Origin of the sequence: Kribbella sp. NPDC048928 (genome assembly GCF_043197975.1) — a bacterium.
Taxonomy (GTDB): Bacteria; Actinomycetota; Actinomycetes; order Propionibacteriales; family Kribbellaceae; genus Kribbella.
On record NZ_JBICUC010000001.1, the window covers coordinates 656,672 to 713,150 of the forward strand.

The window sequence follows — 56,479 nt, forward strand, 5'->3', positions numbered from 1 at the left end:
GGAGTAGTCGTCGTTCCAGTCCGTGTCGTTGGCGATCCAGCACTTCGGGTTGCCGAACCGATCCACCGAGTGCGTGTTCTCGTAGCGGTAGTAGGTCTGGCTGATCTGGTCCTTCCACTGCCCGGTCAGCCGCGACGCGTCGACGAGGGTCTGCCGGATGAAGGCCGCTTCCCAGAAGTGGATCGTCGCGGCGTTCTCCAGATCGGTGCGGAAGTCACCGTCCCCCAGCCCGTACGCCGCGAGGAAAGCATTCATGGTCCGGACCAGATCCGGCTCGGCAAACGTCGGGGCCGGCAGCCCACCCGCGGTAGTCATGCCTACGTTCTATCGCAGACGATTGACCCTATGAATTTGGGTAGCATAGCGTTCATATGCGCGAGTGCCGAGCCCACTGGTTCAATCGCACCGACCTAAAGATCCCATCTATACGCAGCCGCCAGGTGCGAGGAGAGTGACGTGAGGCGACGGACCAACCTCAACCGCGAGTGGAGATTCGCGCTTGATGAGCACGTCTCGGCCGGAGGGGCGGACTTCGACGACGGAGGGTGGCAGGAGGTCGGCCTGCCGCACTCGTTCAGCATCCCGTACTTCCAGGAGCCCGGGTTCTACAGCGGGCCCGGCTGGTACCGGCGGCGGCTGGTTCTCGACCGGCAGCAGTTGGCCGGGGTCGTACGGCTCGACTTCGAGGGCGCTTTCCAGGTCGCGGACGTCTACCTCAACGGCGTGCTCCTGGGCCGCCACGAGGGCGGTTACACCGGCTTCGCGTTCGAGGTCCAGGGCGTCGCCCACGAGGGTGCGAACCTCGTCGCGGTCCGGGTGGACAACACCTGGAACCCGCAGATCGCTCCGTTGGGGGGCGAGCACGTGTTCTCCGGAGGCCTGTATCGCGACGTCTGGCTGGATACGACCGGACCGCTGCACGTCGACTGGTACGGAACCAAGGTCACCACCTCCGGGATCGACGAAGGCAGCCCTAGGGTCACCGTCGAGACCGAGGGCCGAAACAGCACGGACCAGGTCCTCCGTGGCCGGCTGTCGACAACCGTTCTGGCTCCGGACGGCTCGGTGCTGGCCGAGCTGCTGACCGACGACGAGGACTACCCAGCCGGCGTCACGACCCGCACGCAGACGACAGAGGTCCTGGAGAACGTCCGTCTGTGGAGCCCCGACCAGCCGGTGCTGTATCGAGTGGTGAGCGTGCTGCTCGGTCCCGACGGCGTCAGCGACCGGTACGAGACGACGTTCGGATTCCGCAGCACCTCCTGGACAGCGGATCGTGGTTTCTTCCTGAACGGAAACCACCACTACCTCCGCGGCGTCAACGTGCACCAGGATCAGGCCGGCTGGGGCGATGCCGTGACCAACCGCTCCATCCGCCGCGACCTGGAACTCGTCAAGCAGGCGGGCTTCGACTTCGTCCGTGGGTCGCACTACCCGCACGCTCCCGCCTTCACGGCGTACGCCGACGAGCTCGGCCTCCTGGTCTGGTCCGAAGGACCGCTCTGGGGCACCGCGCCCTTCGGGCACTCGCCGTGGGGACGCGGCGCATATCCCGTCGAGCCTGAGCACCGGGAGCGTTTCGAGGCCAACCTGAAGACGCAGCTGACCGAGATGATCCGAATCAACCGGAACAGCCCGTCGGTCGTCGTGTGGAGCATGGGCAACGAAGCGTTCTTCAGCGACCCGGCGGTGCTGGATCGCGTCCGCGAACTCCTCACCGAACTTGTTGACCTGACCCACGAGCTGGACCCGACCCGGCCGGCGGCCGTCGGCGGCGTCCAGCGTGGCGAACTGGATCACCTCGGGGACATTGCCGGCTACAACGGCGACGGGGCCTGGATGTTCCCGGACCCCGGCGTGCCGAACCTCGTGTCTGAGTACGGATCGGCGATGGAGCATCGCCCCGGCGCCTACACACCACAGTGGGGCGATCTGGCCCATGACGAGGAGCCGAGCGAGGGCTCGCCGTACCCGTGGCGTCATCCTTGGCGCAGTGGTGAGGTCCGGTGGTGCGGGTTCGACCACGGCAGCATCGCCGGCCCGCGGTTCGGCTCGATGGGGATGATCGACTACGCGCGGCTTCCGAAGCGGGCGTGGCACTGGTACCGGAAGGACTCCCTCGGCATCGAGCCGCCGCGCTGGCCGGAGCCGGGTGATCCGGTACGGCTGCTGCTGTCCGCCGACCGTACGGTGCTCGAGCGGGCGGACGGCACCGATGACCTGCACGTCGTCGCCACTCTTGCCGATGCCGACGGGCACCAGGTGTCGTCGAGCGCTCCGATCACGCTGCTCGTCGAGGACGGGCCCGGTGAGTTCGCCACGGGTCGCCGGATCAGGTTCACCGCTGCGGGACCGGCCACCGTCCTGGACGGACAGGCCGCGGCGTTCTTCCGCTCGTACCATTCCGGCACGACCCGGATCCGGGGAACTTCACCCGGGCTCGAGGATGCCTGGCTCGAGGTCGTGACGATCGATGGACCGGCCCTCCGCGGGCCGAATCCGGCTCCGCTCGACCGGACTGCTCCCCCAGCGGACCCGCCGCTGGTCGCGGATCCGCTGGACCTCTTCGGCAGGCACACTCCGACCCGGGCCAGCTCGGGGCGCTCCGGCTGTCCGTCGATGTACGTCAACGACGGCTCCACGTTCACGTACTGGGAGGCGGAACCCGGCGACAATGATCCGTGGGTCCTCGTGGACCTCGAACGGCTGGTCGCCGTCGAGCGGGTCGACGTCACGTTCCACGAGCCCGACCAGGCCCCGCAGTTCGTCGTCGAAGCGAGCGACGACCGCGCGCACTGGGTCCCGGTCGCCGGCGCGGCCAGGATGCACATGGGTACGCATCGGATCGCGATCGATGGCATCACTGCACTTCAGCTACGTGTACGGATCCGGCCCACGCAGGACTTCAGGGCGGCGATTGCCGACCTGTCGGTCTTGGGAGTCGCCGACACGACGCGATGACGACGCCGGACCGGCCGGGGGCTCCGGCCGGTCCGGCGGACGGACCTACTTGCTGGGCAGTTTGTCGTAGGCGGTCTGCTGGATCTCCAGGTACCGCTTGAGGCCGAGGCCCTCGAGACCCTTCACGTAGCCGTCCCAGTCGGTGTCGATGTTCTTCGAGCCGGTGATGAACTGGAGTGAGTTCTGCTGCACGTAGCTGTCGATATTGGTCTGCAGCGTCGCGACCTCGTTGGCCAGCGTCGGGTCGATCCACACCTTCCAGTACGGATAGATCTTCGACTTGTCCTCGTGGCCGGCGTACAGCTTGGTTGCCTCGAACAACCGACGCTCGTAGCCCGCCTGCGAGTAGAGGTCGGTGCTGATCGCCTCGGAGTTCCGGTAGGTCGCGTTGTTGTTGTACTGCGCGAGCGCCTGCCAGCCCGAGTTCGGCGGATTCGCCCCGGGCTTCTGCTGGATCTGCTTGAACACCGGCTTCAGCGACTTGTCGAGCGCGACGTCACCGGGCTCCGGCTTCTGCCACGTCTTGCCCTCCTTGCCCCAGAACGCGTTGATCTGGCCCTGGTCGGTGAACATGTAGTCGAGCAGTTTGATCGCCTGGATCTGCTCCTCCGGCGTCGCCTTGCTGGTCAGCACGAAGGTCGCGCCGGGCGCACTCGGGAAGTTGTAACCGGTGAAGTTCGCCCCGTCGGGTCCGGTCAGCGGCGGTACGGCGTCGTACTGCATGTCCCGTTTGTCCGGCGAAGGGGTGTCGACGAAGAGCCCCGGGTGCAGCGCGGTCGCGGCACCGAGGACCACCGACCCGGCGTGGTTGCCCTGCTGCTGCAGGGCGTCCCCGTTCTGGGTGAAGGCGCCCTTGTCGATCAGGCCTTCCTTGTACAGCGAGTTCAGGTACTTCAGTCCTGCCTTCCAGCCGTCCTTGTTCGCCTGGATGTCGACCTTGCCGTCGTTGAGGACCAGGGTCGACTGGTTGTTGCCGCTGGTGCCCTGCGGGTCGTAGATGAAGGCGTTCATGAAGTACGGGATCAGCACATCTCGCACATCGGCGCTGAGCGGGATCTCATCGGCTTTGCCGTTGCCGTTGGGATCCTGGGTCTTGAACGCCTCCAGCACCTTACGCATGTCCTCGGTGGTCTTCGGCTGCTCGAGGCCGAGCTTCTTCAGCCACGCCGAGTTCATCCACAACTTGTCCTGGTACGTGCAGTGGAAGCAGTCCACCCATTGCGGCATACCGTAGATCTTGCCGTCCGGCGCTGTGGCCATCGCCTTCCACTCCGGGGTGGAGTCGAGCGCCTTCTTGATGTTCGGCGCGTACTGGTCGATCAACTGGTTCAGCGGCACGACGACGCCCTGGTTGGACAGCTTGAGCAGGTCGGGCGGTGTGAACTGGTCGACCCACGGGATCAGCAGATACAAGTCCGGATAGTCACCGCTGGCCAGCGAGATCTGCCGCTTCTCCTTGGCCGGACCACCGTCGAACGTCGTGGTCTGCCACTTGATGGTCATGTTGAACTTCTCCTTCACCACCTTGGTGAAGTCGTTCGTGGCAAGGTTCCAATCGGCCGCCTGCGGTGCGAACACATCGAGGGTGACCGCCGGATTCCCGGTGACCGTTGGCAATGGCTTGGCCTGCTCGTCGTTCGAGCCGCTACCCGAACAGGCCGCAAGGGCGAGTGCCAGGAGACTGATGCCGGCGATCGCGGCACGCCTCCGCTTCTTGTGCTGAACAAACATAGTTCCCTCACAGGGTAGAGGTGGTGCGGAGGATCAGCCCTTGACGGCGCCGATCATGATTCCCTTGGTGAAGTAGCGGGCGACGAACGGATAGATCAGCAGCACCGGCACGCTGGCCACCACGATCAGCGAGTACTTGAGCAGGTCGGCCAGTTGCTGGCGTTGCAGGACGACGGAGGCGTCGACGGCGCCACCGCCGGTCGTGTTCAGGATCAGGATGTTGCGCAGGACCAGCTGCAACGGGAAGAGATCCGGGTTCTTCAGATAGATCAGGGCGTCGAAGTACGAGTTCCACTGCATGATCGCGTACATCAGCGCGACCACCGCGATCATGGGTTTGGCCAACGGGATCACCACCGACCACAGGAAGCGCAGGTCCCCGCAGCCGTCGAGCTGCGCCGCCTCGACCAGCTCGTCCGGGATCGCCGTACGGAAATAGGTCCGGGCGATGATCACCTGCCAGACCCCGATCGCCTGCGGAATGATCAGTGCCCACCTGGTGTCCAGCAGACCGGCCGACTGCACCACCAGGTACGTCGGAATCAGCCCGCCGGTGAACAGCATCGTGAACAGGATCAGCGTCATCACGACGTTCCGGCCGACGAGGGTACGCCGCGACATCGGATAGGCGATCGCGATCGTCATCGTGACGCTGACGATCGTCCCGACCACGGTGTAGAACAACGAGTTCAGGTACCCCTGGACGACCTGCGGATTGCTGAACACGGCGTCGTACCCGCGTAGCGAGAAGTCCACGGGCCAGAACAGCACTCGCCCGGACGACACCGCTTCCGGGCTGCTGAACGAACTCGCGACGATGTACAGCAACGGCAGCAGCACCACCGCGAGGAAGACCGTCAGCAGCAGGTACACGCAGATCAGGAACATCCGGTCGCTGCGCGGCTCGCGGATCCGGCGGGCCCACGCCGCGCGTCGCTCGGACCGCTTGTTCGGCACCGTTCGCACTTCGGTCCGGACACTCATGACCACAATCCGTTCCCGGTGATCCGCTTGGCCACCGCGTTGACCATCAGCAGCAACACCAGGTTGATCGCCGAGTTGAACAATCCGACCGCTGTTGCGCCGCTGAAGTCCGCGTTCAGCAGACCCGTCTTGTAGACGTACGTCGCGATGATCTCGGACTCGCTCAGGTTCAACGGGTTCTGCAGCAGGAACGCCTTCTCGAACCCGATCGCCATGATGTTGCCGACGGCAAGAACGAGGATGATCACCGCGGTCGGCATGATGCCCGGCAGGTCGACGTGCCGGATCCGCTGCAACCGGGTGGCGCCGTCGATCCGCGCCGACTCGTGCAGCGCCGGATCGATCCCGGACAGTGCGGCCAGGTAGATCACCGCGGAGTACCCGGTGGTCTGCCACACATCGGACCAGACGTAGATGTGCCGGAAGTAGTCCGGGTTCCCGAGGAAGTCGATCGCCGGTACGCCGAAGAACCCCAGGCCTTCGTTGACGATGCCCAGCCGGGGCGACAGCACCAGGATCGTCATCGACACGACCACGACGGTTGAGATGAAGTACGGCGCGTACGTCACCAGCTGGACGGTCCGCTTGAACAAGCCGGCACGGATCTCGTTCAGTGCCAGGGCGAGCACGATCGCGAGCGGGAAGCTCGCCGCGACGGTGTAGACCGAGAGCACGAAGGTGTTCTTCACCAGGGTCCAGAACACCGGGTTGTGGAAGAACAGCTCGAAGTTCTGCCAGCCGATCCACGGGCTGCCCCAGATGCCCTTGGTCACGTTGTAGCTCTTGAACGCGAGCACGGCGTTCGACATCGGGATGTACTTGAAGATCACGAACCAGATCAGTGGCACGACCATCAACAGGTACAGCGTCCAGTGCCGTCGCAGGCTGCGCCGGAACCCCTGGAGGCCGGGACGTTCCCGTCGTCGTCGCTTCGGCCGGACCGGAAGCTCGCCGGCCGGCGGCCGGACCGTTGTCAGAGTTGCCATCAGACCTCCTCGTCGTGGTCGGTGACGGAGTGCACCCGGAGACCGATTCCGGCGGTCAGCCGGACGGGAAGGCGTTCGCGGCCGTGCCGAACGATCCGCTCCTGATCCCGGTCCGCGGTGAGTACGGCCTCGACGCCGGCCGGCGTCCAGGCGATGTCGACGGTCACGGCACCACGGGTCCGGAGACCGGTCACCCGTCCGCTGGGCCAGCCGGCAGGCAGCGCCGGCAGCAGGTCGATGTCGCCGGTGTGGCTTTGCAGCAACATCTCCGCGATGCCCGCGGTCGCCCCGAAGTTCCCGTCGATCTGGAACGGCGGGTGCGCACAGAACAGGTTCGGATAGACGCCCGCGCCGCTCCCGGGTCGCCCGGTGGCGGAGTCGTCGGCCGGCCGGAGGAACGCGCGAACCAGCCGGTGTGCCGCGGCGGCGTCGCGAAGCCGCGCACGCAGGCAGATCTTCCACGCCAGCGACCATCCCGTCGCCTCGTCACCGCGCAGATCCATCGAGCGGGCCGCCGCAGCGGCGAGCTCAGGCGTGCCGTCGGGGGTGATCGCGTTACCGGGGTACAAGCCGACCAGGTGGGACATGTGACGGTGGTGCGGATCTTCCTCGGGCAGGTCGGCGGCCCACTCCTGCAGCTGCCCGCGAGCGCCGATCGGCGGGTCGGGCAGCCGCTTACGTGCGGTGGACAGCTCGGCGACGAGCGGATCGACGACGTCGAGCAGCTCCGCGGCCCGTTCGACCCGCAGGAACAGGTCGGCGATCAGCGCCAGGTCCATCGTCGACGACACCGTGACGGAGGCAGGCTGCCCGTCGTCGGCGATGTAGTCGTTCTCCGGCGAGGTCGACGGTGACGTACCGAGGCTGCCGTCGGGCAGCTCCACCAGCCAGTCGAGGCAGAACTCCGCCGCGCCGCGTAGCACCCGCCAGGACTCACGGAGTGATTCCAGGTCGCCGGTGAACTCGTAGTGGTCCCACAGGTGGCGAGCGAGCCAGGCACCGGCCAGCGGCCAGTTCGACCAGCGCGGATCGCCTTCGACCGGGTACGTCCAGCACCAGGCGTCAGCGTTGTGGTGCGCGGTCCAGCCGCCACACCCGTAGCGATCCTGCGCGGTGCGGCGCCCCGCCTCCGAAAGATTATCGATAAACCTGAGCAGGGGCTCGTGGCATTCCGAGAGGTTGGTCGTCTCGGCCGGCCAGTAGTTCATCTCGGTGTTGATGTTCACCGTGTAGTTCGAGCTCCACGGCGGCCGCAGGATCTCGTTCCAGATGCCTTGCAGGTTGGTCGGCAGACCGCCCGGCCGCGAACTCGCGATCATCAGGTAGCGGCCGTAGTTGTAGACGAGCGCCGCCAGCGCGGGATCGTCGGCATCGACCGCCTGGGACACCCGTACGTCGGTCGGCAGCAAGGACGCGTCGGCAGCACCGGCCAGCTCGAGCGCCGAACGGCGGAACAGCCGTCGGTGATCGCGCTGATGATCGCCCAGAAGATCCGCGAACTCCCGGCCGAGCGCCGCGCGCACGGTCCGATCCGCCGCAGCCCAGCACTCCTCGCCCGAACGGGACGGCACGGTCGACGGACCGTCGTAGCCGGTCGCGGTGGAGAGTACGAGCACGATCTCGGTGGCGTTCTCGATCACAAGCTGTCCGCCGGCGATCTGCAGGTCACCGTCGTTCTTGGCACGCAGCGCGATCGCACCGGCCATACCGCGATCGTCACCGTCGGAGTACCGGACTGGTTCCGGCACCCGGCGATGCGGTGGCGCCACGTCCGCGAGTGCCTGCACGAACAGGCCGAGCCCGCCCTCGACCTCGTGCGGTGTCGCGCGCAACTGCGAGGTCAACCGGGCCACCAGGCCGAGCACGGGTTCGGAGGCGGTCAACCGCTGGACCAGTACGCCGTCCGGCGCGCTGACGAAGACCTCCTGCCGGACCGGCACGCCGCCGTACTCGTACTGCGTCGTCGCGATCGCCGCGTCGAGATCGAGTTCCCGCCGGTACTCGGTGACATCCGCTGCCATCGGCGTTCGACCAGCGATGCGCGTCTCGAGCATGAGATCACCCAACGGCAGGTACGCCTGGCAGTAACCGGAGTGAAAACCACCCGCGAGCACGTGGGCCCGGCGGAGATCACCCGTCGCCAGCGCGTCGCGCACGGCCTGTACAGCCTCGGCTCCGGTCGCGCCGAGCGGCTCCGACAGCAGCCGGGCGGTCTCCGGCCCACCGGACCACAGCGTCTCGTCGTTCAAGCCGATGCGATCGCTGCCGACGCCTCCGAAACACATCGCGCCGATCCGTCCGTTGCCGATCGGCAACGCCTGCAGCCAGGTGTCGGCCGGCCGGTCGTAGTACAGCCGCCGGGCGATGGCGGGATCTGCGCTCTCCAGGTCGCCCATATCGGAGCCTTCCGAGAAAAGTTCGCCTATTAATCCCATGAATTTCCGGGATCGTAGCGCTGCTCGCGCTCCTGGTCCATACTTGATCCTCGTCAGACTGGATAATGATGCTATCAATTTGCATTCGTGAGGGGTCTCCATGCCACGCATCAGTTCGGTGGAGGTCGTCGACGTCCGCTTCCCGACCTCGCTCACCCGGGACGGTTCGGACGCGATGAACAAGGACGGTGACTACTCCGCGGCGTACGTCGTCCTGCACACCGACGACCCCGCCCTCACCGGGTACGGCTTCACCTTCACGATCGGACGCGGCAACGACCTGTGCGCCGCGGCCGCTGAACAGCGCGCCCAGCCGCTGATCGACCGCGACGTCGACGTGGTCTGCTCGGACCTCGGCGCGATCTACCGCGAACTGCAGTCGGACTCGCAGTTCCGGTGGCTCGGCCCGGACAAGGGCGTCATCCACCTCGCTCTCGCCGCGGTGATGAACGCGGTGTGGGACTTGGCCGCGCGCCGGGCCGGCGTACCGCTGTGGCGGTTGCTGTCCGAGATGTCACCCGAGGACCTGGTGGCCGCCGCCGACCTGCGGTACCTGTCCGACGTACTGACGCCCGAGCAGGCCGTCAACCTGCTGGCCGCGAAAGAGCCGGGCCGCAAGGAACGCATCCGGCAACTCGAGGCTTCCGGATACCCGTGCTACACCACCTCGGCCGGCTGGCTCGGGTACTCCGACGCCAAGCTCCGCAGGCTCTGCGAGGAAGCCGTTGCCAACGGCTACAAACACGTCAAGCTGAAGGTCGGCGCCGATCTGGCCGACGACATCCGGCGCTGCGGGATCGCCCGCGAGGTGCTCGGTCCGGACGGTCACCTGATGATCGACGCGAACCAGGTCTGGGACGTACCGGAGGCGATCGAGTGGGTGCAGGCGCTGGCGGAGTTCGAGCCGTTGTGGATCGAGGAGCCGACCAGCCCCGACGACATCCTCGGGCACGCGGCGATCCGGAAGGCGGTCGCGCCGATCGGCGTCGCCACCGGGGAGCACGGCATGAACCGGGTGCTGTTCAAGCAGCTGTTCCAGGCCGGCGCGATCGACTACTGCCAGCTCGACGCCGCGCGGCTCGGCAGCGTCAACGAGGTCCTCGCGGTCTACCTGCTCGCTGCCTGGTTCGACGTACCGGTGTGCCCGCACGCGGGCGGCGTCGGACTGTGCGAGCTCGTCCAGCACCTCGCCGTCTTCGACTACGTGGCCGTGTCCGGCGACCTCGAGGGCCGCGTCACCGAGTACGTCGACCATCTGCACGAGCACTTCGTCGACCCGTGCGTGGTCCGCAACGGAGCGTACGTGCTCCCGACTGCGCCCGGATACAGTGCCGAGATGCACAGGCAGTCACTCGACACCTATCGGTTCCCGGACGGCAGCTACTGGTCGTCCCGAGCAGGTCAGGCACCACGACCATGACCGCGGCCAACCTGAGCGAGAAGCCGCGCGTCCCTGGCATCTCACAGAGCGAGGTGGTGGTGCAGGGCATCCGGCAGATGATCATGGACGGCCGCCTGCGACCCGGCGACCGGCTCCCGGTCGAGAAGGACCTCGCCGCCGCGCTCGGCGTCTCCCGCAACCCGCTGCGGGAAGGGGTCCGCGCACTGTCGATCATGGGCGTCCTGGAGACCCGGCAGGGCGACGGGACCTACGTCACCACGCTGGATCCGTCGATGCTGCTGGTCCCGATGGGATTCGTGGTGGACCTGCAGGACGGACGTGGTACGCACCACCTGCATGCCGTCCGGCGAATGCTTGAGACGGAGGCCGCGGGCTCGGCAGCGCGGCTCATCGGCCCCGACGAACTGGAGGCCGCTGCCGAACTCCTGCGCCACAACGAGTCCGAGCTGACGCTCGCGGAGCCCAACCACGAGGCAGTGATCGAGAACGACATCGCCTTCCATCGCATCATCGCGCAGGCCTCCGGCAACCCCGTACTGGCGGCCTTGATCGACGCGCTGGGCGGACGCACGATGCGCGACCGGCTCCGCCGTTCCATCACGCAGCCGGGCGCGGACGAGACCGCGCACCGGGAGCATCTCTCGATCCTGTCCGCCCTCACCACCCATGACCCGGACCGGGCACGCGCCCGGATGGCCACCCATCTGTTCACCGTCGAGGACTCCCTCCTCGGACTCAACACCACCGACTCGAACCCGGAGTGAGAGCCACCGGATGAACCCACTGCGCTGGACCACGCCTGAGCTGACCTTGACCTTCATCCTCGACGACGGGCCGGTCCGGGTGATCGCTATGCCGGACGACTCGGCCGCCGACACCCGTACGCCGACCACGAGCCAGCCGTTGGTCGAGGTCTCGGCCGTCGGGTACGGCAACGCGCTCAGCAGCAACCGGCATGTCGACACGGTGCTGGGTCAACGGCTCCGGTACACCTCCCACGACGACACCGGGACCGCGCTGCGGATCGTCCAGGACGATCCCGAGTCCGGTCTGCGCGTCACGAGTGTGTTCGAGGCGGGCGCCGGTGTTCGCGCCTGGTCCGAGGTAGCAGTCGCCGGACCGGGGACGCTCGAGCTCACCTTCGTGTCCTCACTGGTCGTCGGTCTCGGGTCGATCGACGTCGACCTGCACTCGGCGGTGACCAGCTGGATGGCCGAGAGTCGATGGTCCGTCCAACGATTGCGTTCGACGGCACTGGCCGACATCGTCCGCGACGCACATCGTCATGTCGCCAGGAGCCGGCATGCGGTGACGAGCGTGGACTCGTGGTCGTCCGGCGAGCGGCTGCCCGTCGGCGTACTGGTCGATCGAAGTAACCCGTACGCCCTCGGATGGCAGATCGAGCACAACGGGCCGTGGCACTACGAGCTCGGCGAGAGCCGGAGCGGTGGCTATCTGCTGCTCAGTGGGCCGACGGACCAAGAGCATCAGTGGAGCGTCGAGGTCACCGCGGACAGCCCGTTCAGCACCGTACCGGTGTCGCTCGTCGTCGGGTCGGACCGGGACAGCGCCTTCGCCGCCCTCACCCGGCAGCGCCGCGCCGTACGCCGTCGTCGGCCGGTCGACGACCGGATGCCGGTCATCTTCAACGACTACATGAACACGCTGCTGGGTGATCCGACCACCGAGAAACTCCTGCCGTTGATCGATGCCGCCGCCGGGGTCGGCGCCGACTACTTCTGCATCGACGCCGGCTGGTACGCCGAGGGCGACTGGTGGAACACCGTCGGCGCGTGGGAGCCGTCGACGACCCGGTTCCCGCAGGGACTCGGCGAGGTGATCGAGCGAATCCACTCGCACGGGATGGTGCCGGGTCTCTGGCTCGAACCCGAGGTGATCGGCACCCGGTCGCCGATCGCGAGCCGGCTTCCCGACGACGCTTTCCTGACCCGCCGCGGCACGCGAGTCACCCAGTCCGGCCGGTACCTGCTGGATCTGCGCAGCCCGGCCGCGCGCCGGCACCTGGACGACACGGTCGACCGGCTGATCGACGAGTTCGGGGTCGGCTTCTTCAAGTTCGACAACAACACGACGACCGGTCCCGGCACCGACAAGGGCGGCACCTCTCTCGGCCACGGCCTGCTGGAGCACAACCGCGCACTGCTCGACTGGCTCGACGGCGTACAGGCCCGCCATCCCGAGCTGCTGATCGAGAACTGTGCCTCCGGGGCGATGCGGATGGACTACGCGATGCTGTCCCGGCTGCATCTGCAGTCGACCTCGGACCAGGAACATCCGTTGCTCTACGCACCGATCACCGCCGCGGCACCGGCCGCCGTACTCCCCGAACAGGCCGGTCACTGGGCGTACCCGATCAGCGGCAGCACCCGGGACGAGTTCATCCTCGCGCTCGTCAACGGTATCCCCGGCAGGCTCTACCTGTCGGGCCATCTCAACCGGATGACCGCCACCGAACTGGACCTCGTCCGCTCCGCACTGTCCGCACACCGCGACATCCTCGCCGACCTCGAAACCCTCGTCCCCGCCTGGCCCCTGGGCCTCCCAGGCTGGGACGACGAATGGATCGCCCTCGCGCTCAACGGCCCCACCGTCTCCTACCTCGCCCTCTGGCACCGCGCCCCCGGCCCGTCCACCATCACACTCCCCTGGTCCGGACCGAGCGTCGCTCCCCACTTCCCCACCGACCACACCAACTGGACCTACACCCAAACCAGCAACACCCTCACCATCACCACCAACACCCCCGAACCCTCAGCCCGAATACTCCGTGCAACTCCGCGCCGAGGCTGACTCATCCGAACCTCGCGCGCAGGGGGTTGAACGGGGTGAGGTCGGGGGTGGTTGCGCCGGTCGCCACCTGCTCGGCCAGGAGTTTGGCGGTGATTGGGCCTAGTGTGATGCCCCACATGCCGTGGCCGCCTGCTACGTGTACGCCCGGTACGTTGGTGGCACCAATCACTGGCAGGCCGTCGGGCGTCAGTGGCCGGGAGCCGACCCATGGGTCGCGTACGTCGTCCCAGTCGGCGCCGTCGATCAGCGGGCGGATCGAGTCCAGGATCGTCTCCAGACGCTGACGGTCGAACGGCGCGTCGCGGTCGGCGATCTCCATGGTGCCCGCGACGCGGACCCGGTCGCCGTACGGTGTGAGCGCGACCCGGACACCGGGCAGATAGACCGGCCCCGCGAGTGCATCGGCCAGCCGGATGCTGCATGAATAACCTCGCCCGGCCTGGACCGGCACCCGGACGCCGAGGCGACGCGCCAACTCCGGCAGCCACGCACCGGTGGCCAGCACGACGGCATCGGTCCGGTACGCCGGCTGGGCCCAGGTGTCGACCTGCAGCCCATTGGGTCCGAACCCGATCGACCGGACAGCGGCGCCCTCGACGATCTCACCGCCGCGTTCGCGGACCGAGCCGGCCAGCGCGTCCAGGAACGGGCCCGAGGCAACGAACCGCTGGCCCTCCAGGTGCAGGACCCGGGTAACCCGGCCGGAGAACGGCGACTCATGCCCGACGGAGGTCCGGTACGCCACGTCCTGCCCACAACTGCGAGCGGCGGCGAACTCGTGCTCGAGATCCCCGGCGTCCTGACCGGCCGTCAAGCCGATCCGGATCTCCCGCTCGTTGACCTCTGCCGGTACGCCGCCCTTCGCGAGCTCGTCGAAAGCGCCGAGGCTGTCCACGGCCAGCCGACCCAGAGCAGCCATCCCTCGCTGCCAACGCGACGCGGTCGAGTTCCGGACGAAGCCCGCCAGGAACGCCAGTGTCGTAACGGACAACCGCCGGTTCAGGGTGACCGGCGATCCGCGGGTGAGCAGGCTCCGGGCACCTTCGCGCAGCAGCCCCGGCTCCGGCAGCGGCGCCACCATGGCAGGCGTGAGGTAGCCGGCGTTGCCCCACGACGCACCGGCCCCCACCGCCGACCGGTCGAGAACGGTGACATTGACGCCGTGCTCCTGCAGGAACCATGCACACGAGAGCCCGACCACTCCCGCGCCCACGACCACGACGCGTCCAGGTGAAGACGGTCCGGTCATACCGACCACACTTCCTCGGCCACCCGCAGGAAGTTGCCGCCGGCGATCCCCGCAACGGCCTCGGGTGCATATCCGCGATCCACCAACGCGGCTGCGATGGCGGGCAGGCGCTCCGGCTCGACGAACTCCACCCGGTCCCACTGGGCATAGCTCGGCGGGAACAGGTCGGGGTTGCCGGCGACCTCGGCGTCGACACCGCCGAAGCAATAGTCCAGCCCGAGCCCCACGTGCTCCCAACCGACCAGTTCAACGGCATGGTCGATGTGCCGCACCAGCGCCTCAGTACTCGCATCGTTGGCGCCCAGAAAGATTCCCACGCCGTTGATCCCGACGACGCCGCCGGTCGCCGCGCATGCCAGCATCTGATCGTCGGAGACGTTGCGCTCATGATCGTGGACTGCACGTGCCGCCGTGTGCGAGATCACCACCGGAGCGGCCGACGCGGCGAAGACGTCCATCGACGTCCGGTACGAACAGTGCGCGGTGTCGACCACCATCCCCACTCGGTTCATCTCGGCCACGACTTCCCTGCCGTACTTCGTCAAGCCTCCGTCCACCTCGTCGTGACAACCCGAACCGGCGGCGTTGCGCTGGTTGTACGTCAGCAACATGGTGCGCACGCCCAGCTCGTAGTAGGTCTGCACCAGGTCGAGGCGCCCACCCAGCGGGCGCGTGTCCTCCAGGTCGAACGCGACCGCGAGCCGCCCGGTGGACTTCGCGGTCCGTACGTCCGCGACCGTACGAGCCAGGAGGTAGCGATCCGGTCTGGCGAGCAACTGATGGCGGAATCCCGACAGCACCCGGATCGTGTCCGCAACGTCGTGCGGCGCGTAGCCGACGTTCACCGACACGAACGACGCCCCCGCCTCGGCGTACCGCCACAGTTCGTCGACGTCGGTGTCCGGGTCGAGCGGCAGGCAGCAGTGCTGTTCCCACACCAACGCAGGTTCCCGCATCAGTGCGATCCGTTCAGGCACGAAGGACAACCAGGCAACCGCGGGCCGTGGTGCAGGAATCTCTCGTAGGCCGCCTCTTCCTCGAGCGACGAGGGAAGGTCCGCGGTCAGCAGCGGCTGTTGCGGCAGCGCGTCGAGATCGACCACGGCGCCGTCCTTGATGACGGCGTGGATGCTGCGGTAGTTCTCGGCGCTCTGCAACGGGTCCGCGTCGAGCACCAACAGGTCGGCGATCTTGCCCACCTCGAGGGTGCCGAGGTCGTTGTCGACCTGGTACGCCTTCGCGATGTTCCGGGTCGCCGCGTGCAGCAACGCCATCGGTGACATGCCCTTCTCCTCCATCGCCCGAAGCCAGACGAAATGACCCGTCGCCAGCCGGCCCAGGCCTTCGTCCTCGGGCAGTCCGTTCCAGGAACCCTTGATCATCGGGTCGTTCAGGACTTCCGGAGCGAAGATGCCGCCGTCGTCGGCGAGCAGGATCGTGGCCCCGGAGGTGATCAGATTGCGGGCGTTGGCGTCCGAGGCCTTCCAGATCGTCCACTCGAAGTCCGAGATGGACTCCTTCAGGATCTTCAGGCCGCTGCCGGTCAACGGAAACACGACGGCGCCGCAGTTCCCCTGCGCGAGGAGTTCGAGGGTTTCCGGTGGGATCTCGGTAGGTCCGGTCGTGTTGCAGTGCTGCACCAGGTCACAACCTGCTTCGATCGCCATCCGCAGGCCCTCGACCGAGGATGTGTGGGCCTGCGCGGTCACCCCGGCCCGATGCGCTTCCTCGACGATGGCACGCTGCGTACGCTCCGAGAACTGGATGAAGGCGCCGGCCGATGCCCCACCGTGCTCGTTCGACGCGTACTTGACGAAGTCGATTCCACGGTCGATGTACCGGCGGACCTCTTCGCCGACCGCATCCGGCGTCAGCCACATCAAGTGCCGGCCGGTGTTCTCGACCCACATCGCGTTCACCCGGTCGACGAAGTGCGCGCTGCCGACTCCGGGGATCCGCTTGTCGAAATCGTCGGAGAACGGTCCCTCGAATCCGATGATGTTGCCGGCGCACCGGATGCGGCTGCCTGGGACCAGCCCGCTGTCGATCCGGTCCCGGACCGCCATCAGCGCCCGCCGTGGTCCCCAGGTGTCGAAGACCGTGGTCAGGCCGCTCTTCAGGGCAACCTGCGCGGCCTCGGTGATCAGGTCTTCGTAGCGCCCTTCGTACCGAACGAGCGTCTCGAACAGCGCGTTGACCAACAGATGCACGTTGGCGTTCATCAATCCCGGGATGATGAACCTCCCTGTGCAGTCGAGGGTTTCGGTGTCTGCCGGGATCGACAGCTCAGCCCGCCGGCCGATCGCCGCGATGCGGCCGTTCTGGGCCAGGATCGCTCGATCGTCGACCCCCTTGCCGGACACGCCGTCGATGACGGTCGCACCGGTCAGCAGCAGTGCCATTGCGTTCCTTCCTGATCGAAGAGTCATGCGCCGGCCAGTCGGCGAGGGAGAGCCAGGCTGGTTGCGATCGCGGCGAGGCCGACCACCGTCGAGATCACGAAGATCGCACCGAACGACGACCAGGTCGGCAAGGGCGTACCCGGAATGAGGTCGCCGGCCAGGACACTGCCCGAGACCTGCGCGCCCAGCGTCCCGCCGACCTGTCGCAGTACCAGGAGAAAGCCGCTCGCACTCGCCAACCGCTCCGTGGGCACCGACGACGACACGATGTTCATCGCCTGGGTGAGCCCGATGCCCATGCCGAGCCCGGCGAGTCCAGAAGCGAGCGCAAGCACCGCACCGTCGTGACGGGCAAGGAACAGGATCGCCGAGGAGGCCACGACCGGCAGGCACGACAGGATCATCAACGGCTTGCTGCCGAGTCTGCGTTCCAGCCTGCCGGTCAGCGCGGCCGCGGCGGCAGCGACCACCCCTAGAGGGAGCAGCAGAAACCCTGCTGTGGTGGGTGTCTCGCCCAGTCCGTATCCGGCGGCGGGGGGCGCCGCCACGATGGTCGGGAGTGCGAGGTAGACCGCGTACGTTGCCCAGCCGACGGCGAAGGCGACGGCACAGGTGACGATCACCGGCCTCCCGCCGACCCGAAGATCGACCAGTGGGTGCACCGTCGTCAGTTCGACCGTGGTGAACGCGGCCAGCAACGCAATCCCGAGCGCGGCCAGTCCGAGGAACCGGGCCGACGACCATCCCCAGGTCGGAGCCTCGGTGAGAGCGATGAGCACTGCGAACAACCCCGTACTGAGCAGAATCGCACCCATCCAGTCGACCTTGCCGTCGCCACCGGCCGGTGTGGAGGGAAGTACCGCGACGGCCGCCAGGCCGAGAGCCACGAGCGCGGCGAGCGGAAGCCAGTACAGCCAGTTGTACGGCAGGACGGACAACAGCGGTCCGGACAGCAGCAGGCCGGCGACCGAGCCCAGCGCGGACATGCCGATGATCAGCCCGTTGCCGGTACGGGCCTTGGCAGACGGTTGCGTGTCACCCAGCATGCCGATCGCCAGCGGCGCGAACCCGAGCCCGGCGCCCTGGAGGATCTGACCGGTCGCGAGTACCAGGATCGAGGTCGCAACGGCGCTGAGGAGCACTCCGGCCACGACCACCCCGAGGACGACCAGGAAGACCGTCTTCTTGTCGTAGATGTCGGCCAATCGTCCGATCAGCGGCGTGCAGACAGCACCGGACAACAGCAGCCCGGTGAACACCCAGGTGATCGAAGCGGTCGAAGCTCCCACGCCCTGCTGGATCAGCGGCAGCGCCGGAACGAGCATCGATTCGAGCAGACTGAGAACGAGTACGACGCCGCCGAGTACGGCTGTGACAACAGTTCCGGTACTGCGTTGCGTTGCGACGGCGAGCGGGGATGTCGACATTGTCAGCCTCCTGATCAGCTGATCCTGGGTACGAAGCGGAGCCCGGTGTGGATGCCACGTGGACGTCCAGGCACCGAAGGGAGGTCGGCGAGCAGCCCGAGCCGTCCGTAGAAGCCAGTCGTGGTTCGCGGGTCGGCACCTTCGGGCCTGAAGAGGCCGGGTGCGACCGGTACGTACGTGACGCTGGATGCGCGCGGCATCCCGTAGGCGTCCAAGACGCTCTCCAGTTCCTCGTCGTAGAACGGGACAGCTGTCCGTACGAGCAGATTGCCGTCGAGGACGCTGATGCTCTTGTCGACGTGGAAGGCGGCGTACTCCCCCGCGATTGCGGGGTCGGTGTCCGCCGGAACTCCAGCGAACGGCACGTCAACCTGATGACCGGTGAGGTACTCGATGACGGTGGTGTGAAGGGTGTCGTTGAGCAAGACGTTGGGGCCGCTGACGAACGTGACGACGACGGCGTCGTGTTCGGGGACGATGCAGAAGCTCGACGCGCCGCCCGGTGAACCGCCGCCGTGCCAGGCCGCCGTCGTCCCGGCGAGGGGATCCAGCCACCAGCCGAGGCCGATGGGCGGCGCCGACGGCAGGCCCAGGTCGAAGGTCGGGGTCAGCATCGCTGCCGCGAGTTCGTCCGACAGCACCCGGCGGCCAGTGGGCGCCAGGCCTCCGGCCAGGTGCATGCGGCCGAAGGTCAGCATGTCCGCGACCGTCACGATCGGGGTCGCGCCGGCCCCGGCGGCCGACTCCGGCAGGCTGAACAGCGACGTGGCCCGCAGCGATCCCGCCTCGTCGCAGGCACGCGCGCCGATGGCGGTCGGCCGCAAGAACGCCTGGGTCTGGACCGCGGTGGCGTCGCGCATGCCGCACGGGTCGAAGAGCTCGGTCTGGATCGCCCGCTCGTACGGCAGCCCGGTCCGCTCCTCGATGATCCGCGCGGCGAGAACGAATCCGGGGTTGGAGTAGTGCAGCCCGGTACCGGGCTCGAACAGGCAACCGAAGTCAGGCAGTTCGGCGACGTACGACCGGGTGGCGTCTCGCCCGCGGACGGCAGCCGGCATCAGGTCGTCGGCGTCGATGCCGTTGGTGTGGTTGAGCAGCATCCGCACCGTGATGACTTCGGCCGCATCGGTATCTGCGAGAGCGAACTCCGGAAGGTACTGGCGCACCGGAGCGTCGAGGTCGACGGCTCCGGCATCCACCAGTCGCAGCAGCGCGGTCGTCGTCAGCAGCTTGGTGACCGAGCCCAGCAACCAGCCGGTGTCCGTCGTGAACTCCTGGCCGGTGTTGAGGTTGGCGGTGCCGTGGGCCAGCGAGAACTGATCGCCGCCCACCGCGACGCCGATCACCGCCCCGGCGACACCGGTCGCGGTGGACTGCGCGGCGAGAATGTCTGCGAGCTGCGCACGCAAGGGGACCAGATCGGCCATCGGGAGTTCCTTTGATCGGTGTCGGCCGACGACGTCCCGCTGTGTCGGCGTTCATCGAACAGTGCCAGTTCATCGTGCTCTGCGCACGCGCAAGACGTCGATGTTGGTGCTCTTGAAACTCGACAGTTGTCGAGCTGTGGGTCAGGCCCGGCCGAGCAGTCGCGCCACCTTGATGCCGAGGTGCAGGACGAGTCGCTGCTCACCGTCGGAGAGATCGAATCCGGTCAGCTGTTCGATCCGGCGGATCCGGTTGTAGACGCTGGCCCGGTGCAGACCGAGCTGCTCCGCCACCACGCGTGAGTCGCCCGCGCGGTCGAGGAACAGCTCGGCCGTGACGAGCAGTTCCGGATCGGGAGACAGCAGGGCATCGATCGCCGGCAGGACCTTCAGCGCGTCCAGCTGTTCAAGGGGCTGGGACGCGAGCAGTCCGTAGATGCCGAGGGCGTCGTACTCCGCGACGGGCCGGAAGGTCGGGACGACGTCGGCCACCCTGATCGCCACAAGCGCTTGCTCACAAGAGATCCCAGCGTCCGCAAAACGTTGCGTAGCGCCACCGACCCCTGCCACGACGGCACGCCAGCGACCGCCCGCGCCGAGCCGATCCTGCACTGCGGTACGCAGGTCGTGGGCAACCCGCGGGAACCGCGCGAGGGTGGACTGCGGGAGGATCAGGACGGCGTGGCGTGGTCGCACCAGAGACAAGCACTCGCGCGGCGGAAGGGTGCTGACCGTCGAGTGGAGCGCGGCACTGAGCGCCAGCCGGTCCCCCTCGTGAACCTCCTCGCCGGCCAGGGGCAGCGGCTGTACGACGACGGCCACCACACCGCCGCGGGACGCGAAGAACCCGCCTTCGATCAGCCCGTCGGCCGCCAACTGCTGCCCCTCCGCGTCAGGCGACAGGAGATCCCGGACCAGCTCACCCACGCGAGCATCCCGGAGCTCGTCGATGACCCGCTCCCGGAACAACACCTCCCCCGCATCGCCGGCAGCGACCGTGGCAACCGCAAGCTCCTCGTCGGACAGCGTCTGATCGGTGTCGATCAGCCAGAGGTAGCCGAACCGCAAGCCCTGGTGCCGCACCGGGATCGCCACCCGCGAGAGCAGCCCCAGGTCCGCGTCCGGTGGCAGGCGGACCGGGCCGGAAGCCTGGCCGAGCCGGAACCGGCGCAACCACGCGAGCCCCTCGGGCGGCGCTTCCCGGGTCAGGATCACCCGCGCACGCATGGCGTCGATCGCACCGACCTGCGCACTGTACGCAAGCAGGCGAAAGCTCGTGTCGTCCACGGCCACCGCCCGCCCCAACCGCCCCGCCAACGAGTCCACAACCCGCTGCAACTCATCACTCAAGCGTCCGTCCCCCTGCCCGGGCCATGAACGCGACAAACGTCGCACTCCGATGCTGGCACACACGACACAAAGCACGCACTCAGGCGCCAACCGCGCAGTCCGCAGCCACGGCTCGATTCGAATGTCTGTTTCTGTTTGTTACTAGAGAATTGATTGCCACTAATTCAGGCTATTGCGAAACGATACTAGAAATGCCATCGTGTCCCGGCAAGCGCTTGCCAATGGTGGTGTGCGAGGAAGGGACAAGTGGCTGTGAAGAATCTCTTGGCCAGAGTGGCCTGTGTGTTGATGGTGCTGATCACGGTCGTGCCGCTGGCTGTTGGCCGGCAGACCGCCCACGCTGTCGGTGGTGGTGTACTGCAGCACTTCATCACCAGGAGCGGGGACAGACTGATGAACGGACCGGACGAGTTCCGGTTCGTCTCCACCAACATGCCCGACATCCTGCAGACGATCACGAACAAGCAGTTCGAGTCGGATTCTGCGATGCGGCTACCGAACGAGTACGAGCTCCGCGACGCGGTCGCGACCGTCAAGCAGATGCACGGTCAGGTGCTGCGAACGTTCGTCGTCACGGTGACCGACGGCTCCGACCAAAGCACCGCGCCGTACTCGATGGTGAATGCGCCGGCCGGCAGCGACCACGTCAGCTTCAACGAGACCGCAATGCGGGTACTCGACAAGCTGCTGCAGATCTGCAACCAGGAGGGCGTCCGGCTGTACATCCCGCTGGTCAACTACAAGGCCACGCTGCGCGGTGGAACGTCGACGTACGGCGAGAACTTCTTTACCGTCGGCAGTCGGGCCAACCTGCGGTTCAAGGACATGGTCGGCCAACTGCTGAACCGCAGGAATGTCTACACCGGCGTCACCTACAAGGCGGACAAGGCGATCATGGGCTGGGAGTCCGGCAACGAGATCGTCATCGACCACCAGCCCGAACGTGCGGCCTGGCTGCACGATCTGGCCAGATTCGTCAAGACGACCGCACCGCAGCAACTGTTCATCGACGGACGGAACAAGCCCGACGACGTGGTCAAATTCGTTGCCGGCAGCATCGCCGACGACTACGGCGAGTACCTCGACGACCCGAACATCGACGTGCTCTCGTACCACACCTACGTCGGTCTGACCGGCCCGGCGACCGACAGCCGGTTGCCCGCCGGCATCCGGACCTCGACGACGGGCGACATCGGAAGTACCCCGACCCTCAGGATCATCCGCGAGCTGACCCGAGGCAAGACCGCCTTGGTGCTTGGTGAGGTTGCGATGTACACCGCACCTGCCACGCTCACCTCCTTACTCGACGAGCTGATCGCGGACGGTGCCAGCGGCGCCAACTGGTGGGGTACCCGCTTCCACAGTCGCGACGGCGGCTTCTACAAACATTCCGACGCCGACTCGCAGTACGAGGATCTCAACTGGCCAGGATTCCCGGGATCTGCCGGGTATCTGCCGGAGATCCAGACCGAGCTGACACTCCAGCAGATCCTCGCGGCCAAAGCCTGGACGATCGCGGGGAACGCCGGCACACCACCCGCGTTGCCGGTCCCCTCGGTGCCGCGGCTGCTGCCGATCGCCGACGTCGGCCACATCTCCTGGCAGGGGTCGACAGGCGCGCAGAGCTACACCGTCCAGCGCAGCGAGTCCAGGCGCGGCCCGTGGACAGCGGCCGGAGTGGTGTACGACAACCTGCCCACGTACAGCAGCCTCTTCCATGACACCGGAGCACGTCCGGGCCGGTCCTACTACTACCGGGTCATCGCCCAGAACAGCAGCGGGACCTCAGCACCGTCGAACGTCTCGGCCAGAGTCGTCGTCAATCGGCAGTGGATCGTCGACGACCTTTTCGATTTCTCCAAGACGTACGACCACGAGCCGAACGCGGTGATCGCGAAGTCGTACGGGAACTCCTCGCAGCAGGAGGATCTCGGCGTGCTGAAGAGCCGGAACGGCACCTCCACCAACGTGCAGTACGCGATGAGTGGGACACTGACCAGTGCGGCGGTCTACGCGTACAACGCCCCCGCCGAGGTGGCGCTGTACGGCTCCAAGGACGGCGCTGCGTACTACGAACTGCCGACCCGGCAAACCACGTACGCCGACGGCACCAGGACCAGGTACGACTACTCGGGACCGTCCGGGTTCCGGTTCTTCAAGCTCGAAGCAAGCGGGAGTGCCGTCATCAGCCGCTTGCAACTGGAGTACAAGCCCGGTGGACCGCCCGCTCCCGCACCGCGCACGGTTCCGGCCTACCGCGAGCCGAACCCGGCGTTCGAGGCCGAGCTCTTCCGGTACGACGAGGCGCAGCCGTCCACGTCCGACGTCGTCACGAACCAACCCGGAGTCGTCAAGGTCAACCAGACCGGAGGTTCGAGCAGTACCGCGAGCAACAAGCGCTACAGCATCGTCGACTTCCTGCAGGCAGGTGACTACGCGATCTTCTACGCGACCGTCGAGGCCGGCACCTACGACGTCGGGCTGGGCTACGACGCCCGGTCGGCCCGCGGAATGTTCCGTACCGCGCTCCTCGGGCCGTCCGACCCTGCGGCATCGGACGGGCAGCCGCTCGACGAAGTGATCGACGCCTACGATCCGGGCGCGGGTGTGATTCGGTCTGCCGAGCTGGGACGAGTCACGTTCCCGGTGACCGGTCGCTACGGGTTCAAGTTCGTCAGCACCGGTAAGAACCCCGCGTCGTCGAACCCGAAGATCGGTCTCGACGTGATCACTCTGACGAGCGACAACGTCGCGCCGACGGCCGCCGACGCGACGTACTCGACCGACAGGTTCACGCCGGTCACCGGGGTGCTGCCGGCCAGTGACGGGAACGCTGACCCGCTCCAGCTCATCGTCGTCAACCAGCCGGCTGCGGGACGACTGGAGATCAGGTCCGACCGGACGTTCACCTACATCCCGGCCAGAGGTCGGGCCGGTCGGTTCACCGTCAGGTGGAAAGTGAACGACGGGTGGGTCAATTCCGGTACGGCCACGCTGACTCTCGACGTACGCCGCTGAGTGAACCCCTACCCGCGTCCTATCTGTGGGATGCGGGTAGGGGGCGGACTGAGTCTCGGATGACTATGTGGGTGCCTAGTAGTTGGCGTTCGCGGCCGGAGCCGGGTTCGGGGCGTTCGAGGGCCAGGCGGACGGCTGCTTTGCCCATCTCCTCGTGCGGCATGTAGACGGTTGTGAGTGGCGGGGAGAGCTCCTGGGCGACCGGGATGTTGTCGTACCCGACCAGTGAGATGTCGTCGGGAACTGTGAGCCCGTCCTCGCGCAGGGCGGCGAGCACGCCGGATGCCATCACGTCGTTGTGGGCGAAGACCGCCGTGAACTCGAGACGATCTGCCAGCGCCTGGCGGCAGCCCTGGTAGCCGCCGCTGCGGTCCGCCCGGCAGGGGATCACCAGGGCGGGATCGACCTCGACACCGAAGTCTTCATGGGCCGAGCGGTAGCCGGCCATCCGGCCTATGGTCGTCGTCGACCGTTCCTGGCCGGTCAGGGTCAGGATCTTCCGGTGGCCCAGCGAGAGCAGGTGGCTCGTCGCGGCGTACGCACCACCGCGGTTGTCGTACTCGACCGCGAGCGCAGGCACTCCGGCAGGCAGCGGCGGCCGGCCGCAGAGGACGAGCTGCGCACCGCGCGCGTGCAAGGCCCGGGCATGTGCCGACATCCGTTGCTCGTACGCGTCGGTGAGCTCCACACCACCGACCAGGATGACGGCATCGAGGTCGTCCTCGTCCTCGAGCCGAGCGAAGATCTGTTCCTCGCGCTGCAGATCCCCGCCGGTGATGTACACCGAGCACAGCCGGCCGGCGTCACCCGCGGCCTCCGCGACACCGGTCGCGACGTGGCTGCGCAGCGGCGAGACGACATCCGAGACCACCATGGCGACGTGCGAGGCTGCCTGGTTCCGCTTCGGGGTACGGGACGTGACGGCGTAGTTGAGGTCCTCGACCGCTCGCAGCACCTTGGCCCGCGTGGATTCGGCGACCGGATAGTCGCTGGTCAGCGCCCGCGAGGCGGTAGCAACCGACACCTGCGCACGGCGCGCCACGTCGCGCAGTGTCGGTGCGCTCCGCCGCTTCGGTTCCGCCTCGGTGTCGTCCATCGGGTCCTTCCTACCTGATGCCTGCAAAGATCGCGTCGAGGTCGAGCACCTGTCGCGTGTCGTCCCACTCGACGGCGATCACGCCGCCGTCGACCGTCGCGCCGACAGTGTTCTCGATCGGTACGCCGCTCAGCGATGCCATCGCAACATACACAGTGCTGTTCGACGAGGCCGTACCGAGCAGCTCGGGCACCACAGCCCAGTCACCGTACGCGGTTCCGTACGAGGCGGATGAGGTACCGGCCGCCTCCCATCCGTACAGACCTTTCACAGTGGATCGCAGGTCACCGGTGACGACGACCGCAGTCGTACCGTCGACCTCGGCCGCGATGTCCCGCGGGTGCTGCGCCGCGGCGGCCCATCCGGACAAGCGCACCGGCAGGTTCGGTGGGATCCTGACCAGCCGATTGATCCGGATCTCGAACGCCCCGCGGACCGCGGTCACGCTCTCGATGCGGGCCGACGGCAGGACCGGGCCGCCGTCGGAGGCGTCGCTGCCCTCCCAGGGCGAGAACCTCGGGAATCGCGGCGCATGCCAGGACGCCACCCAGTTCTCCCCCGTGGCGACGCGATGGATCTTCCGGCGGGCGCTCCACACACCCCGGATCCGGACCTGGATGCCGTTGTCGGCCGGATCGTGCAGGGACGTCGGCCCGGTACGGGTCGAGTACCCGAACCTGGAATACAGCGGGTCGGGCGCACCACTGTCGGCCGCGTCGGTCTTCAGATGGTCGCTGCCGTGGTTGTGAACCCGGACCAGCCCGTCCGCCGCAGTGCTCTGGATCAACAAACCGATGTCCAGCGCACGCGTGTAGTCCTCGGTGTCGCCGGGAAGCTCGGCCTCGGTCGACGTCCAGACAGGATGGTCCTCCGGCAGCATCAGCGCGAGGAAGCCCTTCGACGCCCAGTACGGTGATCCCGGACCCGAGTACCGCTGGAGCGTGGGCAGATGCTCCCCGTGCCACCCCAACGACAGCACGCCGTTGTCCGTGATCGAGCCACGCTCAAGGAAGTACCGCAGGCCGGCTGAGAGGACTCGCCGGGACTGGCCGGGGGTCAGCGGCGTCCGATCGACTGCCTCACCCAGCGCGACGGCCGCGAGGGTCGCCGTGCGGTACGTCATGCTGCGACCGTAGTACAGCGGCGAACCGTTCCGGTCGAACGTCCGGGCGAAGGTCTGCAAGAACTCCTCGAGGCGTCCACCGAGCACGTCCAGCTCGGGAAGACCGTGCAGCTTCGCATGCAGTACGGGATACAGGTGCATCGCCCAGCCGACGTAGTGGTCGTACGCCTCACCGGCACCGTCGGAGTACCACCCCTGACCGCGGTACCAGAGCTCGACCAGGTCCAGGGCGCGCTCGATCACGTACCGGGTCTGGTCGTCGCCCCGCCCCACACCTTCGAGGAAGCTCGCGATCGTCGCCGGGAAGAGGTACCAGTTGTTCGGCGACGGCTCGCGGGTGATGGTCGCACGGAACCAGTCGGCGAGCCGGTCCTGCTCGTCCGCGGAGAGCCGGCCCCAGGTGTCGGCCTTGGTCAGGTGCAGGCTCAGCGCGATCCCGGCGGCCTCCACATGCGGTTGACCGTCGCGGCCGACGTGTCCGACGACCGGCCACGACTCCTTGTCATCGGCACCGATCGTGCGAGTGCCCGCGATCAGGCCCTCGACGTACCTGGACAAATGGTCGTTGTGGTCCGCGCCGCCGGCATGCAGGAACGCCGCGAGCAGGAAGGTCCGGGCGAAGCCTTCCAGCCCGTCGGTCGCCGGACCCTGCTGGGACGGGCGTCCCGGGAAGTTGATCCGGGCGCCCTGCGGTGACCGGTACGCGGCCGCCGAGGCCAGCAGGTGATCTGCCACCGCGATCCAATGCTGCCGGGTCAGGCCGGTGTAGGGGCTGAGCTCGCGGTCCTCCGCCGGCAGTACCGCGGCCAGCGGGCCGGACAGCTGGAGCTCGGGCAGTACGGGAATCATCGATCACCTGTTCGTCGGATGGTGCGCTGAGGTTCGGGGATCAACCCTTGATTCCCGAGGTGGCCATGCCCGCGATGAAGTATCGCTGACCGAACACGAACAACAAGATCATCGGCACCGTCGCCAGTGCCGACATCGCCATCAAGAACGGCCACTGCACGCCGCCTTGTCCTTGCGCGAACGTCGCCAGACCGAACTGCAACGGCCGCAGGCTCTCCGAACTGGTCGCCACCAGCGGCCAGATGAATCCGTTCCAGGCCGACTCCACATTGAACAGTGTGATCGTCACGAAGGCGGGTGCGGCCAGCGGCGCCATGATGCGGAAGAAGATGCCGATCTCGGACACGCCGTCGACGCGGGCGGCATCGGCGAGCTCGGCCGGCAGCGAGACGAAGAACTGGCGGGCCAGGAAGGTGAACAGCGGAGCCGAGATGAACGGCACGATCAACGCGGCCCAGGTGTTCAGCCAGCCGGTACCGCCGTTGCCGAGGATGTCGTTTCCACCGGCGAACGGAATCCGCCGTACAACCAGGAAGAGCGGCACGATCAGCACCTGGAACGGGACGATCAGCAAGATGATGAAGTAGTTCAGGATGCCCCGCGAGCCGCGCATCGGCAGCTGGGCGAGCGCATAACCCGCCGCCGTCGAGAGCAGCAGGACCGGAATGGTCTGGCCGACGACCACGATCAGGCTGTTGCGGAAGTACGTCGCGAACGGCGCCGCCTTCAGAGCGTTCACGTAGTTGAGCCACTCGATCCGGTCCGGCAGCCACGAGAAGTGGTTGACCTCGTTGAGCGACTTGAACGAGGTCAGGACCATCCAGATGAACGGAAGGATCATCAAGAACCCGCCGACGGCCAGGAACGCGACCAGGATCGCCTTGCCGGCCGTCGGCCGCGGCAGCCGGACAGTGGTACTCACAAGCCCTCCCGATTGCGCATGCTGAGCCGGCCGAGGCCGATCAGGATGCCCACGAACACCAGCATGATCACGGTCTCCGCCGAGGCGTAGCCGATGTGCAGGCGTTCGAAGGCGTTGGTGAAGATGTCGAAGGTCAGTACGTTGGTCGCGTGCGCGGGCCCGCCACCGGTGGTCACGTAGATCAGGTCGAAGACCTGGAACGAGCCGGCGATCGAGGTGACCAGGACGAAGAAGTGCACCGGCGCGATCCCCGGCCAGGTGACGTGCCGGAACGTCTGCCAGCGCGAGGCACCGTCCAGGGTGGCCGCTTCGATCAGGTCCTTGGAGATGCTCTGCAGTGCGGCCAGATAGATGATCATCTTGGCGCCGAGACCCTGCCAGACGCCGACCACCATCAACGCCGGCAGGGCGACGTCCGGGTCGGTCAGCCACCCCGATCGCGCGAGCCCGAAGAACGACAGCACCTGGTTTCCGAGCCCGGCCGCGGGGTTGTAGATCCAGAGCCAGACAGAGGCGACCGCGACGGTGGAGGTGACCACGGGGATGTAGAAGAGCGTTCTGAACAAAGCCCGGCCGGGGATCTTCTGGTTGAGCGCGATCGCGACCGCCAGCGACAAGCCCATCGCCACGGGGACCACGGCAACGGTGTAGAGCAGTGTCCGCAGTACGGAATCTCTGAACTGCGCGTCGGCGAACAGGTCGGCGTAGTTGCGCAGACCGATCCAGTCCCCACGGCCCGCCACCCGCGCGTTGGTCAAGCTCAGATAGACGGCCATCAGGCCCGGGAGCGCGACGAAGATCACCGAGTGGACCAGGGCCGGCGAAAGCAGCAACCAGCCCGCTCGCGCCTTGGCCCGTTCCACTCCCCCGCGCCGGCGGCCGGCCGGACGCTTACCGACGCGGCCTGCCACCGGGCGCTCGAGGGTCTGAGCGGTCATTTGCGAGCCACCGCGTCAAGCTCCTTGAGCGCGTCGTGCGGCGACTTCCGGCCCAGGATCACCTCGTCGAGTGACGGCCCGAACTTCGACCGGAAGTCCAGGAAGGTCGCGCCGCCGTACTCGAAGATGGCCTTGTCGAGGTTCTTCCAGGCGAACGAACCCGCCGGGTTCGACTTCACGAACTCGCTGTCCCCGGCGGTGTTGCTGATCGGGACGCCGACGTCGAGCTTCGAGATGGCCTCCTGCGACTTCTGGTCCTGCATCGCCTTGACGAACGCGAGCGCCGCCTTCGGGTACTTCGTTCCCTCGCCCACCGCGGCGACCCGGCCGCCGACGTACATGACCTCCTTGCTGTCCTTCAGGTTGAAGTAGACGAGGTCCTTGCACTTGGCACCGATCCCGTCGCCGCCGGTCGAGCAGTCGACGTACGGGCTGACGAATCCCATCGCGGCCTCACCAGTGGTCACGAGGGCGGTCTTGGCCGAGTTCTGGTAGCCGTACCGGGAGGACTTGTCGACGGTGACCATGTCGTGGATGAGCTGCAGCGCCTGGACACCTTGGTCGCCGTTGAAGGCGGGCTGACCGTCGGCGGTGAACATCTCGCCGCCTTTCGCGCCCATGAACGCGACGAACTGCTGCCGGTAGTTGCTGGCCGGCGCCCAGAAGTCGAAGCCGGTCCTGGTGATCTGGCCCTTCCCGTCGCGCTTCGTCAGCTTCTTCGCATCTTCGCGCAGCTCGGCCAGGGTCTGCGGCGGCTTCGCCGGATCGAGGCCGGCCTCGGCGAACGCACTCTTGCTGTAGGCAAGCAATCGCGGGTTGGCGACGATCGGGACCGCGTACAGGTCGTCCTGGTACTTCATCGGCGGCACGAAGGCCGGGTACACCGACTTCTGCAGGTCCTCGGTGCTCACTCCCAGCTTGGTCAGCGACTGGATCGCGCCGAGGTCGGCGAGCGGCTGCACCCAGCCGATGCCGGCGCTCACCACGTCGTAGTTGTTGCCGGCGGCCAGCGAGGTCGAGATCTTCTCGTTCAGGTTGTCGTACGGAACGAAGTCCGGCTCCACCTTCATCTGCGGGTACGTCTTGTGGAAGATGTCGACGATCCCCTGGAAGACCGCCTGCCCCTCGTTGTTCGCCGGGAAGTTCGGCACCACGACCCGCAGGGTGCCGGTCGCGGACGCCGGGTCCTGCCCCTCCTGCCCGTCGGATCCGCCGGACGAACACGCGGCGATCGCCATCAGGGCGACGGTCAGCGCCGCTGCCGACACGGCCTTCAATCCTCGCTGCATCACCTTCACCACTCCCTGTCGGTCGCTCCCCACCTCAGCGGTAAGCGTTTCCCGCAGAGACTATGCATTTCTAGTATCGTTTCGCAATACCTCAGATTGATCTCTGAAACAGAGACCTGTTTTCAGGCCATCAGGTCGTAGGTTTCGGGGCGGACCTCGTACCGCAGTTCGAGACCTGCGAGGTACCGCCTGATCTCGTCGACCACGATGGCGCCCTGGGTGCGCCGCGAGTGCCAGGTGCGGGCACCGAGGTGCGGTGTGAGCAGAACGTTGGGCAGCTGCCACCACTCGGAGCCCGGCGGCAGCGGTTCCTCGTCGAACACGTCGAGCGCCGCACTCAAGCGGCCCGTACGAAGCTCGGCTAGCAATGCCGCCGTATCGATCAGCGCCGAGCGGGCGGTGTTGACCAGCAGTCCGCCGTCGGGCATCAGCGCGAGACGCCGCGCGTCGATCATGTGCCTGGTTTCCTGCCGCACCGGTGCATGCAGCGCGACGACCGTCGACTGCTCGAGCAGCACATCGAGCGGCGCCGGCCGGGCCCCGATCTCCTTGGCGTCGCGCTCGCTCAGGTAGGGATCATGGACCAGTACGTCTGCGCCGGCGGCCACCACCAGCTTGAGATAAGCGCGCCCGACACGACTCGCTCCGACCACGCCGACCGTGGTCTCGGCCAACGTACGACCGAGACCGAAGTCGGCCGCACCCCAATAGCGGGCGGCCGTCATCGAGCGGTCGACGCGATCGAGATCGCGGAGCCGCGCGATCGTCATGTACAGGGCCAGCTCGGCCACGGACTGCGCCATCCCGGCCGACGCCTGGCTGACGCGGACCCCGTGCAGCAGCGACAACGGCACCAGCGAACGGATCGTGCCCGCACTGTGTACGACAAGCTTGAGCCGATCCGAAGGCCCTGCTGCAGCCGGCAACGGTCTCGATCCCCACCCGGTCACCAGGATGTCGGAACGCAGTCGCCGATCCTCGTGGTCGTCCGATGGCACCTCGTCACGCCGGATCAGCCGCGCCAGGCGCGCCAGCCGTTCCAGCGCCTCATCCGCGAACAACTCACCCTCGAGCCCAGGCGGTACATCAAGGTAGACCGTAGGCGTAACCATAAGAGCCCTTCGCCGCAGTAACAACAGAAACGTTTCTATCCAACTATCGCCACCCTAAGCACCGTCCACCCCCTGTGCAAACGCTTGCCACTACCCAGCGCGCCCTGTCCACCCCGCGCCTCCATGAGGGTTGGGGAGGATCTTCTGCCCGATTCGGGACGAAATCCTCCCCAAAGCCCGGCCGGGCCGGGGTGGGGGTTGGCGTAAGAAGTCGGGCTTGGGGAGCAACGAAGGGGTGGGGTTGGTTTGAGGAGGTGCTGGGTGGTTGGGCAGTGATTGTTCACAGTGAGGTCTATGTCGGCGGGCGGCGGCAGGGTGGTGGGCCCGCGGCGGTGGCGGCGGAGCGGCTGGCTGCTGGGGCAGGGTTCGCGTGGGTTGACCTGCACGAGCCGTCGGACGCCGAGTTGCGGCAGGCGCAGGAGTTGTTCGGGCTGCATGACCTGGCCGTCGAAGACGCGCAGACGCCGCATCAGCGGCCGAAGATCGAGCGCTACGGAGACGATCTCGCGGTGGTCTTGTGCACGTTGCGCTATGTCGAGGAGGAACACGCGGTCGAGACCGGTCAGGTCAGCGTCTTCGTCGGTACGGACTACGTCGTGACCGTCTGGCACGGTGATCGCAGCGACCAGGAGCAGGCACGCACCACCTTGGACGAGACGCCGACCGCGTTGACGCACGGCCCGGCAGCTGTGCTGTGGGCGATCTGTGATGCCGTCGTGGACCGGTACGAGTCCGTGACCGGATTCATCCAGACCGACGTGGACGCGATCGAGACCGCAGTCTTCGGAGCGAGTTGTACGAGCGAAGCCGAACGCATCTACATGCTGAAACGTGAAGTGGTGGAGATGCGGCGGGCAGTGGTCCCGCTGCACGAGCCGATCGAACGCTTCGCGCGCGCCGATGTCCCGCTCGTCGACCCGGACGCGGCGGTCTACTTCCGCAACGTCGCCGGCCATGTCGCCCGCGTGTGCGAGCAGACCGACTCCCTCGACAAACTGCTCGGCTCGGCGCTGGATGCGCACATTGCCCGGGTCTCGGTCCAGCAGAACGACGACATGCGCCGAATCTCCGCCTGGGTAGCGATCGCCGCCGGGCCAACGGTGGTGAGCGCGATCTACGGCATGAATTTCGACCGGATGCCGGAACTCCACTGGCAGTACGGCTACTTCGTCGTCCTCGCCCTGATCGCGGCCGGCTGCATCGCCCTCTACGCGAACTTCCGCCGCTCCGGCTGGCTCTGATCTCGCCAGGTACCCGAGAAAGCGGGCGATTGGTAAGACTCTCCGGCTGACCGACGCTCATGAGATGGGCACTGTTCAGGACTGACGAGAGGCGTGGCTCATGCAGAAGCTGGCACCGGTGATCGAGCTGCGGCACAAAGACCAAGGGCTCCGGCTGGCGTTCGTGTCCGGTGTCATCGCCCTGACGGTGGTCTTTGCCACCGTCGGCTCGACGATCCCGCTCTTCAACATCTATCGGGCCGAGGACGGGTTCACCAACGCCGGCATCTCCCTGACCGTAGTCGCCTACTCCGCCGCCACTCTGGGCACCTTGCTGGTCCTGGGGCGACTGTCCAATCACGTCGGTCGACGGCCGCCCGCGATCGCCAGTCTCGGCCTGCTCGTCGTGGGCTGCCTGCTGTTGCTGAACGTGCATCACATCGGCATCCTGATCACCGGCCGGCTCGTCATGGGCCTCGGCGCCGGCTTGGCCAGCGGCAGCATCACCGCGTACATCGTCGATGCGGCACCAGCCAGGCCGGCCTGGCTGGCGTCCGTTGCCTCCAGCCAAACAGTCATGCTCGGCCTGGCCCTCGGCGCGATCACTTCCGGTGCCTTGGTCCAGTTCGGCCCGTGGCGACGGGACCTTGTCTATCTGGTCGTCATCGGCCTGCTCCTGCTGTCCATCGCACTGATCGCCATCAGCCCGGAGACCCTCACCCCGAAGCCGGGCGCGTGGCAATCGATGCGCCCGAGCGCTCGCGTACCGGCCCGAGTCCGGCACCTGCTTCCCGCCACGGCAGCCGTACTCCTGGCCACCTGGGCGACCGGCGCTTTCTACCAAGCCTTCGTACCGGCACTCGTGGCCGATCAGCTTCACACCAGCAACGCGCTCGTACTCGGACTGTCGTTCGCCGCCTACATGGGCCCCAGTGCTCTGGGCGCCCCCATCGGCGGGCGGTTCGCACCGGCCGCGGCTCAACGGATCGGCATGATCGCATTCCTGGCCGGCTGGATCGGCATCATCATCGCGGTCACCACCGGCACACTCCCCTTGTTCATCGTGGCAACCATGGTGGCTGGAGCTGCTCAAGGCATCGCCATCAGCGCCGCCACTCGTGGCTTGCTGTACGGCAGCGCCCTGGCCGACCGAGCACCGATCTTCGCCGTCGTCTACCTCCTCAGCTACACCGGGGCGACCGTTCCCAGCCTGATCTCCGCACAGCTGACCGGCGTCTTCTCGCTGCCGCACATCGCCCTCGGGTACGCCGCACTCGCGCTGCTCTCGACCGCATTCACCACCGTCGCCGCGCGCAACCCGTCCGACGCTAGTGCGAGCGATCCGAGCTGAGTGAGGTCGCCGTAGCCTCGAGCTGGAAGGCTTCGCGGGGTGTTTGGACCGAGCTGAGCGAGACGATGTCGCGGCCGTAGAAGAACGCGGTCAGCCAGGTCGAGAAGACCCGTACCTTGCGATCCCAGGTGGGGATGGACAGTACGTGGTACCCGCGGTGCATCAGCCACGCCGGCAGACCCTTGATGACCAGACCGCGGTACTGGAAGATGCCTTTCCCCAGCCCGAGGGTCGCGATCGAACCGAAGCTGTGGTGCAGGTAGTTCTTCGGTTCCCTCCCGCGCAGCGCCCGGATCAGGTTCTTCGCCAGCCGTTTTCCTTCTCGTACGGCGTTCTGCGCGTTCGGCACCGTGAACGCGCCCGGCGACGTGAGATCGGGTACGGCGGCATCGTCGCCCGCGGCCCACGCGTCGGGCACGAACGTCTCGTCGGTACCGATGCGCAGATCGGCCCGTACCTGGACCAGCCCTCGCGGCGTGTGCGGCAAGTCGGTGTGGTTGCGCAGCAGTCGGGTCGCGGCGTTGCCCGCCGTCCACACGATCAGCTCCGAGTCGAACGTCGAGCCGTCGGACAAGACGACGTGGCCGTTCTCCGCCGAGTCCATCGTGGTGTTCAGATGCACTTGTGCTCCACGGCGTTCGAGCATCCGCACCACCCAGCGGCCAGGCTTCTCGGTGACCTCCGGGAGGATCCGCCCGGACGCCTCGACCAGGTGGAACGCGAGATCGTCGACCGACAGCGTCGGGTAGTACTTGACCAGCGCCTCGGCCAGCGACATCAGCTCGGCGAATCCCTCCACCCCGGAGAACCCGCCGCCGACGAACGTGAACGTGAGCAGCCGCCGCCGGTCCGGCCCCGGCTCCAGTCCGGCCGCCTCGTCGAACGCGGTCAGCACCCGGTCCCGGATCGCGACCGCCTCCTCGACGTGCTTCATCCCGATCGCGCGCTCCGCCACTCCCGGTACGTCGAACGTCCGCGTCACTGCGCCCGCGGTGACCACGAGGATGTCGTACGTCATCGTGAAGTCCGGACCGTGCGCCGGCCGGATGACGACCGTCCGCGCGTCGTGCCCGATGTGGTTGACCATGCCCGTCACGAGCTTGGTCCGGCGCAAATTGCGGCGTAGCGAGATCGCCGCGTGCCGCGCCTCGACCGAACCCGCCACCACCTCGGGCAGGAACGGCTGGTACGTCATGTACGGCCGCGGCTCGACCACAACCACCTCGGCCTCGTCGCGCCGAAGCTTCTTCTCCAGCTTCCATGCCGTGTAGAACCCGGCGTACCCACCACCGATGATCAAGATCCTGCGCACGACGTCACGCTCCTTTCCGGTGCGCCTGCTCAGCACCGTCGAGCTCGGCGGCGCGGATGCGGTAGACCTGCATCGCGAGGCCGTAGTACTTGTCGGTCTCACCGACCCACTCCATGCCCAGCCGCCGCGCGGTGGCGCACGCGCGAACGTTCTGCGGCCGGGCGACCGCGTACAACTCGTCGATCGTCCCGGTCGCGAACGCCCAGCGCATCAACGCGTGGCTCGCCTCGGTCGCGAATCCCTGGCCCCAAAAGGCCGGAGCGAGCTGCCAGCCGATCTCGAAGTCCTCCTCGAACGGCGGCAGCAGGCCCAGCCGCAGTCCGCCGATCACTCGACCGTCCGTCTTGCTGACGATCGCCCAGCGCCCAGCCGGCGGAACGAGATTCTCGGCGGCCGCGATCCAGGCGCGAAGCAGCAGCCGCATGGTCGTCTTGTTCGGCACCCGGCCCAGCTCCGGCGCCAGCCACCGCGCCACGTCGGCGGATCCGAAGATCTCCAGGGCGGCCTCCGCGTCGGCTTCCGCCCAGTCCCGAATCGCGAGCCGCTCGCTTTCAGCGATCACTGCCATCTTTACCATCCTGTCGTGAGAGAGATTTCGCTCAGTCCGTCGAGTCGTACGCGACGTTCCAGACCTGGCCGGTCTGGGCCGTGACCAGGTGATGCAGCAGGGTTGCGGCCTGCCGGCCGGAGTCGGCGCCACCGGCGTGCTTCTGACTCATGACGAACCGGCGGATCAGCGGGTCGTCGATCGTTTCCGGATCGATCGCCGCGATCCAGGTCCGCAGTGATTCGCCCATCTTCTGGGCGCGGAGGGCGTTGACCGTGATGCCGGTCCCGACCAGCTCCGTCGCAAGGTACGCGGTGTGTGCCTCCAGCGCGGCGACGCAGGCCGCGTAGATGTTGCCACCGGGCCAGGAATCCAGGTCGCCGACGACCCCGCAGACATTGGCGATCCGCCCCCAGCCCTGCCGGAGCATCGCCGGGATCACCGCGCCGGACAGCGTCACGACACTCGCGACATTGATGCTGAGGGCACGCAGTACGGCCGCCGGATCGAGATTCGCCACCGGGCCCAGCGGCGCCACCGTGGCGGCGTTGTTGATCAGGATGTCGACCTCGCCGAACACCTCCTCGACGCTCTGGACCAGGCCGGGAATCGACCCGGGATCGGCCAGATCGGCGGCGAACCCGGACGCCTCGCCCCCGGCCGACCGGATCGCCTGCACTGTGGCCTCGGCGCGCGCACGCGAGCCCGCGACCACCGCGACAGCCGCACCGGCGGCACCCAACTGCTGGGCGATGGCCCGGCCGACCGCGCGGCCCGCGCCTGTCACCAAAGCAACTCTGTCGACGAAGGCCCGTGCCGGGCTCAAACTTCCATGCATGTTAGTTGGAGTCCGGACAGCACCTGTCTCTTACGTAACGCGCCGCGATCAGGATCATCGGAGGCGGTAAGGCCGGCCCCTCGATCGGCACACAAGTAGGGCGTTCGGGTCATTCCGGCCCGTACGGATCGAGGGAGACGGTCATGAGTGGATACTTCGAAGGTCGCAAGCTGATCGTGGTCGGTGGCAGCAGCGGCATGGGACTGCAGACGGCCCGTGACGTGGTCGGGCAAGGCGCCGACGCCGTGATCGTCGGGCGCCAGCAGGCCAAGGTCGACGAGACGGTCGCCGAGCTGGGCAAGAAGGGCAAGGCCTGGGGCATCACCGCGGACCTCGCGGACCGCAAGCAGGTCGAGGACGTCCAGGCGCAGCTCGCCGCGGAGCACGCGGACGCGACGCTGCTGGTCAACGCGGCCGGCTTCTTCATCCCCAAGGGATTCCTCGACTACAGCCAGGAGGACTACGACGCGTACCTGGAGCTGAGCCGGGCCACGTTCTTCCTCACCCAGACGGTGGTACGGGGCATGCAGGCCGCAGGCTCCGGCGGCGCGATCGTCAACATCGGCAGCATGTGGGCCCACCAGGCGATCGCGGCGACGCCGGCGACCGCGTACTCGATGGCGAAGGCCGGCCTGCACGCACTGACCCACAACCTGGCGATGGAGCTGGCCGCCGACGGCATTCGGGTCAACGCGGTGGCGCCGGCGGTCGTGGCCACGCCGCTGTACGAGGGCTTCGTCCCCGCCGACAAGCTCGAGGAGACCGTGAAGAGCTTCGACGGCTTCCACCCGCTCGGACGGGTCGGAACCGCGCAGGACATCGCGTCCTCGATCGTGTTCCTGCTCTCACCGGAGGCGAGCTGGATCACCGGAACGATCCTGAACGTCGACGGCGGCGTGATGGCCGGCCGCAACTGACGCCCCGCGGCCGGGCGCGCAGTCGATCACATCCGGCTGGAACGAGTGTGGAGTGTCGATGACGAGTTTTCGGACCGTGTCCGCGGGTGGGCTGGAGGTCTTCTACCGCGAGGCCGGCAAACCGGGAGCACCGAAACTCCTGCTGCTGGGCGGGTTCCCCGCCTCGTCCCACCAGTTCCGGAACCTGATGCCGGCGCTCGCCGGCAGGTTCCATCTGCTCGCGATCGACTACCCCGGCTCGGGCAACACCGAGCTGCCCGATCCGGACGGCTGGGAGTACACGTTCGACCATCTCGCCGAGATCGTCGACGAGACGTTGCTGGCCATCGACTTCACCGGACCGATGGGCCTCTACATGCAAGCTCACGGCGGTCCGGTGGGCAACCGGCTGATCTCGTTGCATCCGGACTGGTTCCGGTGGCAGATCATCCAGAACGCCAATCTCTACGAGGAAGGGCTCACCGAGCTCTGGGACGGGCTGCGGAACGGCCTCTGGGCCGGCCGCAGCACCGAACCACCGGTCGACGTCCTGCTCGAACCGGAGACGGTGCGGGCCATCTACCTCACCGGTCATCCGGATCCGGCGAAGATCAGCCCGGACAACTGGAACCTCGACCTGCACTTCCTGGCCCGGCCGGACGCGCGCAAGGCGCAACTGGAACTGTTCTCCGACTACCGGACGAACCTCGCCAGGTACCCGGCCTGGCAGGCGCGACTGCGCCGCGATCAGCTGAGAACGCTGATCCTCTGGGGCCAGGGGGACATCTTCTTCACCCCCGCCGGCGGAGAGGCCTACCTGCGTGAGCTCCCCGACGCGAAACTGGTCCGCCTCGACTCCGGGCATTTCGCGCTCGAGGATTGCCTCGAGCAGATCGCCGACGAGATCCGTACGTTCTACGACGAGTCCGTCAAGCCGTGATGCTGACGAAGCCGTGGCGGGTCCGGCTGATGATCGAGGACCGGCTGGCGAGAATCGCCGTCTGTGGGGAGTTCGACGCCCGGACCGCGATGGCGGTCCGGACCGAGTTCCACGACCTCGCCGTGCTCGCGGAGGCCGTACTGCTCGATCTCAGCAGGGTGACCGGCCTCGCGGCAGGATTCGACCTGCCTGGTTTCGTCGACGAGATCCAGCGACACTGCTGGATCGCGGGATGCCGGCTGTATCTCAGCGCGACGCATCCGACGGTGACGGCAGCCCTGTCGAGGCAGGGGTTCTCGTACTGCGGCGATCGGTGAGCCGCTCAGGCGAGCTGTTGCTCGGGTAGGTAGCCGGCCTCGACCAGGGCGGTCCGCAGCTTGCGGCGGGCGTCGAACATCATCTTGTAGATGGCGTTGTGCGTCGAGCCGAGCTGATCGGCGAGCACATCGGTCGGCATGCCGTTCAGTACCAACGCGACAAAGACCAACTTCTGCTTGGCCGTCAGCGTCTCGTTGACGGCGCGATGCACGGCCTCCATCAGATCCCGGCTCTCGGCATGCGCCTCCGGCCCGATGCCGAGCCGGGTCGGTAGCCGCTCCCAGTCCTCGTCGTCGAACGCTACGCCGGCGCGCTGCCAGAAGTGCCGGTTGATCTTGGCGGCCACGTCGAAGATCACGAACTTGTACGCCCAGGTGGTGAACTTGCAGTCACCGCGGAACGTCCCGACCTTGCCGCAGATCGTCAGCAGCGCGTCCGCGGCCGCATGGTGCGCAATGTCGTCCAACTCCGGTCCGGCGAGCCGCAGCCTCGAGGCGCGCCGCCCGACCTCTGATCTCGCCGCCCGCAGGAGCACCTCGTACAGGCGACGGCTCGCGCCTTCGCGCTGGTCGCCGTCGCCGCTCAACTCGCGGACCCAGACCTCGTTCTCCCCTGCGACCTCCGCAGAGACGACCCGCACCGGCGTCAAGGACTCGGAACTCTCTCTCTTCACTGGAATCTCCCGATCAACGCACCGTAGCGACCACAGGTCCGGCACGTCCGTGCTGATCGACGAAACAATAACATGGACGATACCGTCCATTTGCGACGCGGTCCAATTGTCCCGATCGTCAGACCCAAAAGGCATCTACTGATCGTTTCAGTGTCACAGAACGGGTCCAAACAGTCCTATTCAGCGACAACCTCAGCGCTGGTCCAGAGTTCTCGGCCGGCCAGTGAACCACCGGGCTGCTGCAACAGGCTGCCGGTCGCCAGGCTCCCCAGATCGATCGCGGCGTAGCCGATCTCGTCGACAAGGGCGCCGACCACCACTCGGGCGTCCTGGTCGTCGCCGGACAGGAACATCACCCGCCGGCCGGCCTCGGTCGCGGGCGGCAAAGCCAGTACCGCGGCCGGCAACGTACAGAACGTCTTCACCACCCTGGCGCCGGCGGCAGAGGCCTGTACGACTTCGCTCGAGGTCAGCCCGCCGAGCTCGTACCGGCTCGGCATCCGGAAGTGACTCGCGGGCGCTGTGGCATCCACGAGGATTCGGCCGTGCCACGGTGGCAGTTCCTCGAGCAGGGGGACGACCGCGGGCCACGGGATCGCGAACACGACCAGATCCGCGGCGGCGACCGCGCTGGTCTCGAGTGCTGTGACGCGCGGACCGAGCTCCTCCACGAGAGGTTCGAGGGTCTCGCGGCCGCGGCTGTTGCACAGCAGGACGTCTTGGCCGGAGGCGGCGATGTGGGCTGCCAGCGCTCGGCCCACCGCGCCGGAGCCCACGATGCCGATCGTCGCTGTCATCGATGACCACCTTGTCCCTCGGAAGGTCGGCCGAACAGCCCGACACGAATGATTGCTAGGGCGTGCCGAGTACCCCGCAGTAGGCGGGGGATCAGGAGACACGCCCTAGACGGTGTCGCGGGGCTGCGGCGCCCTTACTCCCACGAATCGAGAGCTGGATGGACGACCTCGCAGGAATCCGTGACGAGATCAGGAAGCATGCTTCGAACGCGTGGGCGACGGAGCTCGGGTACGAGCCGATCTACTCGGCGTCACCGAGGTCCAGGATCGTTGTGATCGGCCAGGCCCCCGGCAAGCAGGCCCAGGAGAGCCAGATCCCGTGGAACGACCCGAGCGGCGTCAAACTGCGCCAGTGGCTGGGCGTCACCGACGCGCAGTTCTACGACCCGGACACGATCGCCCTGCTGCCGATGGACTTCTACTATCCCGGCAAAGGCGCCCACGGCGATCTCCCGCCGCGGGCGGACTTCGCGCCGCTGTGGCATCCGAGGATCCTGGCGCTGATGCCGGCCGTTCGGCTCACCGTCCTGATCGGGAGCTACGCCCAGAAGCACTATCTGGGGACCAGCGCCAAGAAGAACCTGACCGAGACCGTCCGTGCCTGCCGGGAGTACGTGCCGGAGCGGATTCCGCTCGTGCACCCGTCACCGCTGAACTTCCGGTGGCAGGCCAAGAACCCATGGTTCGAGACGGACGTGCTCCCCGAACTGCAGGCGCTGGTCGGGGACGCTACTCGTAGCGACCCTCGAACGTGACGCCGTCGCTCAGGCCGGTGAACCTGAGCCCGACGATCCGCGTGCCGTCGACCATCCAGCGCAGCGCGTAACAGGCCCGGTAGGACGGCGGCCAGAACGAGCAGAACCGGTCCTGGTCGTCGACGTACCACTCGCCCGCACTGTCGCCGCCGCGTTCGGTGTAGACGGTCTTCCCGTCGGCCGTGAAGACCTGGGTCGCGCCGTCGGTGTACACCAGCCGCCGGGCCGTCACCGCCTTCGGAATGTCGGCAGCCACCACCGCCGCACCGTCCTCGACCTGAAGCCCCTGCAGTACGTCATCCATCGCGACCAACGCCTTCCTTGCTCGACTTGCCTTCGATTCCTTGGTGCCCCCCGAGGCTCGCGTGCTTACCGGCCACCCGCGGGTGATGCAGGTCGAAGGCCGGTGACTCCGACCGGATCCGCGGCAGCTTCTCGAAGTTGTGCCGCGGCGGCGGAGAGCTGGTCGCCCACTCCAGCGAGCGACCCCAGCCCCACGGGTCGTCGACACCCACCTTCGGTGTCTTCCGCGTCTTGTAGACGTTGTAGAAGAACGGCAGCATCGACAGGCCCAGGATGAAGGCACCGATGCTCGAGATCTCGTTCAGCACGGTGAATCCCTCGCTCGCCCGGTAGTCGGCGTACCGCCGCGGCATGCCCTCCACACCCAGCCAGTGCTGCACCAGGAACGTCGTGTGGAACCCGATGAACAGCAGCCAGAAGTGCAGCTTGCCCAGCCGCTCGTCCAGCATCCTCCCGGTGAACTTCGGCCACCAGAAGTAGAACCCGGCGAACATCGCGAACACCACGGTCCCGAAGACCACGTAATGGATGTGCGCGACCACGAAGTACGAGTCCGACAGCTGATAGTCCAGCGTGGGTGAAGCGAGGATGACGCCGGTCAGACCACCGAAGAGGAAGGTGGTCAGGAAGCCGATGGTCCACAGCATCGGAGTCTCGAACGAGACCGAGCCGCCCCACATGGTGCCGATCCAGTTGAAGAACTTCACGCCGGTCGGGACCGCGATCAGGAACGACATGAACGAGAAGAACGGCAGGTTCACCGCACCGGTGACGAACATGTGATGGGCCCAGACCGCCACGGACAACACCCCGATAGCGAGGGTGGCCGCGACCAGCCCCACGTACCCGAAGACAGGCTTGCGGCTGAAGACCGGCAGGATCTCGGTGGCGATGCCGAAGAAGGGTAACGCGATGATGTACACCTCCGGATGCCCGAAGAACCAGAACAGGTGCTGCCACAGGATCGGCCCACCGTTCGCGGCATCGTAGATGTGAGCTCCCAAAGACCGGTCCGCCTCGAGCAGCAGCAGCGCTCCGGCGAGGACCGGGAACGCGATCAGCACCAGCAACGAGGTGACCAGGACGTTCCAGGTGAAGATCGGCAACCGGAACATCGTCAGACCGGGCGCTCGCATGGTGATGATCGTGGTGATGAAGTTGACCGCACCAAGGATTGTGCCGAGACCCGACAGCCACAGGCCCAGGATCCAGAGATCGCCACCGACTCCTGGAGAACGTGTGGCCGCCGACAGCGGCGAGTAGCTGGTCCACCCCCAGTCCGCGGCACCACCTGGGGTGGCGAAGCCACTGATGGTGATCAAGGCACCGAACAGGTACAGCCAGTAGCTGAACATGTTCAACCGCGGGAACGCGACGTCCGGCGCGCCGATCTGCAGCGGCATGATCACGTTCGCGAACCCGACGAACAGCGGCGTCGCGAACAGCAGCAGCATGATCGTGCCGTGCACGGTGAAGAGCTGGTTGTAGACCTCCTCGTTCACGAGCTGCAACCCCGGCCGGGCGAGCTCGGCGCGAATGATCAGCGCCAGTACCCCGGCCAGCAAGAAGAAGCTGAACGAGGTGATCAGGTACAGCGCGCCGATCCGCTTGTGATCAGTGGTGGTCAGCCACCCGGCCAGCTTCGTCCCTGGGTACGTCCCGGCCGGCGGCCCCTGTACCTCGCTGAGGGCAGTCCGCTCAGATGTCGTCACAGCAGCTCCGGCGTTGATGGCAACAGATTAATGGACGATATCGTCCGCATCACCAGGCGACAAGCCTCACAAAACAGGACACTTATGGATTGTTAAAGGGACTATATAGTTCTTTTTGGCAGACTCGCTGTTCCCGGAGGTGAAGGCAATGGCTGACCAGCAACTCCCGACCCCGGTCGAGTGGCTCGACGCGCGCTTGGGCATCCTCAAGTCCGGTGCGAAGAAGGACGGCTCCGGAGGGCTGCGCAAGGTCTACCCGGAGCACTGGTCGTACCTGCTCGGCGAGATCGCGCTCTACAGCTTCGTCATCCTGATCCTGACCGGGATCTTCCTGACGCTCTGGTTCAAGCCGTCGATGGGCGAGATCGAGTACCAGGGCTCGTACAGCCCGCTCAAAGGCCTGCACATGTCGGAGGCGTACGCCTCTACCCTGAACATCACGTTCGACATCCGCGGCGGCCTGCTGATCCGGCAGATCCACCACTGGTCCGCGGTGCTGTTCATCGCCTCGATGATGGTGCACCTGCTGCGCGTCTTCTTCACCGGAGCGTTCCGCAAACCGCGTGAACTGAACTGGCTGATCGGCTTCGGAACCCTGTTCCTGGGCATCATCGAGGGCTTCATCGGCTACGGCCTCCCCGACGACCTGCTGTCGGGCACCGGTCTGCGGATCACCAACGGCATGATCCAGGCGTCACCGGTGATCGGTACGTACCTGAACTTCTTCATCTTCGGCGGCGAGTTCCCCGGCGACACGTTCGTCCCACGGTTCTTCACCGTGCACGTCCTGCTGCTGCCGGGTCTGCTGCTCGCACTGATCACCGTGCATCTCTTCTACATCGTCTACCACAAACACACCCAGTGGGCCGGTCCCGGCCGCACCGAGCGCAACGTGGTCGGCTTCCCGTTCTTCCCCGACTACGTCGCCAAGGCGGGCGGAAACTTCTTCGCGGTCTTCGGCGTCACGGTGCTGATGGGCGCGCTGATGCAGATCAACCCGGTCTGGCTGTACGGGCCGTACAACCCGGCCGAGGTAACCGCAGGCTCACAGCCCGACTGGTACATGGGCTGGCTGGAAGGTTCCGTACGCCTCTTCCCCGGCTTCGAGTCGCACTTCTGGGGCATCACCCTGGGCTGGAACCTGATCATCCCCGCGCTGATCATTCCCCCGGCGTTCGTCACGCTGGTCGCGTTGTACCCGTTCATCGAAGGCTGGATCATCGGCGACCAGCGCGAACATCATCTGCTGGACCGCCCACGCGACGTCCCCACGCGCACCGGGATCGGCGTCGCGTTCATGACCTTCTACGGCCTGCTGTGGATCGCCGGCGGCAACGACATCGTCGCGACCCACTTCGGCATCTCGCTCAACCATGTCACCTGGTTCCTGCGGTTCGCTGTCATCCTCGGCCCGGTCATCGCGTTCTGGATCGCCCGCCGCTGGGCCATCTCCCTGCAAGGCGCCGACCGAGCCAGGCTTCGGCACGGCCTGGAGACCGGCATCATCACGCGCTCCCCCGCCGGCAAGTACACCGAGAAGCACCAGCCCATCTCCGTCTACGAGGCGTACTCGCTGACGGCCCGCGAGCGGCTCGTCCGGTACGAACTGGAGCCGGCCACCGACGAGAACGGCGTCCGCGCCCCGCGCCGGACCCTCAACAAGGCCCGCGCCGCCCTGTCCCGGTTCTACGACTGACAACGCACTGAGGGCGTGCCCATCGCCGCAGCGGTGGACACGCCCTCAAGGGTTTATGGACTCAGGCAGTCGTGCGGTGCGGAAGCACCCAGTTCGGGCGGGCGAAGTGGCACGTGTAGCCCGCCGGGTACGTCTGCAGGTAGTCCTGGTGCTCCGGCTCGGCCTCCCAGAACGGCGCCTCCGGCTCGATCGTGGTCACAGCCTTGCCCGGCCAGAGCCCGGACGCATCGACGTCCGCGATCGTCTCGCGGGCGACCTTCTCCTGCTCGGGGCTGAGCGGGAAGATGGCCGACCGGTAGCTCGTACCGACGTCGTTGCCCTGCCGGTCCTTGGTCGACGGGTCGTGGATCTGGAAGAAGAACGCCAGGATGTCCCGGTAGGTCGTCTGCGTCGGGTCGAAGACGATCTCGACCGCCTCCGCATGCCCGGGGTGGTTGCGGTACGTCGGGTGGTCGTTCTGCCCGCCGGTGTAGCCGACCCGCGTGTCGAGCACGCCCGGCTGCTTGCGGATCAGGTCCTCCACGCCCCAGAAGCACCCGCCCGCGAGGACCGCGGTCTCGGTGCCGGCCGGGCGGGTGATCTCGCCGGTGTCGTGAATTCCACTCGTCATGATGCGTGCTCCTCCGTACTGGTGGCCTCGAACAGTGACAGGTACTCGCCGTAGCCCGCTGCCTCGAGCTCCGCGACCGGGACGAACCGCAGCGAGGCGGAGTTCATGCAGTACCGCTGACCGCCCTCGGCGACCGGGCCGTCACCGAAGACATGGCCGAGATGGCTGCCGGCCCCGGTGGACAGCGCCTCCGTACGGATCATCCCGTACGACTTGTCGGTCTCGGTACGGACCGCGTCGGCCGCGAGCGGCTTGGTGAAGCTCGGCCAGCCGGTGCCGCTGTCGTACTTGTCGGTCGACGAGAACAAGGGCTGTCCGGAGACAACGTCCACGTAGATCCCGGCCTCGTGGTTGTCCCAGTACTCGTTCCGGAACGCGGGCTCGGTCGCGCCGTCCTGCGTGACGCGGAGCTGGTTGGCGGTGAGGCGGCTCAGCGCCTCCGGGGTCTTCCTGTAGTCGTGAGACACGATTTCTCCCTCTCTGACGTCGCTGGCTGCGCCGTCACTGTGCACAACACCGTGGGCTGCTGAATTGGTCCCGAGTTCCGCCGAACCCGGTGTGACCGCGATCTCAGTCCGCAGGGCGCTCGGCTTCCCGCACAGCGGCAAGCAGCCCGTCCACATCGTCCGCGCAGGCTTCACAGGCCGCCAGGTGCGCAGCCACCCCTGGGTACTGCTTTGCGGCGTCGGTGCCGGCGGCGAGCAACTCGGCGTACAGGTGCATGACAGCCATCGCCTCATCACACCCGACGTCCCGCGGGTCGGTGGCCAAGAACCGCTCGAGCCTGTCCCGCGACGCGGTCATGACCTCTCACCCTCCGTCTTTCCCTGATCAGCAACCCGTTCTGATAACCGTTGGTGGTCGTGCGGGTCGAAATCTTACGCCCCGGAGCGAACTCGGCCTGTGTGGTAAGACGTCGAGGGTGGCGTGCCGCCAACCCATGTGAACCGAAAGTGCGGTGTCAGCAAGAACAGGATCCAGGGAGGTGCCGGATGAGGGCAATTGTGGTGACGGACGAGAGTGCGGGTACGGGCGGGATGACGCTCGGTGAGCGTCCCGAGCCGGTGCCGGCAATCAACGACGTGGTCGTCGAGATTCACGCGTCGGGCTACGTCCCGACCGAGGTCACGTGGTCGTCGACGTGGACCGACCGCACCAACCGTGACCGGAAGCAGCCGATTCCGGGACACGAGCTGGCCGGCGTGGTCACCGCGCTCGGCTACGGCACCACCGGGCTGTCCGTCGGGCAACGGGTGTTCGGCCTCGCGGACTGGCACCGCGACGGCAGCCTGGCGGAGTACGTGGCGATCGAGGCGCGCAATCTCGCGCCGCTTCCCGGCGACGTCGACTTCACGGTCGGCGCGAGCCTGCCGATCTCCGGGCTGACCGCGTGGCAGGGGCTGTTCCAGCACGGCCGCCTCGAGGCGGGACAGACCGTCCTCGCCCACGGCGCGGCGGGTGCCGTCGGGACCATGGTGACGCAGCTCGCGCGCGAGTTCGGTGCGTACGTGATCGGCACCGGACGCGCCGCCGACCGCGAGAAGGCACTCGAGTACGGCGCGAACGCCTTCGTCGACCTCGACAACGACTCGCTCGAGGACATCGGCGGCGTCGACCTGGTGTTCGACGTGATCGGCGGCGACATCCAGAAGCGCTCCGCGGCCCTGATCCGCCCCGGCGGAACCCTGGTCACTGTCGTCGGACCACCCGAATCACGCCCCGCGGACGGCCTGGCGATCGACTTCGTGGTCGAGGCCGACCGCGGCCAGCTCATCCAGATCGTCGAACGCGTCCGCGACGGCCGGCTGCGGACGAACATCGGCAAGGTGGTCCTCCTCGACGACGCCGTAGCCACCTTCAACTCCACCGAACGCACCAAGGGCAAGATCGTCATCGAGGTTCGTTCCTAGAAGCAAAACGGGCCTCGCGGATCAGCCGCGAGGCCCGTTTGCTGTGTGAACTCAGGGAGCGATCTCGAGTCTGGTGATGAGGTCGCCGGCCAGGGTGAAGCGGTAGATGATGTCGACGACGCCGCCGGGGAAGTCGCCCTCGAGGCGGTTGGTGACGACGTAGCGAGTGTCGTCGAACTTCTCGACGTGGGTCGCCATCACCGTGTAGGTGTACTTGCTCATCTCCGCTTCCCGCCAGCGGTGGATCTCGTCGTGACCGGTGTAGCTGTGCTCGTTGTCGACCACGGTGGCGTCGGTCGCGAACGCCGCCAGCAGGTCGTGCGCATTCGCCTTGTGCTGCGGATCTGCCTCCCGCAGGAACCGCATGACGGCCTCCGGGAGGTGCATCGCCGAGTCGTCGGCGGTCGGGTCGGGCGGGGTCTGGATCGTCATCGGTACCTTCCAGGTCGAGAGATTTTGCCGTACGTCAGGGCTAAGCAAGGCCTGGCGCATCGATGCAGTACATGCCGCGGCGTTCGGTGAGCATCAGCAGGATCGTGTCGCAGTCCCTGCACCGGGCCACCGTGCCGGGGCCGGACATGTACACGGCCATCTCGGCCACGACGCCGGTCTTCCCGCAGCCGGTGCACCGGTAGCCCATTGTTGTCATGTCGCGCGCGAAAAGGTCGTGCATGACGCCCGCCATCGCATTGCCGTCGAGAGCTTGCATTCCGTCACCCTCCTGTCCCGCCGAACCGTTCGGTCCGGATCCGTCCCGGGTCGTGCCCCAACGAAACCATGCCCGCCGCCGCGGCCTCGACGAACGCCGTCGGTCCGCAGATGTACGTGAGCGGTTTCTCCCCGGCCGGCCAGCCGGTGGTGGCCAGGAGTGCCGGGTCGATGCGTCCGCGGTAGCCACGCCAGTCGTCCGGGGCCTCGCGCGTCAAGGTGACCGAGACATCGATCAGGTCGTCAGCAGCCAGCTTGAAGAGTTCCTCGCGGTAGATCAAGAGTTCGAGCGACCGCGAGGAGCACAGCACGCGGACCGGCACCCGGCTGCCGGTCGCGCGGTGATGCCGGACCATCGACCGGAACGGGGACAGCCCCGAGCCGCCGCCGATCAGGAACACCGGCGCACCACCGGGCTCGTTCTCCCAGACGAAGTAGCCGCCGACCGGGCCCCGCAGCTCGAGCTCGTCCCCCGGACGCAGCTCGTCCACCAGATAGGGCGACACCTCGCCGTCCTCGAGCCGCTCGACGGTGAGTTCCAGGTACGGGTCCTCAGGCGCCGACGCGATCGAATAGCTCCGCTCGGTCTGGTACCCGTCAGGTGCCGTCAGCCGCACGTCCACGTGCTGACCGGCGCGGTGCCCGGCCCAATCGGGCATGGCCAGCGCGATGGTCTTCACCCGCGAGGTCTCGACCGTTGACGAGACCACCGTTCCGGTCTGCCACGTCAGTCGCCCTGGTAGCGCTGCTCTTTCCACGGGTCTCCATAGTTGTGATAGCCGAACATCTCCCAGAACCCGGGCTGATCCGCGCTGCGCAACTCCACTCCACGGATCCACTTGGCGCTCTTCCAGAAGTACAGGTGCGGTACGAGAAGCCGCGCCGGGCCGCCATGCTCCGAAGGGAGCGGCTGCCCGTCGTACTCGTCCACGATCCAGGCCTTTCCACCGCGGAGATCCGCCAGCGGAACGTTCGTCGTGTAACCGCCGTCGCAGAACGCCAGTGCATGGGACGCCTGACCGGACGAAGCGTCGAGCAGGGTGTCGAGCGAGACGCCCGACCAGGTCGTGTCCAGCTTCGACCACTTGGTCACGCAGTGGATGTCGACGGTGAACTTCTCGTGGGGCAGCGCCTGGAACTCCGCCCAGGACCAGGAGACCGGCTCGTCCACGGTCCCCCGGATCGTGAAGTCCCATTTGTCCAGTGGCGTGTGCGGCGTCGGCCCGGCGGACAGTACCGGGAAGTCCCGGGTCAGGTACTGCCCAGGGGGTACACGCGAAGACTCGGCCGGTCGTCGGCCGAGAAAACCTCTGGTGACCGCCATCAGGCCTTCTTCCCCAGCTGGACCCGCAGCAGCCACTGGTGCTTCTCCAGCATCCCGACGACCTTGACCAGTACGTCCTGCGTCACCAGATCCGCCCCACCGACCGAGCCCAGCCGCTCGCGGATCCGCTCAGCCACGGCCGCGACCCGTCGGCCGAGCTCCCAGACCACCGCGTGATCGGCCGAGGACTGCACCTGGACAGCTTCGACACGCGATCCGGCCGCCACTGCCGAGCTCTGCCCATCGGGTACGAATCCCAGCGTCACCGCCCGCTCAGCGACAACGTCCGCGAGCTCGCGCCAGTCCCCCACCAACTCGTCGAGGAACAGATGCAGGGTGTGCGCAGCCGGCCCCACCACACTCCAGTGCAACTGCTTGCCGATCAGCGACAGGTCGATCAGGTCCTGCAGCACGACCTGCAGCTCAGCACCGACGGCAGCCCGCTCGTTGGGGTTGTCCAGCGGCGGCAACTGCACCGAGTTCGCAACAGATTCCATAGCCATACCCCACCTGTGTCATGGCCGGCGCCGGACCTTTCCTCGCCGCCCGGACAAATCACGCCCTGCGATGTACCACGAGCTGGTAGGAGTCGGCGACAAGCTGCCGTACCAACTGCTCGTCCACGGTGCCCCCGCTTTCCACCGTGATCCAGTGCTTCTTGTTCATGTGATAGCCGGGGGTGATGTCCACGTACCGCTCACGCAGGGCCACAGCATTGTCCGGATCGGCTTTCAGAACCACGACCGGCCGACCGGGCAGATCCGTCATCAGCATGAAGACCTTGCCGCCGACCTTGTAGAGGTCCCAGTTCGGGTCCAGACGGTGCTCCAGCTCCGCGCCCGGCAGGTTCACTGCGACCTGGTCCGCGAGCCTCTGCAGCTCTTCCGTTTCCACCGTGATCAACTCCGTCCTCGCTGCGAATGGCAGGCGTCGTTCGTTGGTGGCGACCACGATCCGGATCTTTCGGCGGGCGCTTGCGGCGGTAAGAACGGCGGCAGGCCGGACACCAATCCTTCGCAATCCACTACCGGAGGCTGATTCGCTGTGTCACGACTGAAGACCCCCGCGCTGGACGAGCTGCCGGCCGGACCGCGGCAGATCCTCGACAAGGTCGGCGCGCAACTCGGGTTCGTCCCGAACATGTTCAAGACCATCGCCTCGAACCCGACGGTCCTCGAGGTCGTCACCGGCCTGCAAGCCACGATGAGCCGGGTGCTGGACGCCCGGACCCGGCACAGCATCGCGCTGGCCGCGTCGCAGGTGAACGACTGCGACTACTGCCTGGCCATCCACTCGTACTCCTCGTCCGAGTTCGGCGGCATGTCGAGCGACGACATCGATCTCGCCCGGGCGGGAAGCTCGACCGATCCGAAGCGCGCCGCAGCGGCTCACTTCGCTCAACTGGTGGTCGACAGCCGCGGCCAGGTCAGCGATGCCGACCTCGCAGCCGTACGGGACGCCGGGTACTCCGACCCGGAGATCCTGGCGATCGTCACGGTCGCGGTGCAGGCGCTGCTCACGAACTTCATCAACAACGTGAACCAGACCGACATCGACATCCCCGCCGTCAACTCGGTGGGCTGACCCGATGAGCTCCGAGCCGTACGAGAGGTTCATGGCGCTGCACACTCGCGCCGGCGGCCTCGTCCTGCCGAACGCCTGGGACGGGCTGTCGGCGTTGCTGCTGGCCGACGCCGGTTTCGAGGCGATCGGGACCTCGTCGGTTGCGCTCGCCGCCGCCTTGGGCCGGCCGGACGGACGTCACGAAGTCACCCGCGCCGAGCATCTGGAACATGCAGCGCTGCTCGGCCGGCTCACCGGGCTGCCGGTCAACGGCGACTTCGAGGACGGGTACGGCGAAACGCCCGCGGATGTCGCGGCGACGGTCGAGGCGGCCGTCGAGTACGGCCTGGCCGGCATCGGTATCGAGGACACCTCGGGCAATCCGGAACGACCGATCCGCGACTTCGACGAAGCCGTCGCCCGTGTCCGGAGCGCGGTCGAGGCGGCCAGAGGACGGATCGTCGTCACCGGCCGTACCGACAACTTCATCCAGGGCCGCCCGGATCTCGACGACACCATCCGGCGTCTGACGGCCTTCGCCGAGGCCGGCGCGGACGTGCTGTACGCCCCGTACCCACCTGATCTCGACGCGCTGAACGCGATCGTGACCGCGGTCGCACCGACACCGGTCAACGTCCTCGTGTCGCCGGCGGACGACGTACTGACGGTCGCCGAACTGCAGAAGGCCGGCGTCAAGCGCATCAGCTTGGGCCCGTGGCTCTACGTCCACGCGATGGGAGCCCTCGAAGAAGCCACCAAGGCTCTGGTCGCGGGCGACCTGGCCTCGGCGGCAACCGGCATCAGCTTCGAGCGCGTCGGCGAACTACTTGCCCAGAGCAAGAACTAGACCTTCGAACACCGAAAGAAAGTAGCCAGCCATGGACCTCGACAAGCTCATGGGCAAGCACCTCACCAGGTACTTCGACCCCAGCAGGACGATCCCGGCAGAAACCCTTCAGCAGCTGCTGAAGTTCCTGCGTTCGACGCCGACGTCGACCAACATCCAGCCGAACCACTTCTACGTCCTCGCCACCGACGAAGGCAAGAAGCGGCTCGCCGACAACCTGGGCGAACGCTTCCAGGACAACGGCGAGAAGGTACTGAACTCCTCGCACACCATCATCGTCACCACCCGGGCGGATCTGCCCGAGAGCCACGTCGAGGCGGTGTTCAGCAAGGAGCGCGCCGACGGCCGGTTCCCGGACCCGGCGAAGCAGGAGCTGTGGGAGTCGATGACCCGCGACTTCCTGAGCCTGCGCAACTACGGCTACAAGGACGTCAACCACTGGATGGAGAAGCAGACCTACATGGTGGTGGGGCTGACCATGATGGCCGCCGCCGAGCTCGGCGTCGAGGCCACGCCGCTCGAGGGGTTCGACCCGACCAGTGTCGACAAGGCGTTCAAGATCCGCGAGACCGGGCATGCCACGACGGTGCTGCTGGCGCTCGGCTATCCCGACCCCAGCAAGCAGTACAGCAACCCGATCTCACGCTTCGACACAGACGAACTGTTCACCTTCGTCTGATGACGAGCGAGGAACGCGGGCCGGCCGTCGAGAAGATGGTCGACAACACCGATCAGGGCCGCTTCGAGTTGTACCGGGGCGACGAGCTGGTCGGCTGGCTCTACTACACGCATTTGAGACCTGATCGGTACGCCCTCCTGCACACCGAGGTCGAGGCGAGTCATCAGCACCAGGGCGTGGCGAGCGCGATGATCCGGCAGGTTCTCGACCAGATCCGCGGTCGCGGCGGAACGGTCACTGCGATCTGCCCGTTCGTGGCCGACTACTTCTCGCGAACCACGGAGGACGCCGACCTGCTCGACCCCCGGCACCCGGGCTACCCCGATCGCGCGACCGCCGAGGCGGCCGAGCGAGAGGCCGGTAGATGAATTCTCAACGAGGTGCCGCGCGGTAGGTAAGAGCAGCTCGGAGCGCTGACACCGGGACATGGATCTACCCACTGAGGTTCCATGAGGAGAACCATGAAACGCACTGTCTCCGCTGTCGCTGTCTCCGCACTCGCGCTGACGGCCGGCCTGGTCAGCACGCCGGCGACCGCCGGCGCCGCGCCCGCATCGGTCTCGGCATCCGTGTCGCAAGGCATGGTCTTCGTGCAGAACGACGACGCTGCGGGCAACAAGGTGGTGGCGTACCGTCGCGCGGCCGACGGCTCGCTGCACCAAGCCGGTACGTACCCGACGGGTGGTCGTGGCGGATCCCTGAACGGGGCGGTCGTCGACCGCCTCGCGTCGCAGGGGTCGCTCATGTACGACAAGGCACATCGCACCCTGTACGCCGTGAACGCGGGCAGCAACACCGTGACAGTCTTCGGTGTCGCCGGCGACCGCTTGATCCGTCGGCAGGTCATCAACTCCGGCGGAACGTTCCCGGTCAGCGTCGCCGTACACGGCGCAGAGGTCTACGTCCTGAACGCACGTGCGGGTGGTGCGGTGCAGGGCTATCTGAGCATTCTCGGCCATCTGGTGCGGCTGCCCGGCGAGCACCGCTCCCTCGGCCTGCCGGTCACGACCGACGCGCAGGAGTTCACGCACACTCCGGGCCAGGTCGCCGTGACACCGGACGGCTCCTCGGTGATCGTGACGACCAAGGCAGCCGGCAACAGCCTGCTCGTGTTCGGTCGGTACGGCCTCGCGCAGTTGACCAAGGCACCGACGGTTGTCGACGATGCCGGCAACGTTCCGTTCGCGGCGGTGTTCGACCGCTTCGGTCGGCTGGCCGTGGCCGAGGCGGGCTCGAACTCCGTCGCGACGTACGCGGTCGAGCCCGGTCGTCGTCTGCGCCTGGTGAACCGGACCGCGACCGGCCAGCAGGCGACCTGCTGGATTGTCGGTGCCGGCGGCAACTACTACCTGTCGAACGCGGGCAGCAACTCGTTGGCCGGGTACCACGCGGAGCGCGACGGCTCGCCCGTCAGCCTGGGCAACACCGCGACGGGTGCGGGCACCGTCGACGCCGCTGCCACGCCGGATCAGCGCTTCATCTACGTACAGACCGGGAAGGTTGGCGCTGTCGACGCCTTCCGGGTCGGGACCGATGGATCCCTGACCAAGATCGGCACCACCCTCGTCCCCAACGCTGCCGGCGCGGAAGGCATCGCCGCCAGCTGAGCACCCGACGATCCGGAAGCCCGAGTGGACATCCGGCTCTCCTGTCGGATGTGTGGGTGGACCGACGGCGGGCGTGGCGATTCCGGGACGGAACTGGAGGGCTGGCACAGGTAACCGGTGCCGCCCACAGATAACGACCTATCCACGACGCACGCTGCCGGTCCACCCCCACCACTGCTTGTCCGAACCCACCATTGCCTGTCCGAACCCTCCGCCACCGCCCTCGCACGCCGCCCAGTTCACCAGCCAACCGACCAACCGACCGGGCCGGCAGGGACATTTCGACAGGTAGTGCACCACGAGACACCGTACGCGCAACGCACTATCACGCTCAGGTGCACTACCCACCGGCCAGACACCGACCGACACGTCCTGTCGAACTGTCCGCCCCGCCACCCCCGACCACACGCAGAAGGCAGGAGGGCCGGTCATCTACTCGTGGTGTGGGTTCTCTGCTGGTGCACCGGCGGAGAACCTCAACGCGAGTGGATATCCGGCTGCTGAGGTGTAGGGATGAATGGCCACCTGCCCGACTGCCGTGCGGCAGTCGGGCAGGTTTCGTCGAGTCGTGAATCTTGGTAGTGAAATACGGGGCAAACGCAGCCTCGATCCACGACTCGGTGTCCCGGGGGCCAGCCGAACGCCACGACTCGGCGCGAGCCCGCATGGAGGGGTAGGACAAGAGGGTCGCGGCTCACGTGCCGCATCACCGAACCGTGCCGCCATCCCCCATCCCGCTGCCCGATCCTGTGCCCGATCCCGGTGCACGGCTCAGTAAGGGAGTGGTCGGCACCCACACATCGGACACAAGAGCCGGATATCCACTCGGGCTTCTGCAGCATCGGTAGCCCGTCCTTCAGTCTGCGGCGTGCGGAGGATCGACTTCCAGCGCCTCGACTGCACCGAGCAAGCTGCGCAGGTCGGTCTCCTCCACCTGGACTTCCTCCGGGTCATCCAGCCACTGGTCGGGTGTTTCGGGCTCGGCGCCGTCGCGCCGGCTGTTGGCGATCAGCTCCAGGTCCGCCTCGACCTCGGCTGCCAACTCGCCCAGCGCAGGCCCGCGCTCCTCGTCCGGCAACTGCCCATCAGTGTTCATCGACACGCCCCTTCGGCATGGTTACGCCCGAACTGTCCGCTCGCTAACCCCTGTGTCCTTGAGCCTGCACATCCTTACTCTGCATTTATGGACTGATTGGTCCATAAATGGCTACACTGACGGCATGGCAAGAACACCCAAGCCCCTCGAACCGGCGCGCGCGGAACAGCTGCTCCTGGTGGCGGCCCGGCACTTCGCTGCCGCGGGATACACAGGCACCTCGCTGAACACGGTCATCGCGGAGGCCGACTGGGGAAAGAGTTCCTTCTACCACTACTTCGCCGACAAACGCCGGCTGCACGACCACGTCGTCCGTACGCTGGCAGCACGCCTCACCGAGCAACTCCAGGTGCCCGACCTCAAGAGGCTGTCAGCTGACGAGTTCTGGCCTGCCATGACCGAGCTCGCCGAACGCCTCGACCGGGCGTCGAAGCGGCGACCCGAGACCCGCTTCCTCGGCGAGATGTTCCATCGCCCTGGCGACGACGACGGGCAACTGCAGGAATTCCGCGCCCAGGTCGAGCGCTGGCTGCGGCAGGCACTCGCCCACGGCCGCAGGCACGGCGTCATCCGCAACGACCTCCCCGAGGAGCTCCTCGCCCAACTGACGCTCGCCGTCCTGCAAACCCTCGACCACTGGGCCGTCCACAACCCCCGCACCCGAGCCCGCCGCATCCCACCCCAACGCTCCATCGCCCTACTCCACGACCTGATCGCACCCCACTAGGGTGCTAAGCTGCCATTCATAGACTAGGTGGTACATGAATGGAGGAGGGCGGGCAATGAGGGTGATGGTCGCCGGTGCTACCGGCTATCTGGGGCGGCACATTGTTCGGGAGCTCAAGGATCGCGGGCATTTCGTACGGGCGTTGGTGCGTGATGCTGTGCGGTTGGAGACCGTTCGGGATGCCGTTGACGAGGTGTTCACGGCTGATGCCACCGACCAGAAGGCACTCGCAGGTTGCTGTGACGGCATGGACGCGGTTATCAGCTCTGTGGGACTCGTCGGCAAGGCCGGTAAGAAGACGGCCTGGGACGTGGACTATGCCGCCAATCGGAACCTGCTGGAAGAGGCGGGCCGTGCCGGGGTCGGCAAGTTCGTCTACACGTCGGTGGTGCGCGCACCTGCGCTCGAGAATCTTCAACTGGTTCGCGCGAAGCGTGCGTTCGAGGCGGAGCTGCGCGGTTCCGGGCTGGCGTACACGATCCTCTTGCCGAACGGGTACTTCTCCGACTTCGACGCCTACCTCGAGATGGCCCGCGACGGTC

At 67.0% G+C, this 56,479-nt stretch carries 54 protein-coding genes (2 of these 54 cut by a window edge); 20 read left to right on the forward strand and 34 right to left on the reverse strand.

Going from position 1 to position 56,479, the window contains the following annotated elements; translation table 11 throughout:
* Positions 1–315, reverse strand: the start of a protein-coding gene (locus ACGFI6_RS03075) for a glycoside hydrolase family 76 protein (RefSeq protein WP_393114903.1). Its footprint begins 834 nt before the window's first position; 315 of the gene's 1,149 nt are visible here — the first part of the coding sequence; its start codon is at positions 313–315; its stop codon lies beyond the left edge, outside the window.
* A gap of 141 nt (positions 316–456) precedes the next feature.
* Between ACGFI6_RS03075 and ACGFI6_RS03080 the strand changes: the two genes are divergently transcribed.
* On the forward strand, positions 457–2,961 hold the full coding sequence (locus ACGFI6_RS03080) for a glycoside hydrolase family 2 TIM barrel-domain containing protein (protein WP_393114904.1): 2,505 nt from the start codon (positions 457–459) through the stop codon (positions 2,959–2,961).
* A 45-nt stretch (positions 2,962–3,006) separates the two neighbouring features.
* Here the strand turns inward: ACGFI6_RS03080 and ACGFI6_RS03085 are convergent, their stop codons facing one another.
* Genes ACGFI6_RS03085 through ACGFI6_RS03100 form a run of 4 tightly spaced genes read right to left on the reverse strand, consistent with a single transcriptional unit; the run spans position 3,007 to position 9,058 of the window.
* Positions 3,007–4,692 carry an ABC transporter substrate-binding protein gene (locus ACGFI6_RS03085; RefSeq protein WP_393114905.1) on the reverse strand — a complete coding sequence of 562 codons (1,686 nt, stop codon included), beginning with the start codon at positions 4,690–4,692 and terminating at the stop codon, positions 3,007–3,009.
* 33 nt (positions 4,693–4,725) lie between these two features.
* Positions 4,726–5,676 carry a carbohydrate ABC transporter permease gene (locus ACGFI6_RS03090; protein ID WP_393114906.1) on the reverse strand — a complete coding sequence of 317 codons (951 nt, stop codon included), beginning with the start codon at positions 5,674–5,676 and terminating at the stop codon, positions 4,726–4,728.
* Positions 5,673–6,662, reverse strand: a complete 990-nt coding sequence (locus ACGFI6_RS03095; RefSeq protein ID WP_393114907.1) for an ABC transporter permease — start codon at positions 6,660–6,662, stop codon at positions 5,673–5,675. The genes ACGFI6_RS03090 and ACGFI6_RS03095 overlap by 4 nt, the downstream gene beginning before the upstream one ends.
* Positions 6,662–9,058, reverse strand: coding sequence for a glycoside hydrolase N-terminal domain-containing protein (locus tag ACGFI6_RS03100; RefSeq protein ID WP_393114908.1), 2,397 nt, complete (start codon positions 9,056–9,058; stop codon positions 6,662–6,664). Before ACGFI6_RS03100 ends, ACGFI6_RS03095 begins: the two co-directional genes overlap by 1 nt.
* 139 nt (positions 9,059–9,197) lie before the next feature.
* On the opposite strand from ACGFI6_RS03100, the gene ACGFI6_RS03105 reads away from it, so the two are divergent.
* Genes ACGFI6_RS03105 through ACGFI6_RS03115 form a run of 3 tightly spaced genes read left to right on the forward strand, consistent with a single transcriptional unit; the run spans position 9,198 to position 13,310 of the window.
* Complete coding sequence (locus ACGFI6_RS03105; protein WP_393114909.1) at positions 9,198–10,517, forward strand: L-fuconate dehydratase; 1,320 nt, start codon at positions 9,198–9,200, stop codon at positions 10,515–10,517.
* Positions 10,514–11,263 (forward strand): FadR/GntR family transcriptional regulator, encoded by a 750-nt coding sequence (locus ACGFI6_RS03110; RefSeq protein ID WP_393114910.1) that lies wholly within the window; start codon positions 10,514–10,516, stop codon positions 11,261–11,263. The genes ACGFI6_RS03105 and ACGFI6_RS03110 overlap by 4 nt, the downstream gene beginning before the upstream one ends.
* Positions 11,264–11,273: 10 nt before the next feature.
* Positions 11,274–13,310, forward strand: a complete 2,037-nt coding sequence (locus ACGFI6_RS03115; protein ID WP_393114911.1) for a glycoside hydrolase family 36 protein — start codon at positions 11,274–11,276, stop codon at positions 13,308–13,310.
* Between the two features lies 1 nt (position 13,311).
* On the opposite strand, the gene ACGFI6_RS03120 is transcribed toward ACGFI6_RS03115, so the two are convergent.
* From ACGFI6_RS03120 to ACGFI6_RS03145, 6 genes are all read right to left on the reverse strand, one after another.
* On the reverse strand, positions 13,312–14,559 hold the full coding sequence (locus ACGFI6_RS03120; RefSeq protein WP_393114912.1) for an NAD(P)/FAD-dependent oxidoreductase: 1,248 nt from the start codon (positions 14,557–14,559) through the stop codon (positions 13,312–13,314).
* Entirely contained in the window at positions 14,556–15,515 is a 960-nt protein-coding gene (locus ACGFI6_RS03125) for a dipeptidase (RefSeq protein ID WP_393114913.1), read from the reverse strand. The genes ACGFI6_RS03120 and ACGFI6_RS03125 overlap by 4 nt, the downstream gene beginning before the upstream one ends.
* On the reverse strand, positions 15,515–16,960 hold the full coding sequence (locus ACGFI6_RS03130; protein ID WP_393114914.1) for an amidohydrolase family protein: 1,446 nt from the start codon (positions 16,958–16,960) through the stop codon (positions 15,515–15,517). Before ACGFI6_RS03130 ends, ACGFI6_RS03125 begins: the two co-directional genes overlap by 1 nt.
* 23 nt (positions 16,961–16,983) lie before the next feature.
* Entirely contained in the window at positions 16,984–18,387 is a 1,404-nt protein-coding gene (locus ACGFI6_RS03135) for an MFS transporter (RefSeq protein WP_393114915.1), read from the reverse strand.
* A 14-nt stretch (positions 18,388–18,401) separates the two neighbouring features.
* On the reverse strand, positions 18,402–19,814 hold the full coding sequence (locus ACGFI6_RS03140) for a serine hydrolase domain-containing protein (RefSeq protein WP_393114916.1): 1,413 nt from the start codon (positions 19,812–19,814) through the stop codon (positions 18,402–18,404).
* Between the two features lie 141 nt (positions 19,815–19,955).
* Complete coding sequence (locus tag ACGFI6_RS03145; protein WP_393114917.1) at positions 19,956–21,161, reverse strand: PucR family transcriptional regulator; 1,206 nt, start codon at positions 21,159–21,161, stop codon at positions 19,956–19,958.
* Positions 21,162–21,413: 252 nt separating this feature from the next.
* Here ACGFI6_RS03145 and ACGFI6_RS03150 point away from each other — a divergent pair, with 252 nt between their 5' ends.
* Complete coding sequence (locus tag ACGFI6_RS03150) at positions 21,414–24,179, forward strand: Ig-like domain-containing protein (protein ID WP_393114919.1); 2,766 nt, start codon at positions 21,414–21,416, stop codon at positions 24,177–24,179.
* Between the two features lie 19 nt (positions 24,180–24,198).
* Here ACGFI6_RS03150 and ACGFI6_RS03155 read toward each other — a convergent pair whose 3' ends face one another.
* The 6 genes from ACGFI6_RS03155 to ACGFI6_RS03180 form a co-directional block, all read right to left on the reverse strand.
* The gene (locus ACGFI6_RS03155; protein WP_393114921.1) at positions 24,199–25,275 is read right to left on the reverse strand and encodes a LacI family DNA-binding transcriptional regulator; all 1,077 of its coding nucleotides are present in this window, start codon (positions 25,273–25,275) and stop codon (positions 24,199–24,201) included.
* 10 nt (positions 25,276–25,285) lie between these two features.
* Positions 25,286–27,247 carry a DUF2264 domain-containing protein gene (locus ACGFI6_RS03160; protein WP_393114922.1) on the reverse strand — a complete coding sequence of 654 codons (1,962 nt, stop codon included), beginning with the start codon at positions 27,245–27,247 and terminating at the stop codon, positions 25,286–25,288.
* Positions 27,248–27,287: 40 nt separating this feature from the next.
* Positions 27,288–28,169 carry a carbohydrate ABC transporter permease gene (locus tag ACGFI6_RS03165; protein WP_393114923.1) on the reverse strand — a complete coding sequence of 294 codons (882 nt, stop codon included), beginning with the start codon at positions 28,167–28,169 and terminating at the stop codon, positions 27,288–27,290.
* Complete coding sequence (locus ACGFI6_RS03170; RefSeq protein WP_393114924.1) at positions 28,166–29,107, reverse strand: carbohydrate ABC transporter permease; 942 nt, start codon at positions 29,105–29,107, stop codon at positions 28,166–28,168. Before ACGFI6_RS03170 ends, ACGFI6_RS03165 begins: the two co-directional genes overlap by 4 nt.
* Positions 29,104–30,396: an extracellular solute-binding protein gene (locus tag ACGFI6_RS03175; RefSeq protein ID WP_393114925.1), complete on the reverse strand. Its 1,293-nt coding sequence runs from the start codon at positions 30,394–30,396 to the stop codon at positions 29,104–29,106. The genes ACGFI6_RS03170 and ACGFI6_RS03175 overlap by 4 nt, the downstream gene beginning before the upstream one ends.
* A 122-nt stretch (positions 30,397–30,518) precedes the next feature.
* Complete coding sequence (locus ACGFI6_RS03180) at positions 30,519–31,508, reverse strand: hydroxyacid dehydrogenase (protein ID WP_393114926.1); 990 nt, start codon at positions 31,506–31,508, stop codon at positions 30,519–30,521.
* A gap of 272 nt (positions 31,509–31,780) precedes the next feature.
* Between ACGFI6_RS03180 and ACGFI6_RS03185 the strand changes: the two genes are divergently transcribed.
* Together ACGFI6_RS03185 and ACGFI6_RS03190 are read left to right on the forward strand one after the other, a co-directional pair.
* On the forward strand, positions 31,781–32,749 hold the full coding sequence (locus tag ACGFI6_RS03185) for a magnesium and cobalt transport protein CorA (RefSeq protein ID WP_393114928.1): 969 nt from the start codon (positions 31,781–31,783) through the stop codon (positions 32,747–32,749).
* A 100-nt stretch (positions 32,750–32,849) separates the two neighbouring features.
* Positions 32,850–34,079, forward strand: coding sequence for an MFS transporter (locus ACGFI6_RS03190; RefSeq protein WP_393114929.1), 1,230 nt, complete (start codon positions 32,850–32,852; stop codon positions 34,077–34,079).
* Here the strand turns inward: ACGFI6_RS03190 and ACGFI6_RS03195 are convergent.
* Genes ACGFI6_RS03195 through ACGFI6_RS03205 form a run of 3 tightly spaced genes read right to left on the reverse strand, consistent with a single transcriptional unit; the run spans position 34,057 to position 36,725 of the window.
* Entirely contained in the window at positions 34,057–35,391 is a 1,335-nt protein-coding gene (locus ACGFI6_RS03195; protein ID WP_393114931.1) for an NAD(P)/FAD-dependent oxidoreductase, read from the reverse strand. The two genes, ACGFI6_RS03190 and ACGFI6_RS03195, sit on opposite strands and share 23 nt — an antisense overlap.
* Before the next feature lie 4 nt (positions 35,392–35,395).
* The gene (locus tag ACGFI6_RS03200; protein ID WP_393114932.1) at positions 35,396–35,959 is read right to left on the reverse strand and encodes a GNAT family N-acetyltransferase; all 564 of its coding nucleotides are present in this window, start codon (positions 35,957–35,959) and stop codon (positions 35,396–35,398) included.
* Between the two features lie 31 nt (positions 35,960–35,990).
* Positions 35,991–36,725 carry an SDR family NAD(P)-dependent oxidoreductase gene (locus ACGFI6_RS03205; RefSeq protein ID WP_393114933.1) on the reverse strand — a complete coding sequence of 245 codons (735 nt, stop codon included), beginning with the start codon at positions 36,723–36,725 and terminating at the stop codon, positions 35,991–35,993.
* Between the two features lie 194 nt (positions 36,726–36,919).
* Between ACGFI6_RS03205 and ACGFI6_RS03210 the strand changes: the two genes are divergently transcribed.
* From ACGFI6_RS03210 to ACGFI6_RS03220, 3 genes are read left to right on the forward strand one after another with little or no spacing between them, the layout of a single operon-like run.
* Positions 36,920–37,693, forward strand: coding sequence for an SDR family NAD(P)-dependent oxidoreductase (locus tag ACGFI6_RS03210; RefSeq protein WP_393114934.1), 774 nt, complete (start codon positions 36,920–36,922; stop codon positions 37,691–37,693).
* Between the two features lie 58 nt (positions 37,694–37,751).
* Positions 37,752–38,612 (forward strand): alpha/beta fold hydrolase, encoded by an 861-nt coding sequence (locus tag ACGFI6_RS03215; protein ID WP_393114935.1) that lies wholly within the window; start codon positions 37,752–37,754, stop codon positions 38,610–38,612.
* Positions 38,609–38,929: an STAS domain-containing protein gene (locus tag ACGFI6_RS03220; protein ID WP_393114936.1), complete on the forward strand. Its 321-nt coding sequence runs from the start codon at positions 38,609–38,611 to the stop codon at positions 38,927–38,929. The genes ACGFI6_RS03215 and ACGFI6_RS03220 overlap by 4 nt, the downstream gene beginning before the upstream one ends.
* A 5-nt stretch (positions 38,930–38,934) precedes the next feature.
* Here the strand turns inward: ACGFI6_RS03220 and ACGFI6_RS03225 are convergent, their stop codons facing one another.
* Both ACGFI6_RS03225 and ACGFI6_RS03230 read right to left on the reverse strand, forming a co-directional pair.
* Complete coding sequence (locus ACGFI6_RS03225; protein WP_393114938.1) at positions 38,935–39,603, reverse strand: sigma-70 family RNA polymerase sigma factor; 669 nt, start codon at positions 39,601–39,603, stop codon at positions 38,935–38,937.
* A 176-nt stretch (positions 39,604–39,779) separates the two neighbouring features.
* Positions 39,780–40,400, reverse strand: a complete 621-nt coding sequence (locus tag ACGFI6_RS03230; RefSeq protein ID WP_393114940.1) for an NADPH-dependent F420 reductase — start codon at positions 40,398–40,400, stop codon at positions 39,780–39,782.
* Positions 40,401–40,558: 158 nt separating this feature from the next.
* Here ACGFI6_RS03230 and ACGFI6_RS03235 point away from each other — a divergent pair, with 158 nt between their 5' ends.
* Entirely contained in the window at positions 40,559–41,155 is a 597-nt protein-coding gene (locus ACGFI6_RS03235; RefSeq protein WP_393114941.1) for a uracil-DNA glycosylase family protein, read from the forward strand.
* On the opposite strand, the gene ACGFI6_RS03240 is transcribed toward ACGFI6_RS03235, so the two are convergent.
* Both ACGFI6_RS03240 and ctaD read right to left on the reverse strand, forming a co-directional pair.
* On the reverse strand, positions 41,130–41,459 hold the full coding sequence (locus tag ACGFI6_RS03240) for a hypothetical protein (RefSeq protein WP_393114943.1): 330 nt from the start codon (positions 41,457–41,459) through the stop codon (positions 41,130–41,132). The genes ACGFI6_RS03235 and ACGFI6_RS03240 overlap by 26 nt on opposite strands.
* Positions 41,452–43,098: a cytochrome c oxidase subunit I gene (gene ctaD, locus ACGFI6_RS03245; RefSeq protein ID WP_393115745.1), complete on the reverse strand. Its 1,647-nt coding sequence runs from the start codon at positions 43,096–43,098 to the stop codon at positions 41,452–41,454. Before ctaD ends, ACGFI6_RS03240 begins: the two co-directional genes overlap by 8 nt.
* 220 nt (positions 43,099–43,318) lie before the next feature.
* Here ctaD and ACGFI6_RS03250 point away from each other — a divergent pair, with 220 nt between their 5' ends.
* Complete coding sequence (locus ACGFI6_RS03250) at positions 43,319–44,866, forward strand: cytochrome bc complex cytochrome b subunit (protein ID WP_393114944.1); 1,548 nt, start codon at positions 43,319–43,321, stop codon at positions 44,864–44,866.
* A gap of 61 nt (positions 44,867–44,927) precedes the next feature.
* Here ACGFI6_RS03250 and msrA read toward each other — a convergent pair whose 3' ends face one another.
* The 3 genes from msrA to ACGFI6_RS03265 form a co-directional block, all read right to left on the reverse strand.
* A complete protein-coding gene (gene msrA, locus ACGFI6_RS03255; RefSeq protein ID WP_393114945.1) occupies positions 44,928–45,476 on the reverse strand; it encodes a peptide-methionine (S)-S-oxide reductase MsrA in 549 nt (182 codons plus the stop codon).
* Entirely contained in the window at positions 45,473–45,943 is a 471-nt protein-coding gene (gene msrB, locus ACGFI6_RS03260; RefSeq protein ID WP_393114947.1) for a peptide-methionine (R)-S-oxide reductase MsrB, read from the reverse strand. Before msrB ends, msrA begins: the two co-directional genes overlap by 4 nt.
* A gap of 103 nt (positions 45,944–46,046) precedes the next feature.
* Positions 46,047–46,280, reverse strand: a complete 234-nt coding sequence (locus tag ACGFI6_RS03265; RefSeq protein WP_393114948.1) for a hypothetical protein — start codon at positions 46,278–46,280, stop codon at positions 46,047–46,049.
* 188 nt (positions 46,281–46,468) lie between these two features.
* On the opposite strand from ACGFI6_RS03265, the gene ACGFI6_RS03270 reads away from it, so the two are divergent.
* Positions 46,469–47,386 carry an NADP-dependent oxidoreductase gene (locus ACGFI6_RS03270; RefSeq protein ID WP_393114950.1) on the forward strand — a complete coding sequence of 306 codons (918 nt, stop codon included), beginning with the start codon at positions 46,469–46,471 and terminating at the stop codon, positions 47,384–47,386.
* 51 nt (positions 47,387–47,437) lie between these two features.
* Here the strand turns inward: ACGFI6_RS03270 and ACGFI6_RS03275 are convergent, their stop codons facing one another.
* Genes ACGFI6_RS03275 through ACGFI6_RS03300 form a run of 6 tightly spaced genes read right to left on the reverse strand, consistent with a single transcriptional unit; the run spans position 47,438 to position 50,369 of the window.
* Entirely contained in the window at positions 47,438–47,818 is a 381-nt protein-coding gene (locus ACGFI6_RS03275) for a nuclear transport factor 2 family protein (RefSeq protein ID WP_393114952.1), read from the reverse strand.
* 40 nt (positions 47,819–47,858) lie between these two features.
* Positions 47,859–48,095 carry a DUF6510 family protein gene (locus ACGFI6_RS03280; RefSeq protein ID WP_393114953.1) on the reverse strand — a complete coding sequence of 79 codons (237 nt, stop codon included), beginning with the start codon at positions 48,093–48,095 and terminating at the stop codon, positions 47,859–47,861.
* Between the two features lie 4 nt (positions 48,096–48,099).
* A complete protein-coding gene (locus ACGFI6_RS03285) occupies positions 48,100–48,852 on the reverse strand; it encodes a ferredoxin reductase (protein WP_393114954.1) in 753 nt (250 codons plus the stop codon).
* Entirely contained in the window at positions 48,822–49,418 is a 597-nt protein-coding gene (locus ACGFI6_RS03290) for a sulfite oxidase-like oxidoreductase (protein ID WP_393114955.1), read from the reverse strand. Before ACGFI6_RS03290 ends, ACGFI6_RS03285 begins: the two co-directional genes overlap by 31 nt.
* Positions 49,418–49,915, reverse strand: a complete 498-nt coding sequence (locus tag ACGFI6_RS03295) for a Dps family protein (RefSeq protein WP_393114956.1) — start codon at positions 49,913–49,915, stop codon at positions 49,418–49,420. The genes ACGFI6_RS03290 and ACGFI6_RS03295 overlap by 1 nt, the downstream gene beginning before the upstream one ends.
* Before the next feature lie 58 nt (positions 49,916–49,973).
* Complete coding sequence (locus ACGFI6_RS03300) at positions 49,974–50,369, reverse strand: MmcQ/YjbR family DNA-binding protein (RefSeq protein ID WP_393114957.1); 396 nt, start codon at positions 50,367–50,369, stop codon at positions 49,974–49,976.
* Between the two features lie 93 nt (positions 50,370–50,462).
* Here ACGFI6_RS03300 and ACGFI6_RS03305 point away from each other — a divergent pair, with 93 nt between their 5' ends.
* The 5 genes from ACGFI6_RS03305 to ACGFI6_RS03325 all read left to right on the forward strand — a co-directional run bounded on the left by ACGFI6_RS03305 (position 50,463) and on the right by ACGFI6_RS03325 (position 54,114).
* A complete protein-coding gene (locus ACGFI6_RS03305) occupies positions 50,463–51,002 on the forward strand; it encodes a carboxymuconolactone decarboxylase family protein (RefSeq protein WP_393114958.1) in 540 nt (179 codons plus the stop codon).
* A gap of 4 nt (positions 51,003–51,006) precedes the next feature.
* A complete protein-coding gene (locus tag ACGFI6_RS03310) occupies positions 51,007–51,828 on the forward strand; it encodes an isocitrate lyase/phosphoenolpyruvate mutase family protein (protein WP_393114959.1) in 822 nt (273 codons plus the stop codon).
* Between the two features lie 31 nt (positions 51,829–51,859).
* Entirely contained in the window at positions 51,860–52,507 is a 648-nt protein-coding gene (locus tag ACGFI6_RS03315) for a nitroreductase family protein (protein ID WP_393114960.1), read from the forward strand.
* Positions 52,507–52,875 (forward strand): GNAT family N-acetyltransferase, encoded by a 369-nt coding sequence (locus ACGFI6_RS03320; RefSeq protein WP_393114961.1) that lies wholly within the window; start codon positions 52,507–52,509, stop codon positions 52,873–52,875. The genes ACGFI6_RS03315 and ACGFI6_RS03320 overlap by 1 nt, the downstream gene beginning before the upstream one ends.
* A 93-nt stretch (positions 52,876–52,968) precedes the next feature.
* Positions 52,969–54,114, forward strand: coding sequence for a lactonase family protein (locus tag ACGFI6_RS03325; RefSeq protein WP_393114962.1), 1,146 nt, complete (start codon positions 52,969–52,971; stop codon positions 54,112–54,114).
* Between the two features lie 856 nt (positions 54,115–54,970).
* Here the strand turns inward: ACGFI6_RS03325 and ACGFI6_RS03330 are convergent.
* Positions 54,971–55,210, reverse strand: coding sequence for a hypothetical protein (locus ACGFI6_RS03330; protein WP_393114963.1), 240 nt, complete (start codon positions 55,208–55,210; stop codon positions 54,971–54,973).
* A gap of 124 nt (positions 55,211–55,334) precedes the next feature.
* Between ACGFI6_RS03330 and ACGFI6_RS03335 the strand changes: the two genes are divergently transcribed.
* Together ACGFI6_RS03335 and ACGFI6_RS03340 are read left to right on the forward strand one after the other, a co-directional pair.
* The gene (locus ACGFI6_RS03335; RefSeq protein ID WP_393114964.1) at positions 55,335–55,937 is read left to right on the forward strand and encodes a TetR/AcrR family transcriptional regulator; all 603 of its coding nucleotides are present in this window, start codon (positions 55,335–55,337) and stop codon (positions 55,935–55,937) included.
* 55 nt (positions 55,938–55,992) lie between these two features.
* Positions 55,993–56,479, forward strand: partial view of an SDR family oxidoreductase gene (locus ACGFI6_RS03340; RefSeq protein ID WP_393114965.1) — the 5' portion only. The gene runs 365 nt beyond the window's last position; 487 of the gene's 852 nt are visible here — the first part of the coding sequence; it begins with the start codon at positions 55,993–55,995; the stop codon falls past the right edge of the window.

Bases quoted from the DNA above. Each gene is read 5' to 3' on its own strand.
- ACGFI6_RS03280 (WP_393114953.1), bottom strand. From the start codon at position 48,095: ATGCAAGCTCTCGACGGCAATGCGATGGCGGGCGTCATGCACGACCTT.
- ACGFI6_RS03210 (WP_393114934.1), top strand. From the start codon at position 36,920: ATGAGTGGATACTTCGAAGGTCGCAAGCTGATCGTGGTCGGTGGCAGC.
- ACGFI6_RS03295 (WP_393114956.1), bottom strand. From the start codon at position 49,915: ATGGAATCTGTTGCGAACTCGGTGCAGTTGCCGCCGCTGGACAACCCC.
- ACGFI6_RS03190 (WP_393114929.1), top strand. From the start codon at position 32,850: ATGCAGAAGCTGGCACCGGTGATCGAGCTGCGGCACAAAGACCAAGGG.
- ACGFI6_RS03290 (WP_393114955.1), bottom strand. From the start codon at position 49,418: ATGGCGGTCACCAGAGGTTTTCTCGGCCGACGACCGGCCGAGTCTTCG.
- ACGFI6_RS03180 (WP_393114926.1), bottom strand. From the start codon at position 31,508: ATGGTTACGCCTACGGTCTACCTTGATGTACCGCCTGGGCTCGAGGGT.
- ACGFI6_RS03095 (WP_393114907.1), bottom strand. From the start codon at position 6,662: ATGGCAACTCTGACAACGGTCCGGCCGCCGGCCGGCGAGCTTCCGGTC.
- ACGFI6_RS03085 (WP_393114905.1), bottom strand. From the start codon at position 4,692: ATGTTTGTTCAGCACAAGAAGCGGAGGCGTGCCGCGATCGCCGGCATC.
- ACGFI6_RS03105 (WP_393114909.1), top strand. From the start codon at position 9,198: ATGCCACGCATCAGTTCGGTGGAGGTCGTCGACGTCCGCTTCCCGACC.
- ACGFI6_RS03100 (WP_393114908.1), bottom strand. From the start codon at position 9,058: ATGGGCGACCTGGAGAGCGCAGATCCCGCCATCGCCCGGCGGCTGTAC.
- ACGFI6_RS03335 (WP_393114964.1), top strand. From the start codon at position 55,335: ATGGCAAGAACACCCAAGCCCCTCGAACCGGCGCGCGCGGAACAGCTG.
- ACGFI6_RS03200 (WP_393114932.1), bottom strand. From the start codon at position 35,959: ATGGCAGTGATCGCTGAAAGCGAGCGGCTCGCGATTCGGGACTGGGCG.
- ACGFI6_RS03240 (WP_393114943.1), bottom strand. From the start codon at position 41,459: ATGGATGACGTACTGCAGGGGCTTCAGGTCGAGGACGGTGCGGCGGTG.
- ACGFI6_RS03170 (WP_393114924.1), bottom strand. From the start codon at position 29,107: ATGACCGCTCAGACCCTCGAGCGCCCGGTGGCAGGCCGCGTCGGTAAG.
- ACGFI6_RS03130 (WP_393114914.1), bottom strand. From the start codon at position 16,960: ATGGCACTGCTGCTGACCGGTGCGACCGTCATCGACGGCGTGTCCGGC.
- ACGFI6_RS03125 (WP_393114913.1), bottom strand. From the start codon at position 15,515: ATGCGGGAACCTGCGTTGGTGTGGGAACAGCACTGCTGCCTGCCGCTC.
- ACGFI6_RS03175 (WP_393114925.1), bottom strand. From the start codon at position 30,396: ATGCAGCGAGGATTGAAGGCCGTGTCGGCAGCGGCGCTGACCGTCGCC.
- ACGFI6_RS03320 (WP_393114961.1), top strand. From the start codon at position 52,507: ATGACGAGCGAGGAACGCGGGCCGGCCGTCGAGAAGATGGTCGACAAC.
- ACGFI6_RS03310 (WP_393114959.1), top strand. From the start codon at position 51,007: ATGAGCTCCGAGCCGTACGAGAGGTTCATGGCGCTGCACACTCGCGCC.
- ACGFI6_RS03120 (WP_393114912.1), bottom strand. From the start codon at position 14,559: ATGACCGGACCGTCTTCACCTGGACGCGTCGTGGTCGTGGGCGCGGGA.
- ACGFI6_RS03155 (WP_393114921.1), bottom strand. From the start codon at position 25,275: ATGGACGACACCGAGGCGGAACCGAAGCGGCGGAGCGCACCGACACTG.
- ACGFI6_RS03230 (WP_393114940.1), bottom strand. From the start codon at position 40,400: ATGACAGCGACGATCGGCATCGTGGGCTCCGGCGCGGTGGGCCGAGCG.
- ACGFI6_RS03110 (WP_393114910.1), top strand. From the start codon at position 10,514: ATGACCGCGGCCAACCTGAGCGAGAAGCCGCGCGTCCCTGGCATCTCA.
- ACGFI6_RS03115 (WP_393114911.1), top strand. From the start codon at position 11,274: ATGAACCCACTGCGCTGGACCACGCCTGAGCTGACCTTGACCTTCATC.
- ACGFI6_RS03330 (WP_393114963.1), bottom strand. From the start codon at position 55,210: ATGAACACTGATGGGCAGTTGCCGGACGAGGAGCGCGGGCCTGCGCTG.
- ACGFI6_RS03275 (WP_393114952.1), bottom strand. From the start codon at position 47,818: ATGACGATCCAGACCCCGCCCGACCCGACCGCCGACGACTCGGCGATG.
- ACGFI6_RS03265 (WP_393114948.1), bottom strand. From the start codon at position 46,280: ATGACCGCGTCGCGGGACAGGCTCGAGCGGTTCTTGGCCACCGACCCG.
- ACGFI6_RS03140 (WP_393114916.1), bottom strand. From the start codon at position 19,814: ATGGCCGATCTGGTCCCCTTGCGTGCGCAGCTCGCAGACATTCTCGCC.
- ACGFI6_RS03090 (WP_393114906.1), bottom strand. From the start codon at position 5,676: ATGAGTGTCCGGACCGAAGTGCGAACGGTGCCGAACAAGCGGTCCGAG.
- ACGFI6_RS03250 (WP_393114944.1), top strand. From the start codon at position 43,319: ATGGCTGACCAGCAACTCCCGACCCCGGTCGAGTGGCTCGACGCGCGC.
- msrA (WP_393114945.1), bottom strand. From the start codon at position 45,476: ATGACGAGTGGAATTCACGACACCGGCGAGATCACCCGCCCGGCCGGC.
- ACGFI6_RS03270 (WP_393114950.1), top strand. From the start codon at position 46,469: ATGAGGGCAATTGTGGTGACGGACGAGAGTGCGGGTACGGGCGGGATG.
- ACGFI6_RS03315 (WP_393114960.1), top strand. From the start codon at position 51,860: ATGGACCTCGACAAGCTCATGGGCAAGCACCTCACCAGGTACTTCGAC.
- ACGFI6_RS03160 (WP_393114922.1), bottom strand. From the start codon at position 27,247: ATGATTCCCGTACTGCCCGAGCTCCAGCTGTCCGGCCCGCTGGCCGCG.
- ACGFI6_RS03215 (WP_393114935.1), top strand. From the start codon at position 37,752: ATGACGAGTTTTCGGACCGTGTCCGCGGGTGGGCTGGAGGTCTTCTAC.
- ACGFI6_RS03235 (WP_393114941.1), top strand. From the start codon at position 40,559: ATGGACGACCTCGCAGGAATCCGTGACGAGATCAGGAAGCATGCTTCG.
- ACGFI6_RS03135 (WP_393114915.1), bottom strand. From the start codon at position 18,387: ATGTCGACATCCCCGCTCGCCGTCGCAACGCAACGCAGTACCGGAACT.
- ACGFI6_RS03325 (WP_393114962.1), top strand. From the start codon at position 52,969: ATGAAACGCACTGTCTCCGCTGTCGCTGTCTCCGCACTCGCGCTGACG.